Source organism: Brevundimonas sp. (assembly GCF_052436175.1).
Classification (GTDB): domain Bacteria; phylum Pseudomonadota; class Alphaproteobacteria; order Caulobacterales; family Caulobacteraceae; genus Brevundimonas.
The window spans coordinates 1-55,853 of record NZ_JBQVNM010000013.1 but is presented as its reverse complement, the minus strand read 5'-3'; the positions used below and the strand labels follow the sequence as shown (position 1 = coordinate 55,853).

At 68.0% G+C, this 55,853-nt stretch carries 53 protein-coding genes and 2 pseudogenes; 30 read left to right on the top strand and 25 right to left on the bottom strand.

The annotated features are described in order from the left end of the window. Positions 1-62 precede the first annotated feature (62 nt). Complete coding sequence (gene rnd / locus ACT6QK_RS05245) at positions 63-1,214, top strand: ribonuclease D (RefSeq protein ID WP_444596756.1); 1,152 nt, start codon at positions 63-65, stop codon at positions 1,212-1,214. Here rnd and ACT6QK_RS05240 read toward each other — a convergent pair. The 5 genes from ACT6QK_RS05240 to ACT6QK_RS05220 form a co-directional block, all read right to left on the bottom strand. After that, positions 1,211-1,579 carry a VOC family protein gene (locus tag ACT6QK_RS05240; protein ID WP_444596755.1) on the bottom strand — a complete coding sequence of 123 codons (369 nt, stop codon included), beginning with the start codon at positions 1,577-1,579 and terminating at the stop codon, positions 1,211-1,213. The two genes, rnd and ACT6QK_RS05240, sit on opposite strands and share 4 nt — an antisense overlap. A 13-nt stretch (positions 1,580-1,592) precedes the next feature. Beyond that, entirely contained in the window at positions 1,593-3,083 is a 1,491-nt protein-coding gene (locus ACT6QK_RS05235) for a Ppx/GppA phosphatase family protein (RefSeq protein ID WP_444596754.1), read from the bottom strand. Positions 3,084-3,108: 25 nt separating this feature from the next. After that, positions 3,109-5,325, bottom strand: a complete 2,217-nt coding sequence (locus tag ACT6QK_RS05230; RefSeq protein WP_444596753.1) for an RNA degradosome polyphosphate kinase — start codon at positions 5,323-5,325, stop codon at positions 3,109-3,111. A gap of 55 nt (positions 5,326-5,380) precedes the next feature. Continuing rightward, complete coding sequence (locus ACT6QK_RS05225; RefSeq protein WP_444596752.1) at positions 5,381-6,037, bottom strand: chromosomal replication initiator DnaA; 657 nt, start codon at positions 6,035-6,037, stop codon at positions 5,381-5,383. Positions 6,038-6,151: 114 nt separating this feature from the next. Further along, on the bottom strand, positions 6,152-6,439 hold the full coding sequence (locus tag ACT6QK_RS05220) for a YciI family protein (RefSeq protein ID WP_444596751.1): 288 nt from the start codon (positions 6,437-6,439) through the stop codon (positions 6,152-6,154). 191 nt (positions 6,440-6,630) lie between these two features. Here ACT6QK_RS05220 and aspS point away from each other — a divergent pair, with 191 nt between their 5' ends. Beyond that, positions 6,631-8,460: an aspartate--tRNA ligase gene (gene aspS / locus ACT6QK_RS05215; protein ID WP_444596750.1), complete on the top strand. Its 1,830-nt coding sequence runs from the start codon at positions 6,631-6,633 to the stop codon at positions 8,458-8,460. 38 nt (positions 8,461-8,498) lie between these two features. Here the strand turns inward: aspS and ACT6QK_RS05210 are convergent, their stop codons facing one another. From ACT6QK_RS05210 to ACT6QK_RS05200, 3 genes are all read right to left on the bottom strand, one after another. After that, the gene (locus tag ACT6QK_RS05210) at positions 8,499-9,389 is read right to left on the bottom strand and encodes a pentapeptide repeat-containing protein (protein WP_444596749.1); all 891 of its coding nucleotides are present in this window, start codon (positions 9,387-9,389) and stop codon (positions 8,499-8,501) included. Between the two features lie 83 nt (positions 9,390-9,472). Next, positions 9,473-9,961, bottom strand: coding sequence for a pentapeptide repeat-containing protein (locus ACT6QK_RS05205; protein WP_444596748.1), 489 nt, complete (start codon positions 9,959-9,961; stop codon positions 9,473-9,475). A 98-nt stretch (positions 9,962-10,059) separates the two neighbouring features. Continuing rightward, on the bottom strand, positions 10,060-12,606 hold the full coding sequence (locus ACT6QK_RS05200) for a TSCPD domain-containing protein (RefSeq protein WP_444596747.1): 2,547 nt from the start codon (positions 12,604-12,606) through the stop codon (positions 10,060-10,062). A 196-nt stretch (positions 12,607-12,802) separates the two neighbouring features. Between ACT6QK_RS05200 and ACT6QK_RS05195 the strand changes: the two genes are divergently transcribed. Together ACT6QK_RS05195 and ACT6QK_RS05190 are read left to right on the top strand one after the other, a co-directional pair. Then, positions 12,803-13,195, top strand: coding sequence for an NADH:ubiquinone oxidoreductase subunit NDUFA12 (locus ACT6QK_RS05195; RefSeq protein WP_444596746.1), 393 nt, complete (start codon positions 12,803-12,805; stop codon positions 13,193-13,195). Next, a complete protein-coding gene (locus ACT6QK_RS05190; protein WP_444596745.1) occupies positions 13,192-13,839 on the top strand; it encodes a DUF2155 domain-containing protein in 648 nt (215 codons plus the stop codon). Before ACT6QK_RS05195 ends, ACT6QK_RS05190 begins: the two co-directional genes overlap by 4 nt. A gap of 6 nt (positions 13,840-13,845) precedes the next feature. On the opposite strand, the gene aat is transcribed toward ACT6QK_RS05190, so the two are convergent. The 4 genes from aat to ACT6QK_RS05170 form a co-directional block, all read right to left on the bottom strand. Further along, positions 13,846-14,523 carry a leucyl/phenylalanyl-tRNA--protein transferase gene (aat, locus tag ACT6QK_RS05185; protein ID WP_444596744.1) on the bottom strand — a complete coding sequence of 226 codons (678 nt, stop codon included), beginning with the start codon at positions 14,521-14,523 and terminating at the stop codon, positions 13,846-13,848. Positions 14,524-14,698: 175 nt separating this feature from the next. Continuing rightward, positions 14,699-16,051 carry an acetyl-CoA carboxylase biotin carboxylase subunit gene (gene accC, locus ACT6QK_RS05180; RefSeq protein ID WP_444596743.1) on the bottom strand — a complete coding sequence of 451 codons (1,353 nt, stop codon included), beginning with the start codon at positions 16,049-16,051 and terminating at the stop codon, positions 14,699-14,701. 9 nt (positions 16,052-16,060) lie between these two features. Beyond that, positions 16,061-16,564, bottom strand: a complete 504-nt coding sequence (gene accB / locus ACT6QK_RS05175; RefSeq protein ID WP_444596742.1) for an acetyl-CoA carboxylase biotin carboxyl carrier protein — start codon at positions 16,562-16,564, stop codon at positions 16,061-16,063. A 17-nt stretch (positions 16,565-16,581) separates the two neighbouring features. Then, a complete protein-coding gene (locus tag ACT6QK_RS05170) occupies positions 16,582-17,064 on the bottom strand; it encodes a type II 3-dehydroquinate dehydratase (protein WP_444596741.1) in 483 nt (160 codons plus the stop codon). A gap of 199 nt (positions 17,065-17,263) precedes the next feature. Here ACT6QK_RS05170 and thiS point away from each other — a divergent pair, with 199 nt between their 5' ends. The 3 genes from thiS (at position 17,264) to ACT6QK_RS05155 (ending at position 20,099) form a co-directional block, all read left to right on the top strand. Next, the gene (gene thiS, locus ACT6QK_RS05165; protein WP_444596740.1) at positions 17,264-17,461 is read left to right on the top strand and encodes a sulfur carrier protein ThiS; all 198 of its coding nucleotides are present in this window, start codon (positions 17,264-17,266) and stop codon (positions 17,459-17,461) included. Between the two features lie 61 nt (positions 17,462-17,522). Further along, positions 17,523-18,317 carry a thiazole synthase gene (locus tag ACT6QK_RS05160; protein ID WP_444596739.1) on the top strand — a complete coding sequence of 265 codons (795 nt, stop codon included), beginning with the start codon at positions 17,523-17,525 and terminating at the stop codon, positions 18,315-18,317. A 75-nt stretch (positions 18,318-18,392) separates the two neighbouring features. Continuing rightward, positions 18,393-20,099: a hypothetical protein gene (locus ACT6QK_RS05155; RefSeq protein ID WP_444596738.1), complete on the top strand. Its 1,707-nt coding sequence runs from the start codon at positions 18,393-18,395 to the stop codon at positions 20,097-20,099. Between the two features lie 6 nt (positions 20,100-20,105). Here ACT6QK_RS05155 and ACT6QK_RS05150 read toward each other — a convergent pair whose 3' ends face one another. The 3 genes from ACT6QK_RS05150 to ACT6QK_RS05140 form a co-directional block, all read right to left on the bottom strand. Further along, a complete protein-coding gene (locus tag ACT6QK_RS05150) occupies positions 20,106-20,906 on the bottom strand; it encodes a thioredoxin domain-containing protein (protein ID WP_444596737.1) in 801 nt (266 codons plus the stop codon). Between the two features lie 19 nt (positions 20,907-20,925). Further along, a complete protein-coding gene (locus tag ACT6QK_RS05145) occupies positions 20,926-22,392 on the bottom strand; it encodes a M48 family metalloprotease (protein ID WP_444596736.1) in 1,467 nt (488 codons plus the stop codon). Between the two features lie 63 nt (positions 22,393-22,455). Next, the gene (locus tag ACT6QK_RS05140) at positions 22,456-25,119 is read right to left on the bottom strand and encodes an Rne/Rng family ribonuclease (protein ID WP_444596735.1); all 2,664 of its coding nucleotides are present in this window, start codon (positions 25,117-25,119) and stop codon (positions 22,456-22,458) included. A gap of 459 nt (positions 25,120-25,578) precedes the next feature. Between ACT6QK_RS05140 and ACT6QK_RS05135 the strand changes: the two genes are divergently transcribed. The 4 genes from ACT6QK_RS05135 (at position 25,579) to prfB (ending at position 31,263) form a co-directional block, all read left to right on the top strand. Further along, complete coding sequence (locus tag ACT6QK_RS05135) at positions 25,579-26,802, top strand: N-acetylmuramoyl-L-alanine amidase family protein (protein WP_444596734.1); 1,224 nt, start codon at positions 25,579-25,581, stop codon at positions 26,800-26,802. A gap of 60 nt (positions 26,803-26,862) precedes the next feature. Beyond that, complete coding sequence (locus ACT6QK_RS05130) at positions 26,863-27,561, top strand: exonuclease domain-containing protein (RefSeq protein ID WP_444596733.1); 699 nt, start codon at positions 26,863-26,865, stop codon at positions 27,559-27,561. A 107-nt stretch (positions 27,562-27,668) separates the two neighbouring features. Beyond that, positions 27,669-30,065 (top strand): penicillin-binding protein 1A, encoded by a 2,397-nt coding sequence (locus tag ACT6QK_RS05125; protein WP_444596759.1) that lies wholly within the window; start codon positions 27,669-27,671, stop codon positions 30,063-30,065. Between the two features lie 75 nt (positions 30,066-30,140). Next, positions 30,141-31,263 (top strand): peptide chain release factor 2 gene (gene prfB / locus ACT6QK_RS05120; protein WP_444596732.1). Its coding sequence is split into 2 segments (ribosomal slippage): positions 30,141-30,209 and positions 30,211-31,263, totalling 1,122 coding nucleotides; the frame shifts between segments, so codons are not numbered across the junction. A gap of 3 nt (positions 31,264-31,266) precedes the next feature. Here prfB and ACT6QK_RS05115 read toward each other — a convergent pair. From ACT6QK_RS05115 to tyrS, 3 genes are all read right to left on the bottom strand, one after another. Continuing rightward, a complete protein-coding gene (locus ACT6QK_RS05115) occupies positions 31,267-31,827 on the bottom strand; it encodes a bactofilin family protein (protein ID WP_444596731.1) in 561 nt (186 codons plus the stop codon). A gap of 118 nt (positions 31,828-31,945) precedes the next feature. Next, positions 31,946-32,413 carry a thioredoxin-dependent thiol peroxidase gene (bcp, locus tag ACT6QK_RS05110; protein ID WP_444596730.1) on the bottom strand — a complete coding sequence of 156 codons (468 nt, stop codon included), beginning with the start codon at positions 32,411-32,413 and terminating at the stop codon, positions 31,946-31,948. A gap of 146 nt (positions 32,414-32,559) precedes the next feature. Further along, positions 32,560-33,816, bottom strand: a complete 1,257-nt coding sequence (gene tyrS / locus ACT6QK_RS05105; RefSeq protein WP_444596729.1) for a tyrosine--tRNA ligase — start codon at positions 33,814-33,816, stop codon at positions 32,560-32,562. A gap of 268 nt (positions 33,817-34,084) precedes the next feature. Between tyrS and ACT6QK_RS05100 the strand changes: the two genes are divergently transcribed. Genes ACT6QK_RS05100 through ACT6QK_RS05085 form a run of 4 tightly spaced genes read left to right on the top strand, consistent with a single transcriptional unit; the run spans position 34,085 to position 37,102 of the window. Next, positions 34,085-34,375, top strand: a complete 291-nt coding sequence (locus tag ACT6QK_RS05100) for a hypothetical protein (protein WP_444596728.1) — start codon at positions 34,085-34,087, stop codon at positions 34,373-34,375. 9 nt (positions 34,376-34,384) lie between these two features. Next, complete coding sequence (locus ACT6QK_RS05095; RefSeq protein WP_444596727.1) at positions 34,385-34,924, top strand: DOMON-like domain-containing protein; 540 nt, start codon at positions 34,385-34,387, stop codon at positions 34,922-34,924. Continuing rightward, positions 34,921-36,123: an exo-beta-N-acetylmuramidase NamZ family protein gene (locus tag ACT6QK_RS05090; protein WP_444596726.1), complete on the top strand. Its 1,203-nt coding sequence runs from the start codon at positions 34,921-34,923 to the stop codon at positions 36,121-36,123. Before ACT6QK_RS05095 ends, ACT6QK_RS05090 begins: the two co-directional genes overlap by 4 nt. A gap of 4 nt (positions 36,124-36,127) precedes the next feature. Next, positions 36,128-37,102: a DMT family transporter gene (locus tag ACT6QK_RS05085; RefSeq protein WP_444596725.1), complete on the top strand. Its 975-nt coding sequence runs from the start codon at positions 36,128-36,130 to the stop codon at positions 37,100-37,102. A gap of 3 nt (positions 37,103-37,105) precedes the next feature. On the opposite strand, the gene ACT6QK_RS05080 is transcribed toward ACT6QK_RS05085, so the two are convergent. From ACT6QK_RS05080 to ACT6QK_RS05070, 3 genes are read right to left on the bottom strand one after another with little or no spacing between them, the layout of a single operon-like run. Further along, complete coding sequence (locus ACT6QK_RS05080; RefSeq protein WP_444596724.1) at positions 37,106-37,522, bottom strand: type II toxin-antitoxin system VapC family toxin; 417 nt, start codon at positions 37,520-37,522, stop codon at positions 37,106-37,108. Further along, positions 37,522-37,770 (bottom strand): type II toxin-antitoxin system Phd/YefM family antitoxin, encoded by a 249-nt coding sequence (locus tag ACT6QK_RS05075; protein ID WP_444596723.1) that lies wholly within the window; start codon positions 37,768-37,770, stop codon positions 37,522-37,524. Before ACT6QK_RS05075 ends, ACT6QK_RS05080 begins: the two co-directional genes overlap by 1 nt. 53 nt (positions 37,771-37,823) lie before the next feature. Continuing rightward, a complete protein-coding gene (locus ACT6QK_RS05070; RefSeq protein WP_444596722.1) occupies positions 37,824-38,474 on the bottom strand; it encodes an alpha/beta hydrolase in 651 nt (216 codons plus the stop codon). Between the two features lie 157 nt (positions 38,475-38,631). Here ACT6QK_RS05070 and ACT6QK_RS05065 point away from each other — a divergent pair, with 157 nt between their 5' ends. From ACT6QK_RS05065 to ACT6QK_RS05010, 12 genes and pseudogenes are all read left to right on the top strand, one after another. Next, complete coding sequence (locus tag ACT6QK_RS05065) at positions 38,632-39,111, top strand: Rrf2 family transcriptional regulator (RefSeq protein WP_444596721.1); 480 nt, start codon at positions 38,632-38,634, stop codon at positions 39,109-39,111. After that, a complete protein-coding gene (locus tag ACT6QK_RS05060; RefSeq protein ID WP_444596720.1) occupies positions 39,108-40,250 on the top strand; it encodes a cysteine desulfurase family protein in 1,143 nt (380 codons plus the stop codon). Before ACT6QK_RS05065 ends, ACT6QK_RS05060 begins: the two co-directional genes overlap by 4 nt. Further along, on the top strand, positions 40,250-41,716 hold the full coding sequence (gene sufB / locus ACT6QK_RS05055) for a Fe-S cluster assembly protein SufB (protein WP_444596719.1): 1,467 nt from the start codon (positions 40,250-40,252) through the stop codon (positions 41,714-41,716). Before ACT6QK_RS05060 ends, sufB begins: the two co-directional genes overlap by 1 nt. Continuing rightward, on the top strand, positions 41,713-42,240 hold the full coding sequence (locus ACT6QK_RS05050) for a hypothetical protein (RefSeq protein ID WP_444596718.1): 528 nt from the start codon (positions 41,713-41,715) through the stop codon (positions 42,238-42,240). Before sufB ends, ACT6QK_RS05050 begins: the two co-directional genes overlap by 4 nt. A gap of 3 nt (positions 42,241-42,243) precedes the next feature. Continuing rightward, positions 42,244-42,345, top strand: a pseudogene (gene sufC / locus ACT6QK_RS05045) (Fe-S cluster assembly ATPase SufC); the annotation flags it as partial. Between the two features lie 56 nt (positions 42,346-42,401). Further along, on the top strand, positions 42,402-42,662 hold the full coding sequence (locus ACT6QK_RS05040) for a hypothetical protein (RefSeq protein WP_444596717.1): 261 nt from the start codon (positions 42,402-42,404) through the stop codon (positions 42,660-42,662). Beyond that, complete coding sequence (locus ACT6QK_RS05035) at positions 42,659-42,961, top strand: type II toxin-antitoxin system RelE/ParE family toxin (RefSeq protein WP_444596716.1); 303 nt, start codon at positions 42,659-42,661, stop codon at positions 42,959-42,961. Before ACT6QK_RS05040 ends, ACT6QK_RS05035 begins: the two co-directional genes overlap by 4 nt. 7 nt (positions 42,962-42,968) lie before the next feature. After that, entirely contained in the window at positions 42,969-43,718 is a 750-nt protein-coding gene (sufC, locus tag ACT6QK_RS05030) for a Fe-S cluster assembly ATPase SufC (protein ID WP_444596715.1), read from the top strand. Next, positions 43,715-44,737 (top strand): Fe-S cluster assembly protein SufD, encoded by a 1,023-nt coding sequence (sufD, locus tag ACT6QK_RS05025; RefSeq protein WP_444596714.1) that lies wholly within the window; start codon positions 43,715-43,717, stop codon positions 44,735-44,737. The genes sufC (ACT6QK_RS05030) and sufD overlap by 4 nt, the downstream gene beginning before the upstream one ends. Positions 44,738-44,883: 146 nt before the next feature. After that, positions 44,884-46,128 (top strand): aminotransferase class V-fold PLP-dependent enzyme, encoded by a 1,245-nt coding sequence (locus ACT6QK_RS05020; RefSeq protein WP_444596758.1) that lies wholly within the window; start codon positions 44,884-44,886, stop codon positions 46,126-46,128. A 2-nt stretch (positions 46,129-46,130) separates the two neighbouring features. After that, on the top strand, positions 46,131-46,523 hold the full coding sequence (locus ACT6QK_RS05015; protein WP_444596713.1) for an SUF system Fe-S cluster assembly protein: 393 nt from the start codon (positions 46,131-46,133) through the stop codon (positions 46,521-46,523). Positions 46,524-46,530: 7 nt separating this feature from the next. Then, positions 46,531-46,926, top strand: a complete 396-nt coding sequence (locus tag ACT6QK_RS05010) for a HesB/IscA family protein (protein WP_444596712.1) — start codon at positions 46,531-46,533, stop codon at positions 46,924-46,926. Between the two features lie 8 nt (positions 46,927-46,934). Here the strand turns inward: ACT6QK_RS05010 and ACT6QK_RS05005 are convergent, their stop codons facing one another. The 3 genes and pseudogenes from ACT6QK_RS05005 to ACT6QK_RS04995 form a co-directional block, all read right to left on the bottom strand. Then, the gene (locus ACT6QK_RS05005) at positions 46,935-47,714 is read right to left on the bottom strand and encodes a lysophospholipid acyltransferase family protein (protein ID WP_444596711.1); all 780 of its coding nucleotides are present in this window, start codon (positions 47,712-47,714) and stop codon (positions 46,935-46,937) included. 30 nt (positions 47,715-47,744) lie between these two features. Further along, a complete protein-coding gene (locus ACT6QK_RS05000; RefSeq protein ID WP_444596710.1) occupies positions 47,745-48,806 on the bottom strand; it encodes a GGDEF domain-containing protein in 1,062 nt (353 codons plus the stop codon). 99 nt (positions 48,807-48,905) lie between these two features. Continuing rightward, positions 48,906-50,498, bottom strand: a pseudogene (locus ACT6QK_RS04995) (DEAD/DEAH box helicase). Between the two features lie 234 nt (positions 50,499-50,732). Between ACT6QK_RS04995 and ACT6QK_RS04990 the strand changes: the two are divergent. Beyond that, positions 50,733-51,131: a hypothetical protein gene (locus ACT6QK_RS04990; RefSeq protein WP_444596709.1), complete on the top strand. Its 399-nt coding sequence runs from the start codon at positions 50,733-50,735 to the stop codon at positions 51,129-51,131. A gap of 55 nt (positions 51,132-51,186) precedes the next feature. Next, positions 51,187-52,557 carry an MATE family efflux transporter gene (locus ACT6QK_RS04985; RefSeq protein WP_444596708.1) on the top strand — a complete coding sequence of 457 codons (1,371 nt, stop codon included), beginning with the start codon at positions 51,187-51,189 and terminating at the stop codon, positions 52,555-52,557. Positions 52,558-52,567: 10 nt separating this feature from the next. Here the strand turns inward: ACT6QK_RS04985 and ACT6QK_RS04980 are convergent, their stop codons facing one another. Beyond that, positions 52,568-53,689 (bottom strand): sialidase family protein, encoded by a 1,122-nt coding sequence (locus ACT6QK_RS04980; RefSeq protein ID WP_444596707.1) that lies wholly within the window; start codon positions 53,687-53,689, stop codon positions 52,568-52,570. A 181-nt stretch (positions 53,690-53,870) separates the two neighbouring features. Here ACT6QK_RS04980 and ACT6QK_RS04975 point away from each other — a divergent pair, with 181 nt between their 5' ends. Continuing rightward, a complete protein-coding gene (locus tag ACT6QK_RS04975; RefSeq protein WP_444596706.1) occupies positions 53,871-55,802 on the top strand; it encodes an ATP-binding protein in 1,932 nt (643 codons plus the stop codon). Positions 55,803-55,853: the final 51 nt, after the last annotated feature.

Sequence of the window (55,853 nt, the reverse complement as noted above, 5' to 3'; positions counted from 1 at the left end):
TCAAAGCGGAATTGTGGTGCGGCTCTTGCCACAAACCCATCGCGCGGGGCTATAGCATCCGAATGACGCCGATCACCACCAATGACGCACTCGTCGATTTCTGCGCCCGCGTATCCGGCGCCCCCTTCATCGCCGTGGACACCGAGTTCATGCGCGAGACCACCTACTGGCCCAAGCTGTGCCTGATCCAGGCCGCGACGCCGGAGCATGAGGCGATCATCGATCCCCTGGCGGAGGGGCTGGATCTGGCGCCCTTCCTCGACATCCTGCGCGATCCGGCGATCGTGAAGGTCTTCCACGCCTGTCGTCAGGACGTGGAGATCTTCGTCAAGCTGGGGGCCATGCCCCGACCGATGTTCGACACCCAGGTCGCCGCCATGGCCGCCGGGTTCGGCGATCAGGTCAGCTATGACTCGATCGTGCGGCAGATGCTGAAGGTCGATCTGGACAAGGGCAGCCGCTTCACCGACTGGTCGCGCCGCCCGCTGTCCGAGGCCCAGCTGACCTATGCGATCGGCGACGTGACCCATCTGGCCGCCCTCTATCCGAAGCTGCGTGACCGTCTGGCCAAGGAGGGGCGTCTGGACTGGGTGATGTCGGAGATGGAGGATCTGGTCGATCCGGCCCTCTACGACACCGATCCCGACAACGCCTGGAAGCGGCTGAAACCCAAGAAATTCTCGGCCAAGTATCTGGCCGCCTTCCGGGCCACGGCGGTCTGGCGCGAACGCGCCGCCCAGGAGCGCGACCAGCCGCGCGGCCGCATCCTGAAAGACGACGCCATCGACGAAATCGCGGCCCAGGGCCCCAGCGACGTCGAGGCCTTCAATCGCCTGCGCGCCGTGCCCAAGGGCTTTGGCGGCTCGCGCCTGGGGCTCGAGCTGATCGAGGAGCTGAAGCGGGTCATGGCCGACCCCGAGGCCCACGCCCCCAAGATGGCCCGCCCGGCCCACAACCAGCCCGCCCCCCCTTCGGTCGTCGAACTGCTGAAGGTGCTGCTCAAGGCCAAGAGCGACAACGCCGGCGTCGCCTCCAAGCTGATCGCCACCGTCGCCGATCTGGAGAAGATCGCCCTCAGCGACGACGCCGACGTCGAGGCCATGAAGGGCTGGCGTCGTCAGCTGTTCGGCGAGGACGCCCTGAAGCTCAAGAAGGGTGAAATCGCCCTGGTTCTGAACGGCCCGCGCGTCGAGGTCGTCGAGATCGAGGGTTAGGCGGCAGGCTCAGCCGGTTGCCACAGCTCGATGGCGTTGCCTTCCGGGTCGTGGATACGGGCGAACTGGCCGATCTCGGGCATGGCGTCCCATTCCGGCTTGGTGATCACTTCGATCCCGGCCGCCGCCAACGACGTCTTCAGCCCCGCCAGGTCGTCCACGCGCAGGTTCAGCATGAAGGCCTTGTCGGCGGCGAAATAGTCGCTGTCCTGCTTGAACGGCGCGAAAACGGTCGGTCCGGCCTGTTGATCCCAGACGAAGACTCCGGGCGGCGCGCCGACGCCCAGATGCTCCAGATACCAGGCCGCCAGGGCCTCGGGGTCTTTCGACCGGAAGAAGAAGCCGCCGATACCCGTGACCGCCATGGTGGTCTCCCGCTCAGATTTCGAGCTTCAGCCCCATCGCCTCGGCCAGGGCCTTGGCGCGACGGCGCGTCTGCTCGCCCAGCAGCACGTCGGCATAGCCTTCGGACGCCGTCAAGCGCAGGGCGCCGCCCTTGATCCTCAGCGCGGCGTTGGCCAGCAGCTGTGGCGAACGACCGGACAGGTCGCAACCCAGGCGGATCGCCAGGCCCAGCGCCCGGGCGCGGGTGCGGGCGTCGTCGTCCAGCAGCCGTTCGATCACCTCGGGCTGGGGCGTCGCGCCACCGCCGCCGTAGCGGGCGTTCAGCACGGCGGCCAGGAAGGCGCGCTCGGCATGGGTCTGACCCGCGATGGGCGCGCGCAGGACCTGATCGAACACCAGCTCGACCCGGTGGTCTGGGTGAAGCCGGGCCCCCAGGTCCGCCACTCGACAGGCCGCCTCGCTCAGCACCGCGTCCCGCGCCGGCCCGAAGACGGGGGGCAGGGCGGCGATGACATTGGCCAACCAGGCGTAGAGCGCGGCCGGCAGATGGGGCGACACCCCCTGACGCACGCCCAGGGCGGCCGTCCCGGCCAGCAGCGGGTCCTCCAGCGGGCCGGCCGCGTCCAGCGCCTCGAACAACAGGCCTTCGCGCAGGCCCCAGGCCGAGAACTGGATCGTCTTCAGGCCCAGCCGGTCGATCAGCCCCTCCAGCACCAGGGCGGAATAGGGCAGGGTCTCGGCCCGCTTCCTGGACACGCCGGGCAGGCGCTCCAGCGAGGCGTTGGATTGATGCGCTACAAGCCGGGCAAGATCGCGCGCGTCCGAGGCGCTCATGGCGTATTGGTGCACGATCCGCAGCGGATAGTCGGTCTGGGCCATATGGACCTGGGCCAGGGCGCGCCAGCCGCCGCCGACGGCGTGCAGGGTCTGGGCCGAGAAGCGGTCGGCGGCCGGCTTCAGGACGGTCGCGATGCGACGCTTCAGGCGTCCCGCGTCGAATCCGGCCGCGTCCGCCAGGCTGAACGGCCCCAACGGCAGGGTGACGCCGGGCTTCAGCCTTCCCTCGCCGATGCGGATCAGCTCCAGACTGGAGCCCCCCATGTCGGCCGCGACCCCCTTGGCCGAGGGATCTCCGGACAGGACGCCCAGGGCCGCGTATTTCGCCTCCTCTTCGCCGGACAGGATGCGAACCTGAAGCCCGGTCTCGGCCGCCACGCGGTCGCAGAAGTCCGGTCCGTCGATCGCCTCGCGCACCGCGGCAGTGGCGGCGACGAAGGCATAGGCGGGGCGCACCCCTTCCAGCACGGCGGCGAAGCGGCGCAGGGCGGTCAGGGCCGTCTCCACCCCCGCCGCCGATAGCCGTCCGGTCGAGGGCAGGTCGCGACCCAGGCCGGCCAGAACTTTTTCATTGAACACGGTCCAGATGGCCCGGCCGTCCAGCCGGTAGAGCACCAGGCGGACCGAGTTCGAGCCGATGTCGATGACCGCCGCCTCGGTGGGGGGCGTCGTCAGCAGATCCTTCACGCCTCAGGTCTTCCCCACGCCCGGCCTATTTGCCGGGCCTCACATAGCGCAGGGCCTCGGGCTTCGTCTTCACCTTTCGACCGCGCCCCGACAGACTGGGGTTGGTCATGAAATACTGGTGGGCCGAGAAGGGACGGGCCTGATCGACGGGGCTGACCCGCGTGTAGTCGCCCTCGGCGTTCAACACCCAGCTCTGGGCGTCGTCCTTCAGGTTGGCGACCATGATCTGGTCCAGCACTTGGTCGTGGACCGTGGCGTTGCGGATCGGGGCCATGACCTCGACCCGGCGCTCCAGGTTGCGGGTCATCCAGTCGGCCGAAGAGATGAAGACCTTGGCCTTGTCGTGCGGCAAATCCTTGCCGTTGGCGAAACAGACGATGCGGCTGTGTTCCAGGAAACGGCCGACGATGGACTTGACGCGGATATTCTCCGACAGGCCCGGCACCCCCGGTCTCAGGCAGCAGATGCCTCGAACCACCAGATCGATCCGCACCCCCCACTGGCTGGCGCGATACAGGGCGTCGATGATGTCGGGATCGACCAGGGAGTTGAGCTTGACCCAGATGGCCGCCGGCTTGTCCATGGCGGCGGCGGTCATTTCCTGGCCGATCAGCTCCAGCAGGGTCGATTTCATGTTCAGCGGCGACACCACCAGGGCCTCCAGGCTCTCGGGCGTGGCGTAGCCGGTGATGTAGTTGAACACCCGGCTGGCGTCGCGAGCCAGGGCCGGGTCCGAGCTGAACAGGCTCAGATCCGTGTAAACCTTGGCCGTCACGGGGTGATAGTTGCCGGTGCCGAAGTGGCAGTAGGTCTTCAGCGCCTCGCCCTCGCGCCGCACGACGACGCTGAGCTTGGCGTGGGTCTTGTATTCGACGAAGCCGAAGACGACGTGGACGCCCGCCCGCTCCATGGCCCGCGCCCAGCGCAGGTTGGCCTCCTCGTCGAACCGGGCCTTGATCTCGACCAGGGCGGTGACGTTCTTGCCGTTCTCGGCCGCCTCGATCAGGGCCGCCACGATCGGGCTGTCCTTGGACGTGCGATACAGGGTCTGTTTGATGGCGATGACGTTGGGGTCGCGCGCCGCCTGACGCAGGAACTGGACCACCACGTCGAAGCTCTCGAACGGGTGGTGGATCAGGATGTCCTTCTCGCGCACGGCGGCGAAGACGTCGCCGCCCTGGTCGCGGACCCGCTCGGGATAGCGGGGCTCGTAGCCGGGGAATTTCAGCTCGGGATGACCCGGCGGGATCAGTTCCGACAGCTGGGCCAGACCCAGCATGCCGTTGACAAGCACCACGTCCTGGGGCGCCGCCTCCAGTTCGCCGACGATGAAGTCGCGCAGGTCGTCGGGCGTGCTCGCCTCGATCTTGATGCGCACCACCTCGCCAAGGCGCCGCTGCTTCAGCGCCTCCTCGTATTCCAGGACCAGGTCCTCGGCCTCTTCCTCGATCTCGATGTCGCTGTCGCGGATCAGGCGGATCACGCCCTTCTCCAGCACCTCGCAGCCGGGGAACAGGTGGTCGATGAACAGCAGGAGCAGGGCTTCCAGCGTCACGAACCGGCGCTTGTCCTTGGCGGACCGGCCGTCGCGCGGCAGCTCCCAGAACCGCCGCACCTGGGTCGGCACGGGCACCAGGGCGTAGAGGGTCCGGTTGTCGCTCAGCCGACGCAGCTTCAGCGCCAGGGAGAAGCCCAGGTTGGGCAGGAAGGGAAACGGGTGGGCCGGGTCGATGGCCAGGGGCGTCAGAACGGCGAACAGCTGGTTCAGGAACTCGGGCTCCAGCCGTTCCTTCTCGGTCTGGGTGATCTTGGCCGAATGGATGACCTCGATCCCGGCGGCGGCCAGCTCGATGCGCAGCTGGGCCCAGCGCGCCTGCTGCTCGGCCATCAGTTCCCCGGCCTCGACGTTGATCTTCTCCAGCTGTTCGGCGGGCGTCAGGCCGTCGGCCGAGACGACGCGCACCCGTTCGCGCACCTGACCCTTAAGGCCCGCGACGCGGGTCATGAAGAACTCGTCCAGATTGTTGGCCGAGATGGACAGGAACCGCAGCCGCTCCAGCAGGGGGTGGGCAGGGTTGGCGGCCTCTTCCAGCACGCGGGCGTTGAACTTCAGCCAGCTGATTTCGCGATTGAAAAAGCGTTCGGGAGAGGCGATCAGCGCCTCGTCCAGCGCCATCTGCGGCGCGCGCGAGGAGGGGACCTCCTCGCCGGTGGTGGTGTCCTTGACGGCTGCATCGCTCATGATCCGGTTGTGACCCGGTAATGCGACAGTCGCAACCGTGGCGGAGCGTCGCCGGTCAGTCGAACAGCTCGCTCGTTGCATCCAGAACCTGGCGGGCCAGGGCGCGGGTGACGGGCCTGTGCTGGGCGTCGAGCCGATCAACGACGTCGGCGGCGGCCGCAGCGGACCGGTCGATGCGCCGGACCAGATAGTCGATCACCTCATCACCGGGCGTGATGCTGCGCTCGGCGAAGCGGGCGCGCAGGATGGCGGCCAGAACCGCATCGTCAGGGGCCTCCATCGCCACCACCCGCACGGCGTCCAGGCGCGAGCGCAGGTCCGGCACGGCGACCTCCCACATGCGCGGCGAGGGGCGGGCTGCCATCAGCAGGGCGCCGCCGTCGGCCTGGGCCAGGTTGATGAGGTGGAACAGGGTCTCGTCATCCGCGTCCTGGGCGATGTCCAGAAGCACGGGCCGCCCTTCCAGCTCCAGGGGATCGACCAGGGCCGCCTCGCTCCCATTCAGGGCCAGGGCGCCGACCCGCTCGGCCCAGATCGCCGCCAGCCGGCTCTTGCCGCATCCGGCCGGGCCGCAGACGGCCATCACACGCCCGACGCCGTCCGGCCACCGCTCCAGCTCGCGCCAGGCCGCTTCATTGCAGTCAGAGCGCACGAAATCGCCCGCCAGGGCCGCGCCCTCGGTCTGCAGCGGCAATCGCAGCTGATCGGTCATGGCGTATCGCGCCGACATGAGACGACGCTAACAGAACCGGCGACCGGCACGGTTAACGCGCCGCTGGACAGCGGGGACAAGCGCGCCGTCCTGTGGATCGTCACCTGCCGGACCTCAGACCAGACCCGCAAGGGCAGGGTTCACCTTGTTCGCCTCGAACTCGATCAGGGCGTAGTCCGCCAGGCCGTGCACGCTGAACGGGTCCTGTTTCAGCAGATCCTCCAGCTCGGCCCGCCCGATCTTGCCCGACACGATCAGCACCCCGCCCGTGCGCGAGACGAGCGGGCCGGTGACCAGCATCAGGCCCGCGGCCACGTGAGGGTCCAGCCAGGCGCGATGCTCGGGCCGCCGCGCGTCGATCTGGTCGGTCGGTCCGGTGTAGGTGAGGGTGACGACAAACATGGCGGGATCCCACGGCAAGGCTTGGACCCCCTTGATATGTGGATTCGGGCTATCGCAGACAAGTCAGTCGCCAACCCGCCGGAACCGCCCGGACCTTGACTTTCGGGGGCGATGATGCGCCCTTCCGCCGCTTCAAATTCCCGCCGCGCCCCATCGTCTCGCCGGGGCCGATTTCAGACGAAACCTTACCCATGCACGCCTATCGCTCCCACACCTGCGGCGCCCTCCGTATCAACGATGCCGGATCGAACGTGCGCCTGTCGGGCTGGGTCCACCGCAAGCGCGACCACGGCGGTCTGCTGTTCATCGACCTGCGCGACCACTACGGCCTGACCCAGCTGGTCTTCCACCCGGACACGCCGGGCTTCGACCTGGTCGAACGTCTGCGCGCCGAGAGCGTCATAAAGGTGGACGGCGAGGTCATCGCCCGCGACGCCTCGGTCGTGAACCCCAACCTGCCGACCGGCGAAGTCGAGGTCCGCGTCGCCGGCGTCGAGGTTCTGTCCGAGGCCGCTGAACTGCCGATGCCCGTCTTCGGCGAGCAGGAATACCCCGAGGACATCCGCCTCGCGAACCGCTTCCTCGACCTGCGTCGCGAGCGGCTGCACAGGAACATCGTTCTGCGGTCCAAGGTCATCTCCTCGATCCGCCGCCGCATGGTCGATCAGGGTTTCCTGGAGTATCAGACCCCGATCCTGACGGCCTCGTCGCCGGAAGGCGCGCGCGACTTCCTGGTGCCGTCGCGGCTGCACCCCGGTAAGTTTTACGCGCTGCCGCAGGCCCCGCAGCAGTTCAAGCAGCTGCTGATGGTCTCGGGCTTCGACCGCTACTTCCAGATCGCCCCCTGCTTCCGGGACGAGGACCTGCGCGCCGACCGGTCGCTGGAGTTCTACCAGCTCGACGTCGAGATGAGCTTCGTCACGCAAGAGGATGTTTTCGCGGCCATCGAGCCCGTCATGCACGGCGTGTTCGAGGAGTTCGCGAACGGCTTGCCGGTGTCGCCGATCGACGGCAAGCACGTCTTCACCAACGACTTCGGCGAGACCTTCGACCACGCCGGTTTCGAGCGCCTGACCTTCGCCCAGTCGATGGCCTGGTTCGCCTCCGACAAGCCGGACACCCGCAACCCCCTCAACATGCAGGTCGTCTCGGACCACTTCCGCGACGGCGGTTTCGGGCTGTTCGCCAGGATCCTCGGCGCCGACGCGAAGAACGCTGTCTGGGCCATTCCGGCCCCGACCGGCGGCTCGCGGGCCTTCTGCGACCGCATGAATTCCTGGGCCCAGGGCGAGGGCCAGCCCGGCCTCGGCTACATCTTCTGGTCGGACGACCAGAACGCCTGGGGCGGGCCGATCGCCAAGAACCTCGGTCAGGAGCCGACCGAGGCCCTGATGTCGTCGCTGGGGCTGGGCCAGGGCGACGCGGCCTTCTTCGTCGCCGGTAACCCGTCGGCCTTCGCCAAGTTCGCCGGCCTCGCCCGCACCCGCGTGGGCACGGAACTGAAGCTGATCGACGAGAACCAGTTCAAATTCTGCTGGATCGTCGACTTCCCCATGTTCGAATGGTCGGAAGAAGAGAAGAAGGTCGACTTCTCGCACAACCCCTTCTCGATGCCGCAGGGCGGGCTCGAGGCGCTGGAGACCCAGGACCCCCTGACCATCCGCGCCTATCAGTACGACATCGTCTGCAACGGCTATGAGCTGTGCTCGGGCGCGATCCGGAACCACAAGGCCGAGATCATGCTCAAGGCTTTCAGCATCGCGGGCTATGACGCCTCGGTGGTCGAGGACCAGTTCGGCGGCATGCTGAACGCCTTCCGCTACGGCGCCCCGCCGCATGGCGGCCTGGCCCCCGGCATCGACCGCATCGTCATGTTGCTGGCCGGCGAAACCGCCATCCGCGAGGTCATCGCCTTCCCGCTGAACCAGCAGGGCGAGGATCTGCTGATGAACGCCCCCACCGAGGCTGCCGAGCGTCAGCTCAAGGATGTGCACATCCGCACGGCCCTGCCGATCAAGTAGACGGGATCGACCCGCCTCTCACGGCCTGAGGGGCGGGATCAGTCCTGGGCCAGGATCAGCTGGCGCGACACCGGCGGGACGGGCGGCGCCGGCGGGCGCGGCGGGGTGATGCGGATCACCGTCCGGCTGCGGCAGGTTCCAGGCTGCAGGCCGCGCGGCAGTCGGGTGGTCTCATCCGCACAAGCCTCGCCGATCTGGGACTGGCTGAGCCCCTGGGCGTTCGACAGGTCCACGCCGCGGATGTCGGTGCGCCGCAAGGAGGCGCCGGAGAAGTTGGCTCGGCCGAAGCTTCCCCGCGTGAAGCGGGCGTTGTCGAGGGTGGCGTCCCGGAAATCAGCGCCGCTGAAGTCGCCGGCACCCATGTTTGACGCGGCCATCTCGGCGTTCCTGAACGACGTGCCGCGCGCACTGACGTTGGCCAGGGTGGTGCCGAACATCTCCGCCGACGAGAAGTTGGCTGCCGACAGGTTGGCGCCGTTCAGATTTGCACCGTTGAGCTCGGCCGATGACAGGTTGGCCCGGGACAGGTTGGCGCGGGCGAAGACCGAGCCGCTGGCCTCCACGCCGGTCATCTGGGCCTCGGCGAAGACGGCGCCGGTGAAGTTGGCGCCGCTGATCTCGGCCCCCCGGATGTCCGCGCGGCTGAAATCGCTGGAGGAGAAGTTGGAGCCGACCATCTCGGCCCCGCGAAGATTGGCGCCGACCAGGGTGGCGCTCATGAAGGTCGCGCCGGTGAAGGTGGCGCCCGACAGGTTCCGGCCCGACAGCTCGCAGCGGTTGCAGGACCCGCCCAGCGACACCAGCCGCGCGACATCGCGATCCTGAATCGAGATCCGCATCTCGGCGGCGGCGGGCAGGGCGCACAGGCTCCCGGCGACCGCGACGGCGGAGAGGAGAAGGCGACGGAAGGGGCGGGCGGTCTGGGTCACGCCTTCTCAATGCCGTCTGACGCCCGGAATCCCTACTTAAATCGCAGTAAGATTGAAGGCGGTGAGGTTGCCGACCGGTAATCTCAGCAGGACGGGATCGACAGCCGCCCCGGCAGGACGGTCGAGGCGTCGCCGCAGGCGCGGTTCAGCTGGGCCTGGGTCAGACCCGTGGCGCGACGCAGCTGGGCGCCCGAAAGGTTCACGCCGGCCAGCGTCGCCCCGGAGAAGTTCGCGCCTTCGAGATAGGCGCCGACGAAACTGGCGTTGGTCAGGTTGGCGCCCGAAAAGTTGGAGCTGGAGAAGACGCCGCCATAGGCCTCGACATCGCGCAGGTCGGCGCGGGTGAAGCGGGTGCGGTTCATCACCGACAGGCTGAGGTCGGCCTGACGCAGGCGTGCGCCCGACAGGTTCAGCCCGCGTCGTTCCAGCCCAGAGAAGTCGCCCTGGAACAGGTTGCAGCCGGCGCAGTTGGCGCCGCGTCGAACGGCGGCGATCTGGCCGGCGTTCTGGGCCAGCACCGGGCTGGCGAGGGTCGCGGCGGCGGCGACGGCGAGGATCAGCAGGCGTTTCATCTCGGGCAGGCTCCGGGCTGGCGCGGCCAGCGCTGCAATATCGGGACCAGCCTTAGCAGAGAGGTGTTTACGATCTGCTGAACCGCCGCGGAGAGGCTTCAGCCGCCCTGCATCGACGGCGCCACGCCGCAGCTGTCGCAGACCCAGCCCCCGCCGCGCTGCTGCAGGGTGAAGTCGCCGCAGGCGGGGCAGGCGTCGGCCTGGATGACGCTGGGCGGAGGGGCGATCGGCTCGCGATCCTTGCCGAAGGGCAGGACCACCAGATTGTCGGGCGCATGGCCCCGCGCAAACCCTTTCGAGATGAAGCGGGCGGCGGGCACCAGTTCGTCGGCCTTGCCCGAGCCCAGCCCGTCAGCGTCCAGCGGCTCGGCGTCGGCGTTGGCCAGTTCATGCCGGTCCAGATAGCTGACCCCCAGCTCCCGGAAGATGTAGTCGAGAATGGAGGTCGCCGAGCCGATGGAGTCGTTGCCCGTGACCCGACCCGCCGGCTCGAACCGGGTGAAGACGAAGGCGTCCACGAACTCGTCGAGCGGCACCCCGTATTGCAGCCCGATCGAGATGGCGATGGCGAAGTTGTTCATCAGGCTGCGGAAGGCGGCGCCTTCCTTGTGCATGTCGATGAAGATCTCGCCCAACTCACCGTCGTCGTACTCGCCGGTGTGGATATAGACCTTGTGACCGCCGACGGCCGCCTTCTGGATATAGCCCTTGCGGCGGTCGGGCAGTTTGCGGCGGGTGCGGTCGCGCTCCACCACCCGTTCGACGATCCGCTCGGTCGGCGGCGGCTCGGGGGCGGCCTGGGCGGTGTTGAGCGTCTCCGGCCGGCGCGCGGACACGGGCTCGGGCTCGACGATGTCGAACAGGGGGATGGACGGCGGCGGGGCGCGGCGCAGGGCCAGCACACGGACGCCTTCGGCCACGGCGTCGGCGATCAGGGCGGCGACCTCGTCCGCCGAGGCCGTCCAGTCGAGCGTGCGGGGGCGGGCGTCGGCGGCGTCGCTGTGGGCGGCGATCACGGCGCGGACCGTCTGGTCCACCTCCACGGGGGTCAGGCTAAGCAGCGGCTTTAGACCCTCGGGCGCCTCGGGCCAGTCGCCGAGATCGGGATGGCCCAGAGCATAGCGCTCGGCGGCCTCGACCACGTCCGGCGACAGGCCGAGGCGGATCAGCAGGGGCGTCGCGCCGTCCGGCTCAAGCCCCAGCACGTCATGCACGAAGCCCGGGTCCAGCACCGGGCTGCGGAAGGCGTCGTCCAGGGTCCGGGCGTGGATCAGCCCCGTCTCGATCGCCGCCAGCTCGATGTCGGTGAAACCCAGGCCGCGCAGCACCTCATGGTCCGCGCCCGGCGCCTCGACCAGGGTGCGGCGTCCGAACAGTCGGCGTTCGGCCTGGGCCGCCCCGCCCGCCCCGAGCGCTGCGGCCAGACTGGGCCGCAGCCGCCGCTCGACCTCTCCATCGGCGGTCTGGAAGGTCTCGGCATGACTGAAACCGGACAGGCCCAGACGCAGATCCAGTTCGGGATCGTCGTGCATCAGGCTGAGGGTGATGTTGCGCCGCTCGCCCGGCGTGCCCAGCCGGACGCCCAGTTCGCGGGACACGCCAGAGGCGGCGGCGGCGAAGGCGGCGGCCGCGCCCGCCAGCGTCTCCCGCCCCGACGCATCGAGGGTCTCGCCGGTGGCCGTCAGCCAGTCGGCGCCTCCGGCCAGTCCCAGGACCAGAGGTCGGCCCGCCTCGTCGTCCTTGGTCATCAGGTCCAGAGCCGTGACCCAAAGCCGCGCCAAGGCCTCCAGGTCGCCGTCGCCGAGCGTGGCCAGATTGATCGCGCATCCGGCGGCGACTGCGGCGTCGGCGATCGCTTCGGCCTCGGTCTCGTCGAAGGCGACGACCACCCCGGCCTCGGTCAGGGCGGCGTCCAGCACGGCGCGGGCTGCGGCGGACTCCGCCTGACCCAGGGTCGCGCGTGAGACGCGGACCAGAGGCGCCGGGTCGCGGGTCGTCGAGGGCTGGGGGGCCTCCAGTCGTTCGCCCCGGATGGCGCGCTGGATTTCGGCGTCGATGCAGCCGCTGCGTCGGGCGGCGAAGACGGCGCGGGCCAAGGCCGGATTCGAGGCCGGATCGGCGCAGTCGCGGCTCGGGCCTTCGCAGCGAGCCACGGCGTCCGCGACGGCGTTCAGGGCGGCGACCGCGCCCTCGACCGCAGCACCCGCCAGGGCCTCGGCGCGGGCGGCTCGGGTGGTGGCGGTCAGGGCGGCCGCCCCGGCGGCCGTGTCGAGATCCAGCACAGCGGGCGCCGAGGCCCGGCGCGGCCGGGCCGGAGCGGCATGCCCCAGCAGGATCGAGGCGGTCAGTTCGGCCGCGAAGACCCGCGCCTCCTGCACGCCGGTGAACAGGCCGTTCTCGACCCCGCGCGCGGCCAGTCCGGCCGCCCAGGCCGCCAGCCGTCCCTCGAACGCGCCCTTGGGATCGGGGCGCGGACGGCCTTCGCTTTCGGGTAGGGCGTCCAGCCAGTCCAGCCAGGCCTCGATGCGAACGTCGCTCCATCCCTCCGGGGCCAGGACGATGACGACCGAATCGGCGCGCTCGATGTCGCGTCGACCGAGGGTCAGGCCGGTCGTCGCCGGGGCGAAGCGGGAGGTGAAACGCATGCGGACCTCGCGTGAACGCGGAAGACTAGGCCGCGCCAGAGCCAGCTTCAATAGATGTAGCGTTCGTGGAGACCTTTACCCCCAAGATGTTGACGCAAATGGGCGGCGGCTCGCGCTGGACGCAGGGCCGCTCGCTTTCTATGATCGCATCATCGCCGCAGACCGCCGTCGCGGCCGAACCGACTGGATCATCCGAGTGCTCGACAAGATCTTCACCTGGTGGAACGGAGCCACGATCGGCACCCTGTTCACCATCGCCAAACGCGCCAATCTGGTCGGCACGGACGAGTTGGGGAACCGCTACTACCAGTCTCGGGACACCAAGAGCTATGACGGCCGCAAGCGCCGTTGGGTGGTCTACAACGGCTATGCCGAGGCCTCGAAGGTCTCGCCCGACTGGCACGGCTGGCTGCACTACACCTTCGACGAGCCCCCGACCGAGGCGCCCCTGCCGCGCCGCCGGTGGGAGAAGGACCACCAGCCGAACCTGACCGGCACGCCTTTGGCCTGGCGTCCGCCGGGCTCGCTGGCGGCCGAGGGCGTTCGCCCTGCCGCCACGGGCGACTACGAAGCCTGGAAACCCGAGTGAGCCTGCGTCGCGCGCTGTTGATCGGCGGGGTCGGTCTGGCCCTGACCGTATCCGGCGGCGCGGTCGTGGCGGGCGGCTGGCAACAGGCGACGCCCCAACCGGCCACGCCGTCGTCCGATCCCATCGGCGACCTGCTGCGTACGCAGGCGCCGGTCGAGGGGGCCCCGGCCGGGACGCCCGCGCCCGCCGCGCCTGTCGCCGTTACGCCTCCCGCTCCGGCTATCACGCCCGAGACCCTCGACCCGGAAACGGCCGTCGAGGAGCCCGCCCCCAAGGTGGAGAAGGCCGAGGTGGTGGTCGAGCCCGACACCCCCGCGCCGCGTCGCCGTCTGCGGGTGGCGGTCGTCGAGGCGATCGACAAGATCACCGCCGAACGGATGCGGTTCGAGGTCGTCGTCGGCGGTCGTCCTGTCCGCTTCAACGGCAACCTGATCTTCACGGCCCGGGCCTGCGAACTGTCGTCGCCGACCGAGCCGGTCGAGGACGCCATCGCCTATATGGACGTCAGCCTTCAGCCGCGCGGCGTCCTGCCGGGAACCGAGGCGCGCCAGATCTTCCGTGGCTGGATGTTCGCCTCCACCCCCGCCGTCAGCGGCCTGCAGCACCCCCTGTATGACGCCTGGGTCGTCGGCTGCAAGGCATAGGGAGGTTCAGGCGATCGCCTGTTCGACCGCCTCTATCCCCGTCATCGGCAGAGCGAGGGAGGCCGTGTCCGGCTCGCCCCTCAAGGCCGCCTTCAGCAGCCGCAGATAGGCCGCCTGCGGCGTCTCCACCGCTCCGAACTGGCTCAGATGTCCGGTCAGGAACTGGGCGTCCAGCAGGCTCCAGCCCCCGCGCCTCAGCCGCGCCACCAGATGCACCAGCGCGACCTTCGAGGCGTCGGTCGCCCGGCTGAACATGCTCTCGCCGAAGAAGGCGCCGCCCAGGGTCACGCCGTACAGGCCCCCGACCAGTCGCTCGTCCCGCCAGCATTCGACGCTATGGGCATGACCGAGGTCGTACAGCGCCAGATAGAGCCGACGGATCGGCCCGTTGATCCAGGTGTCCTCGCGTCCCGCACCCGGAGCGGCGCAGGCGTCGACCACGGCGGCGAAGGCGGTGTTCACGCGAACCTCGAAGGGTTCGGCCCGGACGGTGCGTTTCAGCCGCGTCGGAATATGAAACCGGTCCAGAGGTATGACCCCGCGCTGGTCGGGCTCCACGAGGAAGACGCGCGGATCGTCGCGCGCCTCGCCCATCGGGAAGACCCCGCGCGCATAGCAGGCCAGAAGCTGTTCGGGCCCGAAGCCGCCGAAAGGCCCCTCGGCGCTGAAGCCGGGGTCGGTCATCCTTCACCGCTCCATCGCCGCAGGGCGATGGGGAGGACAGACCGCGTAGCGGTCAGGAGGGGGCGAGGAGACAGCAGGGCGGGCGATGAGATCATGTCAGACGCGGGGTCGCCCCCCTCCTGGCGCGTGCCGCGCGTGTCCTCTCCATCCGCCTTCGCGAATGGAGAGATGAATCTCAGCTGGGCGTCTTCTGCTTCGCCGCCCATTTTTCCAGCCAGTGGATGTCGTAGTCGCCGGACAGGATGTCCGGCTCCTGCAGCAGCTTCTGGAACAGCGGAATGGTGGTGTCGATGCCGCCGACGACCATCTCGTTCAGGCTGCGCTTGAGCCGGGCGATGCATTCGGCCCGGTCGCGGCCGTGGACGATCAGCTTGCCGATCAGGCTGTCGTAATAGGGCGGGATCGAATAGCCGGCGTAGATAGCGCTATCCAGTCGCACGCCCAGGCCGCCGGGGGCGTGGAAGTCGGTGATCTTGCCGGGCGAGGGGGTGAAGGTCTCGGGGTTTTCGGCATTGACCCGCACCTCGATGGCGTGGCCCTCGAAATGGATGTCGTCCTGGGTGAAGGACAGGGGCAGTCCGGCGGCGACGCGGATCTGTTCGCGCACCAGATCGACGCCGGTGATCGCCTCGGTGACCGGGTGTTCGACCTGCAGCCGGGTGTTCATCTCGATGAAGAAGAACTCGCCGTCCTCCCACAGGAATTCGATGGTGCCGACGCCCAGATAGCCGATGGCGGCGATGGCCTTGTTGACCGTCTCGCCGATCTTCCTGCGGCCTTCGGCCGAAAGGGCGGGCGAGGGGGCTTCTTCCAGCACCTTCTGGTGACGGCGCTGCAACGAGCAGTCGCGTTCGCCCAGGTGGACGACATTGCCGTGGCTGTCGGCGATGACCTGGATCTCGATGTGGCGGGGCTTCTGGAGATAGCGTTCCATATAGACCGCGCCGTTGCCGAAAGCGGCCTTGGCCTCGGTCTGGGCGGTCTGGACGGCCTCGACCAGGTCATCGGCGGTCAGGGCGACCTTCATGCCGCGTCCGCCGCCCCCCGCCGCCGCCTTGACGATCAGGGGGAAGCCGATGGTTTTCGACGCCTCGATGGCGTCCTCGACGGTTTCGACCTCGCCGTCAGAGCCCGGAACGCAGGGAATGCCGGCGTCCAGCACCGTCTTCTTGGCGCTGATCTTGTCGCCCATGACGCGGATGTGCTCGGCTTTGGGGCCGATGAAGCTCATGCCGTGGGCCTCGACGATCTCGGCGAAGCGGGCGTTTTCCGACAGGAAGCCATAGCCCGGGTGGATGGCCTGGGCCCCCGTGATCTCGGCTGCCGCGATGATCGACGGGATGTTAAGATAGGACTTGGCCGCCGGAGCCGGGCCGATGCAGACGCTCTCGTCGGCCAGCCGCACCCACATGGCGCCACGGTCGGCCTCGGAATGGACCGCCACGGTGGAGATGCCCATCTCCTTGCAGGCGCGGTGGATACGCAGGGCGATTTCGCCCCGGTTGGCGATCAGGACCTTGGTGAACATCGGCTCGCCTTACGCTTCCAGCAGGACGAGGGCCTCGCCGTATTCGACCGGCTGGGCGTCCCCGACCAGCACCTCGGCCACGACCCCGTCTCGCGGCGACTGGATCGGGTTCATCGTCTTCATCGCCTCGACGATCAGCAGGGTCTGGCCCTTCTTGACCGCATCGCCGACCTTGATGAAGGGCGGGGCTTCGGGCGAGGCCTGCAGGTAGGCGGTGCCGACCATCGGCGACTTCACCTCTTCGCCCGACTTGGCGACGATGGTAGCCGGGTCGCTGGGCATGGAGGCCGGGGCGGCGGCGGCGGGCGCAGCGGCGGCGACCGGCGCGGCCTGGGGCGCGGCGGCGTATTGCATCACCGGCGCCGCGACGATCTCGCGCGCCACGCGGATGCGCAACTCGCCGCGCTCGACCTCGATCTCGGTCAGGGAGGTGTCGTTCAGGATGTCGGCCAGCTGGCGCACCAGGCCGGCGTCGATCTCGGTTTCGTTCTTGAGGGTCTTGGGGTCGGCCATGGGATGGAGCCTTCTTCTTATCCTTGAGGCGAACGGGCGGCGGATAAACCGCGTTCCCATATCAGCCCGAGCGCGGCCGTGACGGCCAGTTGATAGCTTTGCGGGCCGAAGCCCGAAACCACGCCGGTCGCGGCGAGGGAAACATAGGTGTGGCGGCGGAAATCCTCGCGCGCGGCGGGGTTGGACAGATGGCATTCGATCACGGGGATCGACAGGGTCTTCAGCGCGTCCAGCAGGGCGACGGAGGTGTGGCCATAGCCGGCGGGGTTGAGCACCAGGGCGTCGGCGGCGGTGCGCGCCTCCTGCACCCAGTCGATCAGCTGGCCCTCGTCGTTGGTCTGGCGAAAGACCACCGTCGCGCCGCTGCCGTCTTGGGCGGCCGCCCGCTCGCAGATCGCCTGCACGTCCGCCAGGGTCTCGCGGCCATAAATGTCCGGCTCCCGAACCCCGAGCAGGTTGAGATTTGGGCCGTTAAGGACATGGATGACGGGCTGGGCCATGGGCTCCGGAGGCGGGGGCGCCTGACGCAGGGTCAGGTTTGAGATCAGGCGGAATCAGCCGGCCTTTTAGCGGAGCCGCGCCCAGGATCAAACCCGTCCTTTGAGGATCCCTCCAGGTCGCGCGCCAGTACGGTTTCCGCCAGCCCACATTCACGCGCGCCACGGGTGCGTCCAGACGCTGCCTTTGCTAGAGGGGGGCATGCAGATTCAGTTGAATGGAGAGGCCCGCGACGTCGCGGCCGATACGATCCAGGCCCTGGTGCTGGAATGCGGCCTCGATCCGCGAAAGGTGGCCGTGGAGCGCAATCTGGAAATCGTTCCCCGATCCCTGCATCCTACGACGGCGCTGGCCGAGGGCGACCGGATCGAGCTGGTCCAGTTCGTCGGCGGAGGCTGACCTCGATCAAATCGGGCGACAGCCGGTTTCCCCGCGCGCCGCGAGGGTCTAGGTCACCGTCATGACCGAAGCCGCTTCCGCTCGCCCCGCAGATACCTGGACCGTCGCCGGTCGGACCTTCTCCTCGCGCCTTATCGTGGGCACCGGCAAATACGCCGACTACGGCCAGAACGCCGCAGCGGCTGAGGCGGCGGGGGCGGAGATCGTAACCGTGGCCCTGCGCCGGGTGAACCTGTCCGATCCCAGCCAGCCCATGCTGGTGGACTATCTGAAGCCGGACCGCTTCACCTTCCTGCCCAATACGGCCGGCTGTTTCACGGGCGAGGACGCCGTGCGGACCCTGCGTCTGGCGCGCGAGGCGGGCGGCTGGGGGCTGGTCAAGCTGGAGGTGCTGTCGAACTCGGCGCATCTGTATCCCGACATGGTCGAGACGCTCCGGGCGCTGGACATGCTGGTCAAGGACGGGTTCGACGTCATGGTTTACTGCACCGACGACGTGGTCATGGCCAAACGGCTGGAGGAGGCGGGGGCCGCCGCCGTCATGCCGGCCGCCAGCCCCATCGGTTCGGGCCTCGGCATCCAGAACCGCGTCAATATCCGCCTGATCGTCGAACAGGCCAAGGTGCCGGTGCTGGTCGACGCCGGGGTCGGCACGGCCTCGGACGCGACCATCGCCATGGAGCTCGGCTGCGACGCCGTCATCGCCAACACGGCCATCGCCGGCGCCAAGGATCCCATCCTGATGGGCTCGGCCATGAAGCACGCCGTCATCGCCGGGCGAGAAGCCTATCTGGCCGGACGGATGGCCAAGAAGATGTACGCTGACCCGTCGTCGCCCCTGGCCGGGCTGATCTGACGCCGGTCCGTTACGCCCCATTGGCCTGAGCCCGTTTCCGGGTCAAAGTCGCTCCCGAGATTGGGGGAAGGCGACATGCGATACTCACTGATGGCCTTCACGGCTCTGGCGCTCTGTCTGGCCGCGCCGGCCGCCGTCGCCGATGCGACAAGGGATGCGGCCGAGATCGCCGCCGTCGACGCCGCCCAGGTCTGCGGTCCGGCCGGGACCATCGACAGCGCGGCGCTCGACGCCGATCCCGTGGCCGGAATGGTCATGGTCGACGGCTTCGGCAAGGCGACCTGGCCGGTGGACGCCACGCCCGAGGCCCAGGCCTGGTTCGACCACGGTGTCCGCCTACGCTGGGCCTTCGAACACACCGAGGCGGTGCGGGCCTTCCGCAAGGCGCGGTTGCTGGACCCGGACTGCGGCATGTGCGCCTGGGGCGAGGCCTGGGCCCTGGGCCCCAATCTGAACGGCGGCGGCGAGGACGACGCCTCCCAGGCTGCTGCTCTGAAGGCCGCGCGCGAGGCCCGTCGTCTGGCCCGCGACGCGACCCCGGCGCAGAAGCGGATGATCGACGCTCTGATCCAGCGCTATTCGGGCCGCAAGGACAGCCGCGCGCGGCGGTTCGCCCGCGCCATGGATACGATCGCCACGCGCAATCCCGACGACCTGCTGATCTCGGCCGCCACAGCCGATGCCTGGCTCCTGACCGACTATGACTGGTGGAACGCGGACGGCACGGCCAAGGCGGCGGGCGTGACCCGTGCCATGAACCTGCTCGAGCATTCGCTGCGGGTCGACGCCGACGATCCGGGCGCGATCCACCTCTATATCCACCTGACCGAATGGTCCGACGACCCGCACAATGCCATTCCCTTTGGCGAGAAGCTGGCGCGTCTGGCGCCGGGGGCCAGCCACCTGGTCCACATGCCGTCCCACACCTTCTATCGCGTGGGCCGCTACAAGGACGCCATGAACTCAAATGTCGAGGCCGTGGCCCTCGACAAACGCTACGACAGCCTGGCCCGGCCCCAGGGCGGGGTGAAGGGCATGCCCCTGCATTCTCACAACATCCACTTCGGCATGGGCGGCGCCCTGATGGCGGGCGGCGCCGAGCGCGGGATCGACCTCGCCGACTGGTTCCTCGCCACCTACGGCGACATGACCCCGACGGCGGTCTGGCGCGGCATCCAGGCCAACAACGCCTACGCCATCTACGGCCGCTTCGCCGATCCGGCCAAGGTCGCCTCGATCCCCGAGCCGGCGGCCGAGAAATACCTGCTGCGCGTGTCCTGGCGTTACATGCGGGGTGAAGCGGCCGCCCGGGCGGGCGACGCCGCTGCTGTCCGCGCCGAGGTCGAGGCCATCAAGGCGATCATCGCCGCCACCACCTTCGCCGGCCCCATGCAGGACCAGCAGAAGGGCTTCGTCCAGCTGAGCCAGCATGTGTTGGAAGGACGCGCCGCCATGATCGAAGGCGACCACGACGCCGCCGTCGCCGCCTTCAGCGCCGCCGCCGCCATTCAGGCGATGGGGGACGGCGAGGGTGGTGATCCCCCGATCATCTGGTACCCGACCCGCCGCAGCCTCGCCGCCGCCCTGCTGGCCAAGGGGGACGCCGCCGGGGCCAAGGCCAAGATCGAGGAATTGCTCAAGGACTGGCCCAACGACCCGTACAGCTACTTCGTCCTGGCCGAGGCAGAGGCGAAGCTGGGCAATGCGCAGGCCGCCGCCGACGCCCGCGCCCGGTCGCGCGTGGAGTGGGTAGGCGGCGCGATGGACCTGAAGCTGGCGTAGCCTGGCCTACTTTGCCTTCGCCGCCTCGATGGCCCGCAAGACTTCCTGCGGCGCGATGCCTGTGGTGGCCTCGCCGTTGACGAGGAAGGTCGGGGTGCCGACCAGGCGGAAGGCCATGGCGGTGGTCTGGATCTCGGCCAGGTGGGCGGCGACCTCGGGGCTGGCCATGGCGGCCTTGGCGCGGGCCAGATCGACGCCGCGCTCGACCAGAACCCGGTCCACCGCCGCCTCGTCCAGAGCCGGTTCGGCCATCAAGCCTTCATAGACCTCCAGATACTTGCCTTGCTGGTTCGCGGCCACGGCGGCGCGGGCGGCGTAGTGGGAGACGGCGTCGTCGCCGCGATCCAGGATCGGCCAGTCCTTGAACACGAACCTGACGTCCGGATGGGCCTGGATCAGTCGGACATAGTCGGGCGCCACGGCCTTGCACCCGGGACAGCGGAAATCGAAGAACTCGATCACCGTCACCTTGGCGTTCTCGGGCCCGAAGGCCGGATCGCGGGGATCGGCGCGCAGCAGGGCCGGATTGGCGGCCACGGCGGCGTTGGTGGTCTGAACCCGAGCGCCGTCCTCGCGCGACTGGCGCGCGGCGACCACCTCGTCCAGCACCTCGGGGTGTTTCAACAGATAGGCGCGCACGTTGCGGCCCATGATCTCGGGGCTGAGGTAGGGCGCCGCCGCGAAGCCCAGGGCCACGACGGACACCGCCAGGGCCAGAACGCTGCGGCCCGAATACCAGCGGGCGGCGGTCGTCGGCTTGGTCGCCTCCGGGGCGGTTTCCGGGGCGGGCGGGGGCGCGTCGGTCATTCGGCAGGGGTCCGTGAATTCAGGTCGATGGGGGCGTCGCCGGGGATGAAGGCTGCGCCGGCGTCAGGGTCGTGTTGGCCGCCGACGGGTCCACCACCGCCGGACGACGACGCGCCTGTCGTGCGTCCAGATCCTCGATATCCTGAGTCGTGGCGCCCGAGGCCAGGACGATGTCCATGGCCCGGCGCCATTCCAGGCTGCTGCGATCCAGCAGAGGCCGGGCGCGCAGGGCGAACTGGGTGGCCTGCTCCTTGTCGCCCATGGCGAAATAGCCCTCGGCCGAGGCCAGACGCGCCTCGCCCTCCTTGCCCTGGGACGCATAGGCCTGGGACAGCAGCCGCCAGGCCAGGGTGTTGTCCTCCTCGCGCGCCACGGCCCGTTTCAGCTCGTCGACGGCGCGGTCCAGATTGGCCGCATCATTGGTCTCGATCAGGGCGTGGGCCAGGTTGATGCGCAGCAGGGGGGCGTCCGGCTTCAGGGTCACCGCCTTCTGGTGAGACTCGATGGCGTCGCCCGGACGGCCCTCCTCGAACAGGATCTGGCCGCGCAGTTCCCACAGGTAGGGGTTGTCCGGCTGTTCCGACAACAGGGCGTCCACGGCCGTGACGGCGCGCTCCGTCTGGCCGTCCCGATACCAGGCGATGGCGCGGGCGTAGCGGGCGGGGAAGCCCGTGTCGCTCTCGGGATAGGCGCGCAGGGTGGTGGTCGGCGCGTCCATGAAGGCGTGGATCTTGGCCAGCATCAGGGCATGCTGGGCCAGTCGTTCGGGGCTGTCGGTCTTTGCGTAATGGGAGGCCGCCTCGACGGGCCGACGCAGGGCCTCGATCCGTTGGCCCGAGAGGGGATGGCTGCGGAAATAGGGATAGCGGCGCTCGTCCGAGAAGACCTCCTGCGCGCGGAAGTTCTCGAAGAAATCGACGAGCCCCTTGCCGGATTCCCCGGCCGCCTCCAGGGCGCGGGCGCCGGTGATGTCGGCCTCACCCTCCTGGCCCTGCATATAGCGCAGGGCGCCCAGGGTGCCGAAATACTGGCTGTTGGCCATCAGCATGGCTCCGGCGCCGGGCTCGCCGGCCAAGGCGGCCAGGGCCCCGAGCGCCATGGTCATCAGAAAGGGCTGCATGCCCGCGTTCTGGGCGCCGTCGCGCAGCAGGTGGCGGTTCTTGATATGCCCGGCCTCGTGCGCGATGACCCCAAGCAGTTCGTTGGGGGTCTCGGTCTGTTCGATCAGGCCGGTGTTCAGCCCCATGATCCGGCCGCGCAGGGCGAAGGCGTTCAGCGACGGGTCGTTGACCAGCAGGATCTCGACCTCGTCGGGATTGAGGCCCATCGCGGTCAGCACCGGAGCCGACCATTCGTGGATGATGCCCTCGACCTCGGTGTCGCGGATCAGGCTCTGGGCCGAGGCCTGGCCGGCCGCCCCGACCAGGGTCAGGGCGGCGGCGAGGCCTGCGATCAGGCGAGAACTGTGGCGAACAAGGCGGTTCAAGACGAACTCCCCAGACGGCAGGCCCCCGCCCGATCTCTCAGACGACTATCTAATCGCGGCCATTCAGCGGCGCCACCATCCGCGCTTGGGCTTTTCAGGCGGGGCGGCGATCTGGGCCGGGTCCGCTGCGATGATGGCCGACAGATCGGCCTCGGGCTGGGGCGCGGGGACATGTTCGACCACGGGCGCCGAAACCGGCTCCGGGGTCGGTTCGGCATCCGGTTCTGACGCGACCGGCGGCTCAACCTCGGCGGCCTCGGCCGGGGTCACGTCGAGTTCGGCGGGCGGCGTGGTCGGCTCGGCTTCGTTCGGCTCGATGGCCGTGTCCAGATCGACCTCGGTGGTCGCGGCCGAGGCGCTGGCCGGGCGACGGCGCACACGGCGGCGCTGGGGCTCGGCCGCGATCGCCGGGGCTTCGGCCTCGACGTCGGGCAGGACCACGGCCATCGGCGTGTCGGGCGAGCCGTCCGGCGGCATGCCTTCGTTGGTGGCGCGGGCCTCGACCTTGATCTCGTGCGGTTGCGCCTCGGCGCCGCCACGACCGCGACCCCGACGACGGCGACGCGAACGGCCGCCTTCGTTGCCGGTCGGCTCCAGGGTCTCACCCTCGGGACGCTCGCCGATCCGTTCCTCGACATCGCCGGGAAGTTCGGCCCGGGCGGCCGGGGCCGAACGCTCGGGGCGCGCCGGGTTGATCGGGTCGAACCAGACATAGGGGTCGTCCAGCGACGGCGTACGGCCGCGCACCCAGAAGAAGCCCGAACCCGAAGCGGCCGGGGCGTCTCCGTCCTCGCGCGAACGGCGCCCGCCACGACGTCCGCGGCGGCGACGACGGCCGCTCTCGCTGTCGTCATCGTCATCCGAGGCTTCGCCGACCGCAGGGGCGGCCTCTCCAGCTTCCTCGTCACGACGTCCGCCGCGACGGCGACGGCGACGACCACGCCCGCCGCCGACCTCGAGGCGACCCGTGGCTTCGTCGTCGTCGGTGTCCTCGCGTTCCAGATCGGCTTCGTCTTCGTCCTCGTCCTCGTCGTCCTCGTCTTCGTCCTCATCGGCGAAGGCGCTGTCGTCGAAGTCGTCGTCGAGGTCGGCCAGGGAGATGGCCGGCTCGGGCGCGACGAAGTCCTCGTTGGTCTCGGTGCGCTCGATGGCGCTCTCACCCTGGGCCAGGCTGTCGTCGATCTGGATGATGACGTTCAGGCCGCGCTGCTCCAGCAGGGCCTGCAGATAGGACCGCTTGTGGTTCAGGATGTAGAGTGCCACGGCGGTGGAGACGCGCAGGTTGATCGAACCCGCGCCGTTCTTTCCGGCCTCGATGTCCACCGCGCGCAGCACCATCAGGGCCGCCGATTCGGCCGAGCGGATACGCCCGGCGCCCTGGCAGTGGGGGCAGACCTCGGTGGCGCCCTCCAGCACGCCCAGGCGGCGACGCTGGCGGCTGATCTCCATCAGGCCGAAGGCCGAGATCCGGCCCATCTGGATGCGGGCGCGGTCTTCCGACAGGGCTTCCTTCAGGATGCGTTCGACGGTCCGGTTGTTCTTGGACTCGTCCATGTCGATGAAGTCGATGACCACCAGCCCGGCGAGGTCGCGCAGGCGCAGCTGACGCGCGGCCTCCACGGCGGCCTCGCAGTTGGTCTTGAACGCCGTCTGTTCGACGTTGCGTTCCTTGGTCGCCTTGCCCGAGTTGACGTCGATGGCCACCAGGGCCTCGGTCTGGTTGATGACCAGATAGCCGCCGGACTTCAGCGTCACCACCGGCTGGTGGATGGCCGTCAGAACGTCTTCGATCCCGTTCGCGGCGAACAGGGGCTTGGAGCCCTGATAGAGGTGAACCTTCCTGGCCTGTGACGGCATCAGCACGCGCATAAAGTCGCGCGCCTCCTTGAAGCCCTCGACGCCCTGGACCTGGATGCCGTCGAAATCCTTGTCGAACATGTCGCGCACGGCGCGACGGACCAGATTCTCTTCCTCATAGATCAGTGAGGGCGCATGGGAGGCGAGGGTGGTCTCGCGGATCGTTTCCCACAGACGCAGCAGATATTCGTAGTCGCGCTTGATCTCGGCCTTGGTCCGCTTGGCGCCGGCCGTGCGGATGATCAGCCCCATGCCCTTGGGCACGTCCAGCGCGGCGGCGGCCGACTTCAGCCGGCGACGGTCCGAGGAGTTGGTGATCTTGCGGCTGATGCCGCCGCCCTTGCCTGTGTTGGGCATCAGCACGCAGTATCTACCGGCCATCGACAACCAGGTGGTCAGGGCCGCGCCCTTGGCGCCGCGCTCGTCCTTGACGACCTGGATCAGCAGGATCTGACGGCGCTTGATGACGTCCTGGATCTTGTAGCGCCGCATCAGGCGCCGTTTCAGACGCTCTTCTTCGGCCAGGCCGCCCTCTGACTCGCCGTCATCGCTCTCGCGGCCCAGATCGTCGGCCTCGTCCTCGTCGGACGACGCCTCGGCCATGATGGCTTCACGGTCGGCGACCGGGATCTGGTAGTAGTCCGGGTGGATTTCGTTGAAGGCCAGGAAGCCGTGGCGGTTGCCGCCGTATTCGACGAAGGCGGCTTGCAGGCTGGGTTCTACGCGGGTGACCTTGGCGAGGTAGATGTTGCCGCGCAGCTGGCGCTTGGTTTTCGACTCGAAGTCGAACTCCTCAACCTGGCGTCCGTCCACGATGGCGACCCGGGTTTCTTCCGGGTGCGCCGCATCGATCAGCATCGTCTTTGACATGAAGGGTCTCTCTCTGGCGCGCTCTGGCCGGACCTGTCTTGAGGTCTTGGGCGGCTCGCCGAATGGGATGAGGGGCCGGGCGATGCGTCATGCCGCGCGCGATCACGGCGAAGGCCGGATCGGATATCCGGTCGAGCCGGGCGGAAACGCAGGCGAAAGGGCCCATGGGTCTGGTTGGTCCTCGGCCTGAACGCGCCATTTGCGGCGGCGTCATGGGCCGGTCTTCAAACGCCAGGAGCCAGGCTCGCGGCGTTATCGGATGGGTGAAAGTCAGCGCCGACGGAGATCACGCACCCGGCGCCGAAGGGATCGGCAGGCGAGAACACTCCGCGAGCGGACACAAGCATAGGCATGCCGAAGCCGAAAGAAAAGGTTTCGTCGCTTAACTCTATCCCAACCCCAATGGGCGAAGGTGGCCTTTAGCGAAAGTGTGGGTCGCCCGTCAGAATGATCGGTAGCATGATTTCCAGAACCGCCCTGTGGGGGGTGCGAGAGTGGATGATGACGGCCCTGGCCCTCATCGTGCTTTGTGCTGCCGTCTTCTTTGGGGGCCGCGGCATCGCCGGCGGCGCCTCGGGCGATGTGTTCGGCATCCGTTTCGGCGGCGACGACGAGCGGACGCGCGTCGTCCTGGATCTCGGCGCCTCGGCGCGCGGGGCGGTGGTCGAGGCGGGCGAGGGCGGTCGCGTGGTCCTGACCCTGGCCGGGGTCGCGCCCGGGCGCGGCCTGTCCGGCGACGGTTCCGGCCTCGTGCGCGGCTATCGCGTGGCGCCCTCGGGCACGGCGTCGCGAGTGCAACTCGAACTGTCCAAGGCGGCCGAGATCGAACGCCGCTTCCTCCTGCCTCCCGGCGACGGGGTGGCCAACTATCGCTATGTCGTCGATCTCAAGGCGAGGGCGGGCGCCCCGACGCCTGCTCGCACGCCGGCCGTGGCCAACACCCGGCCGACGTCGCCGTCCGTGCGGCCGGACAAGCCCCTGATCGCCATCGACGCCGGCCACGGCGGGCGCGATCCGGGCGCGCGCGGGACCGACAACAACGAAAGCGCCATCACCCTGGCGGCGGCCCTGGCCCTGAAGGCCGAGCTGGAGCGCACGGGCCGCTATCGGGTCGTCATGACCCGCAGCAACGACACCTATGTCGATCTCTATGAGCGGGTGCGCATCGCCCAGCGGGCCAAGGCCGACCTGTTCATTTCTTTGCACGCCGACGCCGGGACCGATCCGGCCACGCGCGGCGCCAGCGTCTATACGCTGTCGGAACAGGGGGCGACCCGCGCGGTGCGCGAGGTGACGCGCAGCGACAACTGGCACCGCTCCCTGCACCTGCCGGGTCGTGATCCCTCGGTGGATCGCATCCTGCTGGACCTCACCCAGCGCGCGACCCAGAACCGCTCGGCCCAGTTCGCGCGCGTCCTGCTCAGCCATGTCGAGGGTACGGACCATCCCATGCTGCGCCGCAGCCACCGCGACGCCGGTCTGGCCGTCCTTCTGGCCCCCGACGTGCCGGCGGTCCTGCTGGAGATGGGCTTCATCACCAACCCCGACGACGAACGGCTCCTGGCTGACAGCCGCCGCCGCGCCCGTCTGATGCGGGCGGTGGCCGAAAGCATCGACCGCTACTTCCGCGACGGCGCCGAAACGCTTCAGGTCGCCGCGGCCGACGACAGCCGAGGCGGCTGATCCGGCGTGTCACGGGCCCGGCCTCTCGCGGGGGCCACGGGTTCCGCCTATCTGGAAGGCATGCGCCTTCGAGTCGTCGATCTGGAAACCACCGGCGGGGACCGATTCTCGGAGATCATCGAGGTCGGCTTCGTCGATGTCGTGCCGGACGGCGAAGGCTGGCGCGCCCTGCCGCCTGTGTCGAAGCTGTTTCGGCCGCGCGGCGAGATTTCCGTCCATGCCATGGCCGTGCATCACCTGACGCCCGAGCATTTCAGCCCTGACGACCCGCACTACGACGAATACGCGCTGAGGGCCATGTTCGCCGAACCCGCCGACGTCATGGTCGCCCATTCGGCGCGGTTCGAGCGCAGCTTCATCGCCGACACGGCCACGGGCGGCCTGCCGTGGATATGCACCGTCAGAGCGTCCAAGGCCGCCTGGCCCCAGGCGCCGGGTCACTCCAATCAGGTGTTGCGCTACTGGCGGGGCTTTCGACTCGATCCGGCCCTGGCCGGCCCGGCGCACCGGGCCGGTCCCGACGCCTGGGTCACGGCCCACATCCTGATGGACCTATTGAAGGAAACGAGCGTCGATCAGCTTCTGGCCTGGTCCAACGCCCCACGCGACATTGCGGTCGTGCCCTTCGGCAAGCATCGGCGCAAGCCGTGGAGCGAGGTGCCCGCCGACTACCTGAAATGGATGGCCGCCCAGACGGAAATGGATGCGGACGCCGTCGCGGCCGCCCGATCCGAGCTTGACCGGCGAAAAGCTGTCTAGCCCGCGTGGGCGACGCGGTTTAAACCAGACGCTGCGCCCGTCCGTCGGCGGCGAACGGATTGGTCTGTCTGGAGTTCCTGGTGAAGATTGCCGAACGCTGGTTCGTGATGGCGGGCATCGGCCTGTTGGGCGCGATCGCCCTGGCCGGCCTGGTCGTCGCGATCTATGCGGCCTGGCTGTTCCACGATCTGCCGGACGCCTCCGAACTGGCGGACTATCGTCCCCCAACCGCGACGCGGGTCTATGCGGGCGACGGCACCCTGATCGGCGAATTCTCGGACGAACGCCGAATCTACGTCACCTACGACCAGATCCCCGAGCCTGTGATCCACGCCTTCCTGGCCGCCGAGGACAAGAACTTCTTCCAGCACGGCGGCATCGACGTGTCCGGCCTCGGCCGGGCCATGTTCAAGAACATCTTCAACTTCGTCGCCGGGCGACGCCTTGAGGGCGGATCGACCATCACCCAGCAGGTCGCCAAGAACGTCCTGCTGACCAATGAGTCGACCATCGGGCGCAAGCTGAAGGAGGCGATTCTCTCCAGCCGCCTCGAAGCGACCCTGACCAAGGAACAGATTCTCGAGCTTTATCTGAACGAGATCTTCCTCGGCTACCGGTCGTATGGCGTGGCCTCGGCCGCCTACAACTACTTCGGCAAGTCGCTGAACCAGCTGACGCCGGACCAGGCCGCCTTCCTGGCCGCCCTGCCCAAGGGGCCGAACAACTATCACCCCAAACGCCACCCCGGCGCGGCCAAGGGTCGTCGCGACTGGGTGCTGGGTGAGATGGCCCAGGCGGGCTGGCTGTCCCAGGCGGACATGCTGGCGGCCCAGGCGCGCCCCCTCGGCGCCCAGGACGCCCCCCGCAGGGCCCAGTATCAGGACGCCGACTTCTTCGTGGAGGAGGCGCGTCGCCAGGCCCTGCTGAACAAGGACATCGGCGAGACGCTGAACGCCGGCGGCTTCTACATGCGCACGACCCTCGACCCGGCGCTTCAGACGGCGGCGCGCGACGCCCTGATGACGGGGCTTGAGAGCTACGACCGTCGCCACGGCTGGCGCGGCGCCTGGGGCCAGACGGACTTTGCCGAAGGCTGGCAGGCCGCAGCCCTGAAGAAGTCGGCTCCGCCGGAACGCCGGGCCTGGCGCGCGGCGGCCGTCACGGCGGCCTCGGGCGGCAGCGTCCAGATCGTCACCGCCCGCGACGGCGACACCGGCAGCCTGATCGGCGCCGACGTGGCCTGGGCCAACGCCGGACGCGGCCTGAAGCGCGGGGACCTCATCTTCGTGGAGCCGAGAGGCGGTCAGTTCGCCCTGAAACAGATCCCGGCGGTCAACGGCGCCCTCGTCGCCATCGAACCCCAGTCGGGCCGGGTCCTGGCCATGGTCGGAGGCTATTCCTACGCCCTCAGCAGCTTCAACCGCGCCACCCAGGCCAAGCGCCAGCCCGGCTCGGCGTTCAAGCCCTTCGTCTACGCCACGGCGCTGGAGGGCGAGTACACCCCGGCCTCCATCGTGCTGGACGCCCCCATCAGCTTTGCGGGCGGCCCCAACGGCCAGCGCTGGTCGCCGGAGAACTACAGCCGGGAATACTACGGCCCCCAGACCTTGCGGCGGGGGCTAGAGCTGTCGCGCAACGTCATGACCGTGCGCCTGGCCTCGGCCGTCGGGATGAGGAAGATCGTCGATCAGTCGGCCCGCATGGGTCTGGAGGGGCTGCAGCCGAACCTCTCCGTGTCCCTCGGCGCGGGCGAGGTGACGCCCTATCAGATGACCGCCGCCTACGCCGCCTTCGTCAACGGCGGGCGCCGCGTCGAGCCCTATCTGATCGACTACGTCCAGGACCGGAATGGCGAGACCGTCTGGCGCGCGGACCGTCGCAACTGCCGCGAATGCGGCCGGGGTTTCAGCGGCCAGCCCTCGCCGCGCCTCGATCCGCGAGGCCAGCAGGTGCTCGACCCGATCACCGCCTATCAGATCAGTTCCATGCTGGAAGGCGTGATCCAGCGCGGCACGGCCGCCAGCGCCCGGGGCCTCGGCCGCTGGATCGGCGGCAAGACCGGCACCACCAACGACTATCGCTCGGCCTGGTTCGTCGGCTTCTCGTCGGACATCGTGGTCGGGGTCTTCATCGGCTTCGACGACAACCGCTCGCTGGGCTCCGGAGAAACCGGGGCCACCACTCCGGTGCCGATCTTCAACCAGTTCATGCAGACGGCGCTGAAGTCGCGGCCCGCCCGGCCCTTCGTACGGCCCAAGAATGCGATCTTCCGGATGGTCAACGGCGTCGAGGAGGCCTTCCGTCCCGGCACCGAACGCCAGCGCGAGGAACAGGCGCCGGTCGATCCCGCCCTGCCTGTCGGTCCGCAGAACTATAATGAGGTGGTCCGGCGAGAGCTCGAGGCCGGCGGTGAAACCCCGGCCGCGGCGGCCCCGCCCACGGCCGCCCCCCCGCCGCCGCAACCCCAGCGCCCGCCGGCCGAGGATCTCAGCGGCCTCTACTGATCTTCGATCAGACCTTTCCCTTTGGGCGGCGGGCCTCTATGTCCGCCGCTCACTTTCGTATCGCAGGAGTTCGCGATGAGACCGGATGTCGAGGCCATGAAGGCCGACATCGAGCAGAGCGTCGCTCTGCTCAGGAGGCGACTTTGACTGGGATGTCGCTCTAAGGAAGCTCGATGAGCTGAACGCGCGGGTCGAGGACCCGACGCTGTGGGACAAGCCCGACGAGGCCCAGGCCGTCAGCCGCGACCGCTCGCAGCTGGAAGCCAAGATCAACACCGTCAAGGCCATGGAGCAGGACCTCGAGGACGGGGTGATGCTGGCCGAGATGGCGGATGAAGAGGGCGACGAGGCCGCGCTGGAAGACGCGCGCGCGTCGCTGCGGGGAATCAAGGAACGCGCCGCCCGCGCCGAGCTGGAGGCTCTGCTGTCCGGCGAGGCCGACGGCAACGACGCCTATCTGGAGGTCAACTCCGGCGCCGGCGGCACCGAGTCCAACGACTGGGCCGGCATGCTGCTGCGGATGTATTCGCGCTGGGCCAAGGCCCACGGCTATGAGGTCGAGATCGAGGCCTATGAAGAGGGCGAACAGGCGGGGGTCAAGTCGGCCACCATCCTGGTCTCGGGCCCCAACGCCTATGGCTGGCTGAAGTCGGAATCAGGCGTCCACCGTCTGGTCCGCATCAGCCCGTATGACGCGGCGGCCAAGCGGCACACCTCCTTCGCCTCCATCGGCGTGTCGCCGGTCGTGGACGACACCATCGAGATCGACATCAATCCGGCGGATGTGCGCACCGACACCTATCGCGCCTCGGGCGCCGGCGGTCAGCACATCAACAAGACCGACTCGGCCGTGCGTCTGACCCACACCCCGACCAACACCGTGGTCGCCTGTCAGGCCGGCCGTTCACAGCACCAGAACCGCGAGATGGCGTGGAAGATGCTGCGCGCCCGCCTCTACGAGCTGGAACTGCAGAGGCGCGAGGCGGCGGCCCAGGCCCTGGCGGACGCCAAGACCGACATCGGCTGGGGCCATCAGATCCGCTCCTACGTCCTGCAGCCCTATCAGATGGTCAAGGACCTGCGCACCGAGGTCGAGACCTCGGATACGGCGGGCGTCCTGGACGGCGATCTGGACCAGTTCATGGGCGCGGCCCTGGCCGCCCGGGTCGGCGAGACGCGCGGCAGCGTCACCGACTAGTCCTCAGGCCGCGGGCTTGGCGCCGGGCAGGGCGGGCGCGACCGGCTTTTCGGGCTGGTAGCGCTCCGGCCTCTCGGCAGGCGCCGCTGCGGGGGTCTGGATGATGGCGGGTTCGCGCTTGGCCTGGATGGACCGCCCCTGGAACCAGGCGCCCTGTTCGACGGCCAGCTGTTCCTGGGTGATATCGCCCTCGACCCGAGCCGTGCCGTAGAGTTTGACCGACTTGCCCGTGATCGTCCCCGAGACCCGGCCCCGGATTTCGACCAGATCCGCGGTGATCGAACCCTCGACCACGCCGCCGTCGCCGATGACGACCCGGCCCACGTGGATATCGCCCTTCAGCGAACCTTCGACGTGAAGGTCGCCGCCGCCCGAGATGTTGCCCTCATATTTCACGCCCGCCGACAGGGTCGAGAGGTTGGTCGAGCGGGGCGCCGACTGACGCACCGGTTCGTGCGCGCCGGGGCTGTCCGGGGAATGGGGGACGTCCGGGTTCCTCGGCGGTTCCGGAACCCGGGGGATGGACAGGCCGGTCGGGTCGCCAGGCTTGCTCTTGTTGAACATGGTGCTCTCCCACAATGAGGCCACGCGTGAGGCGGGACCTACGCCCCGCCAGGACCGCGACAGTTACGGACGGGCAGGGCGGGATGGCAAGACGGACTTTCCGACCGCCGGTCGCCGACTACAGGCCGGCGACTGCGTCGAGCACGGCCTGGGCGTGGCCCTTGACCGAAACCTTGCGCCACGCCTGACGGATGACGCCGTCGCCGTCGATCAGGAAGGTCGCGCGCTCGATGCCCATATAGACGCGTCCATACAGGGTCTTCTCGCCCCAGACGCCGAAAGCTTCGGTGACGGCGCCGTCCTCGTCCGAGGCCAGGACCACGCCCAGCTCGCGCTTGGCGGCGAACCGGGCCAGCGTCTTCACCGGATCGCGCGACACGCCGATCACCGTCGCGCCCGCCGCCTGAAACTGCGGGAGGAGGGCGGTGAAATCCTGTCCCTCCGTCGTGCAGCCGGGCGTGTCAGCCTTGGGATAGAAGTAGAGGACGAAGGGTTTGCCCTTCAGCCCCTCGGACGAAACGCGACCGCCGTCATGCGTCGGCATGTCGAAGGCGGGGGCCTTTGAGCCTTCAGTGATCTCGGTCATGGATATTCCCTATCCGCTCATCCCCGCGAAAGCGGGGACCCAGTTCTTTGGACGCTCCGGTGTTTCTGGTCCGGCCCTGCCGATCAATCCCGCGCATCGTGTCTCACGAAAGCACTGGGTCCCCGCTTTCGCTGGCATGAGCGGAGCTAGGTAGGGCGGACCAGAACGATCTTCTTCTTGCCGGCGGCGAGTTTGAAGACCCCGTCGGCATTAACATCGGAAGCCTCGATCAGCCGCGCGCCGTCGGCGATGGCTTCGTCGTTCAGGCGCAATCCGCCGCCTTGGGCCAGACGCCGGGCCTCGCCGTTGGAGGCGCTGAGGCCGGCCTTGGTCAGGACGGCGGCGATCATGGCCCCGATGACCTCGTCACGCGGCAATTCGACGGTCGGCAGATCGGCCGAGAGCTGACCTTTCTCGAAGGCGCTCTCGGCCGCGGCCCGTGCGGTCGCGGCGGCATCCGCCCCGTGCAGCAGGGTCGTGGCGGCGTCGGCCAACGCCTTCTTGGCGTCGTTGATCTCGGCGCCGGGCAGGGCCTCCAGCCGGGCGACCTCGTCCAGCGGCAGGTCGGTGAACAGGCGCAGGAACTTGCCGACGTCGGCGTCCTCGGCGTTCCTCCAGAACTGCCAGTAGTCATAGGGGCTCAGCTGTTCGGCGTTCAGCCAGACGGCGCCTTGCGCCGTCTTGCCCATCTTGCCGCCCGAGGCCGTGGTCAGCAGCGGCGTGGTCAGGCCGAAGGCGGCCTTCTGGTCCACGCGGCGCACCAGGTCGACGCCCGAGACGATATTGCCCCACTGGTCCGACCCGCCCATCTGCAGCGTCACGTTATGCCGCCGGTTCAGCTCCAGGAAGTCCACCGACTGCATCAGCATGTAGTTGAACTCGAGGAAGGTCATCGGCTGCTCGCGTTCCAGCCGCAGCTTGACCGAGTCGAACGCCAGCATGCGGTTGACCGTGAAATGGGTGCCGTAGTCGCGCAGGAATTGGATGTAGCCGTACTTCGACAGCCACGCGTCGTTGTCGATCATGATGGCGTCGGTCGGGCCGTCGCCGAAGGTCAGGAATTTCTCGAATACGGTCCGAATGGAGGCGATGTTGGACTGGATCGTCTCGTCGGTCAGTTGCGGGCGAGAGGCGTCCTTGCCGGTCGGGTCGCCGACCTTGGTCGTGCCGCCGCCCATGATGACCACGGGCCGTCCGCCCGCCAGCTGGAGCCGGCGCAGCATCATGATCTGGATCAGGCTGCCGACGTGCAGGCTGGGCGCCGTGGCGTCGAAGCCGATGTAGCCGCTGACCACGCCAGAAGCCGCCGCCGCGTCCAGCTCGGCCGGGTGGGTCACCTGATGGATATAGCCGCGCGCCTGGAGCGTGCGCAGGAAGTCGGACTTGAATTCGGTGTCGGTCATGGACGGCTCCGTTAGCAGGGATGCCGGCGGGCGTCTTGTCAGATTGCGCGCCGGATGAGGCGGCGCAGGTTCGCGGGCCGCTCGCTAGATCAGCGGGCGGTAATACAGGCCGGGGCGGGCGATGAAGGCGAACATGAGGGCTGGATAGGGCGCGGCGCGCGGGGCCGTCAAGCCCGACCATCGGCGAACCGAAACCGAAATGGGGTTGAAGCTATGCGGCGTCATGGTCGATTAGAGAGGTGACCCGCTCCTGACGAAAGACGACCCCATGGCCATTCCAGTCCGAAATCCGGCCGCCCTGCGCGTGCTGATCGGCTGGATCGCCATCGCGGCCCTGACGCTCGGCGGGCTGGTCCTGATCGGCTTCGGGCCGGGCAGCACGGGGTTCAATTCGGTCTTCCTGCCGGCGATCATGGCGGTGCTTTTCCAAGGCGGCGCGGCCCTGATGGCGGTGCGGCGGGGTCATGCGCGGCTGGGCTGGATCATCCTTCTGACCCCGACGCTGCTGCTGGCCGGGACGATCGTGCTGATCTTCGGCCTGTATCTGCTGGGCCGGTGAGATCGGCCGATGCCAAGCGCCATCCTCATTCCACATCCTGCTTCACACTCTGCATCGCCGACAGTCATCACGGTCGAGTATGAGCGCCGGGATACTCAGCTTTGGCTTCGCTTCATTGTCGAGGGCGATCCCGATCTGATCCAATGGCCTCGGACGATGTCGCCGGGCCGGGCCGATGAGCTCTGGAAGCAGACATGCTTTGAGGCCTTCGTCAGCACGGACGGCGGGTATCGGGAGTTCAACCTGTCTCCGTCGGGCCAGTGGGCATCCTACCGCTTCACCGGCTACCGTGAAGGCATGGGCGCTGCGGAAGAAACTGTCTTTGTTGATGGTTTGGACGGCGGATCGGACTATGTCGCGCTCGAAGGACGGATCGATCTGCCCGATGGTGCGGACCGTCTCGGCTTTTCCGCCGTCATCGAAGACATCAAGGGCGACAAGACCTATTGGGCGCTGGCCCACCCGTCGGATAAGCCGGACTTTCATCATCCCGACTCGTTCACGCTGGTCCTGCCGGCGCCTGAACCCGCTGGAAACGAAATGCCATGAAATTCGGCATCGACCGCCTGATCTCCGAACCCGAGCTCCAGGCTGAGCTGATGGGGCGGCGCGTCGCCCTGCTGGCCCATCCGGCCTCGGTGACGGCGGATATGACCCATTCCATAGACGCCCTGGCCGCCATTCCGGGCATCCGGCTGACCGCCGCCTTCGGGCCCCAGCACGGGATGAAGGGCGATCTGCAGGACAATATGATGGAGACGCCGGACGAGACCGATCCGGTGCATAACATCCCGGTCTTCAGCCTGTACGGCGAGGTGCGGCGGCCCAGCGGCCAGTCGATGAGCACCTTCGACATCATCCTGATCGACCTTCAGGACGTCGGCTGCCGCATCTACACCTTCGTGACGACGCTTCTCTATGTGCTGGAGGCCGCCGCCGAGCATGGCAAGACGGTCTGGGTGCTGGATCGACCGAACCCCGCCGGGCGGCCGGTCGAGGGGCTGACCCTGCGGCCGGGCTGGGAAAGCTTCGTCGGCGCCGGCCCCATGCCGATGCGCCACGGCATGACCCTGGGCGAGATGGGGCACTGGTTCATCGACCACTTCAAGCTCGACGTCGATTACCGCGTCATCGAGATGCAGGGCTGGGACCCCGAGGCGGCCCCGGGCTATGGCTGGCCACTCAGCGAACGCAGCTGGATCAACCCCAGTCCCAATGCGCCCAATGTCTCCATGACCCGCGCCTATGCCGGCACCGTCATGCTGGAGGGGGCGACCCTGTCCGAGGGACGCGGCACCACCCGGCCGCTGGAGCTGTTCGGCGCACCAGACATCGACGCCCGCGCCGTCATCGCAGAGATGAAGGCCCTGGCCCCCGACTGGATCAAGGGCTGCGTCCTGCGTGACTTCTGGTTCCAGCCGACCTTCCACAAACACGTCGGCCAGCTGTGCAGCGGGGTGCAGATCCACGTCGACGATCCGCATTACGACCATGCCGCCTTCAGGCCCTGGCGGGTTCAGGCCCTGGCGTTCAAGGCGATCCGGCGGCTCTGGCCCGACTACGACCTGTGGCGGGACTTCCCCTACGAATACGCCTTCGGCAAGCTGCCCATCGACGTGATCAACGGCTCGCCGATCCTGCGCGAATGGGTCGATGACCCCGCCGCCACGCCCGCCGACCTCGACGCTGTCGCCCTGCTGGACGAGGCGGCGTGGATGGAGGAACGCAAGCCGTTCCTGCTGTATTGAGCCAGTGACCACGTCCAGCGGCAGGCTGGCCGGTGTCGCTTGCGGACTGGGCGCGGGCGCCCTGTGGGGGCTGGTCTTCCTCGCGCCGAAGGTCGCGCCAGAGGCCTCGCCCATGCTGATGAGCGCGGCGCGGTACCTGGCCTATGGGTTGATCGCCGCCGCCATGCTGGCGCCGCGCTGGGGTCGGGTGAAGGGCGCGATCGACGCCGCGTCCTGGCGCGGCCTGGTCTGGCTGAGCCTGGCCGGGAACATCGTCTATTACCTGTTCCTCGTGGTCAGTGTGCATCTGGCCGGCGTCGCGGCCTCCGCCCTGATCGTCGGGATGGTGCCTGTCGCGGTCGCGGTCTGGGGCCTGCGCGATCCCGATGCGCCCTCGCTGACCCGGTCCGCGCCGCCGATCCTGCTGGCGGCCGTCGCGGTCGCGCTGATCGGCTGGGGCGCGTTTCACGGACAGGGCGGCCATGGCGACCGCGGGTCCGCGCCGGAGGGCGACCTGCAGCGGACCCTGATCGGCCTGGCCTGCGCCTTGGCCGCTCTGGTCTCCTGGTCGATCTACGCCATCGGCAACAGCCGGTGGATGGCGCGCCTGCCGCACGTCTCGGCCCACGACTGGTCATTGCTGACCGGGGTCGTGACCGGCGGTCTGGCCCTGCTGCTGGTGATCCCGGCGGTGGTGTTCGGCCTGCCGGCGAACGCCGACCAGTGGATGCGGCTGGCGGGCGTCAGTCTCGGCGTGGCGGTCTTCGCCTCGATCCTGGGCAACGCCCTGTGGAATCAGGCCAGCCGTCTGCTGCCCCTGTCGATGCTGGGCCAGATGATCGTCTTCGAGACCCTGTTCGCCTTCGGTTACGGCTTCCTGTGGGAGGGCCGCGGGCCGACGGCGCTGGAGATCGTCGCCATCGTCCTGATGATCGTCAGCGTCGTCTGGTGCGTGCGGGCGCACGAACTGACCGGAGCGGTATCGAAACCGGATCGCTGAAATTCACAGCAACATGCAATCGACCGAAAGCGTCGCGGCTGACTCTGCCATGCCCCTGTCCAGTGTCACGACTTCCAAGCCGTAGTCGGCAGCGATCGCCAGATGGAGGGCGTCGCCGGCACGCAGTTTGTCGGTTCTGCCGATGAATCGCGTGGCGGCGAAGAAGTGAGTCTCCTCGATCGGCGCGCTAAGAAGGAACGTGTTTCGCATCAGTTCGATCTGTCGCGCGGCGACCGATCGATCATGCGGCGTGATCTGCCCGGTCCGCGCCTTGAGGGACAGGGCGGAAGCGACCTCCGTCAGACACCAACTGCTGATGGAGAGCTCAGACTGATGCTGTCGAAGCCAATCCTTCGCGAAGGCATGTCGAGGCTCGGCGGTGACGGCCGCGACCAGAAGCGAGGCGTCGAGGTAGAACACTAGTAGCCGCTGTCGCGCAGCCGCCGCATGAAGTCCCCCGCACTTTCTTCCTGCGGCGTCATGGCCGAAACCGCCTGCTCCAGAGCGGCCCAGTCGAACGCCTTCTTCGGCTTCGGTGTGATGAGGGGCGGCGTCAGGCGCGCGACCGGCTTGCCGCGTCGCACGATCTCGATCTCTTCACCCTGCGAGGCCCGGGTCACGAGTTCGCTCAGATGCGCCTTGGCGTCCGCCAGATTGATCCGTTCCACCACGGGCTCCTGACCAGTTAGTTGGTCAGATTAACACGGTCAGGGCGGGGCTGCTATGCCGGCTCGGCTTCCAGGCGTTTATCCAGATACAGGCCCACGCGGCGGTCCACGGCGTCGATATGGTCCTGCCAGAAGTGGCTGGCGCCGTCCTCCAGCTCATAGTCGAGGACGATGCCCTTCTGGGTGCGCAGCTTGTTGACCACGCGCTCGACCTCGATCGGCGGCACGATGGTGTCGGCCGTGCCGTGCAGGAACAGGCCCGACGCCGGGCAGGGGGCCAGGAAGCTGAAATCATACATGTTCGACGGCGGGGACACCGAGATGAAGCCGTCCGTCTCCGGGCGGCGCATCAGCAGTTGCATGCCGATGTAGGCGCCGAACTGATAGCCGGCGACCCAGGTCTGGGTGGCGGCGGGGTTGTTGGCCTGCAGCCAGTCCAGGGCGGTGGCGGCGTCGGCCAGCTCGCCGATGCCGCTGTCGAACTCGCCCTGAGACTTTCCGACGCCGCGCGAATTGTAGCGCAGGGTCGCGAAGCCGCGCTTCACGAACAGCTGGTACAGGGTCACCGCCACCGGGTTGTTCATGTGCCCGCCCGCCTTGGGGTGGGGGTGCAGGATCAGGGCGATCGGGGCGTTGGGGCGCTTGCCCGGGGAGTAGCGGCCTTCGATGCGGCCGGATGCGCCGGGCAGGATGACTTCAGGCATAGGGCTCTGGAATCCGTTCAACTGTCGTTTCGAGGCGGGGTAATACTTGACCGCAGCGGTAGGACTTTCTAAGTCCAGCCGGCGCGCGACCGCCTTCGGGAAGGCGCGGGTCTTAGCATAGAGGCCCCGAAAAGCGCGAGATTTTTGAAGGCCCCCGATGCGACTCTCGACCAAGGGACGATACGCCGTCATGGCGATGGCCGATCTGGCCAAGCACGGTCGAGCAGAGGCCGGGACGTCGCGCGCCGTCTCCCTGGCCGAGATCGCCGCCCGACAAGAGATTTCATTGTCCTATCTGGAACAGCTCTTCGCGCGTCTGAGGAAAAGCGGACTTGTGAAGTCGGTGCGTGGCCCCGGCGGCGGCTATCGTCTGGCCAAGGGGGCGCATGAGACGGTGGTGGCCGAGATCGTCCTGGCGGTCGATGAACCGATCCGCGCGACCCGCTGCGTGGCCCATGGCTCACCCAAGGGCTGCATGCTGGCCGGTGAGCGCTGCATCACCCATAATCTCTGGGAGGATCTCGGCGACGAGATACATCGCTATCTGGCGGCCGTGTCGCTGGAGGACGTGGTCATGAACCGCACCGGCGCACGCCGTCGTAGCACGGAGCCCGAAGCGGTTTCGGTGGCGGCATGAGCCAGGGCGCTCAGAACACGGTCTATCTCGACAACAACGCCTCCGCGCCGCTCCGGCATGAGGCGCTGCAAGTCATGGCGACCGTGCTGGCCGAGGTCGGAAACCCGTCGTCCATCCATGCGGCGGGCCGGAAGGCGCGCGCGCGGGTCGAAATGGCGCGAGGCCAGGTCGCGGCCCTCGTCGGCGCCTCGGCCCAGGATGTGACCTTCACCGGATCGGGCACGGAGGCCAACGCCCTGGCCATCCATTCGGCCATCGCGGCGGGCTTTCGTCGCCTGATCGTCAGCCCGACCGAACATCCCAGCGTGCTGGAGACCGTGCGCGCGACGGGCCTGCCCATCGAATGGCTGGAGGTCGAGGAGGATGGTCTGGTCGTCGTCGACGAGATCGGTGAGCGCCTGCAGTCGGGCGACCCCGCCCTGGTCGTCGTCCAGTTCGCGAACAGCGAAACCGGGGTGGTGCAGACCGTCCCTGAGGTGGCCGAGGTTTGCCGTCGCTTCGGCGCATGGCTGCATGTCGATGCGGTGCAGGCGGTCGGGCGTATGCCGACGGACGTGCGCGGCATGGGCGACACGTGGGCCCTGTCGGCGCACAAGCTGGGTGGCCCTCAGGGCGTGGGCGCGGTGGTGAATATCACGGGTCGGACCCTGACGCCTGACCTGCGCGGCGGAGGCCAGGAACGCGGCATGCGCGCGGGCACCGAGAATGTCGCGGCGGTGGCCGGTTTCGGCGCGGCGGCCGAGACGGCCCTGAACGACTTCGACGCCATCGCGCGTCAGCAGCCGTGGCGCGATGCGGCCCTGGCCCGGATGGAGGCCATCGGCGCCGAGGCGATCGGGCCCGGCGCCTGGATCCTGCCCAACGTCCTGTCGGCCGCCGTCGAGGACTGGCCCAGTTCCATGCAGGTCATGGCCCTGGACCTGGCGGGGGTCATGGTCTCGGCGGGGTCGGCCTGTTCATCCGGCAAGGTGGCGAAGTCGCCGGTGCTGGAGGCCATGGGCCAGTCGCGGCTGGCCGGCGGCGTCATCCGCGCCTCGGGCGGCTGGGCCACGACCGAAGCCGACTGGGTCCGTTTCGCGGACGTCTGGACTGAAGCTTACGGCGCCTGGCGCGCCAGACGACAGGAGAGGGCCGCCTAATGGCCGCCGTTCAGGAAACCATCGACGCCGTCGCCGCCCTCGAGAAATACGAGCATGGCTTCACGTCCGACATCGACACGGAGTTCGCCCCGCGCGGGTTGAACGCCGACATCGTCCGCTTCATCTCCGAGAAGAAGGGCGAGCCGGAGTGGATGCTGGAATGGCGCCTGGCCGCCTATGAGCGCTGGCTGGCGATGGAGGAACCGACCTGGGCGTCGGTGAAGTATGAGCCGGTCGATTACCAGTCGTTGTTCTATTACGCGGCGCCGAAGAAGAAGGACGGGCCCAAGTCGCTGGACGAGGTCGATCCGGAAATCCTGGAAATCTACAAGAAGCTGGGCATTCCGCTGAGCGAACAGGCCGTGTTGGCGGGCGTCGAGGGCGCGCCGAAGTACGCCGTGGACGCCGTGTTCGACAGCGTCAGCGTGGTCACCACCTTCAAGGCCGAGCTGGCCAAGGTCGGCGTGATTTTCATGCCGATTTCCGAGGCCTTGCGGGAATATCCTGATCTGGTGAGGAAATATCTCGGATCGGTCGTGCCGGTCTCGGACAACTATTTCGCCGCATTGAACAGCGCGGTCTTTTCGGACGGATCGTTCGTCTACATCCCGCCGGGCGTGAAATGCCCGATGGAGCTGTCGACCTATTTCCGCATCAATGCGAGCCAGACGGGCCAGTTCGAGCGGACGCTGATCATCGCCGACAAGGGCAGCTACGTTTCGTACCTCGAGGGCTGCACCGCGCCGATGCGTGACGAGAACCAGTTGCACGCGGCCGTGGTCGAGATCGTCGCCCTGGACGACGCCGAAGTGAAATATTCGACGGTCCAGAACTGGTACCCCGGCGACGCCGAGGGCAAGGGCGGCATCTACAACTTCGTCACCAAGCGCGCCGATTGCCGCGGCGACCGGTCCAAGGTCAGCTGGACCCAGGTGGAGACTGGTTCGGCGGTGACGTGGAAATACCCGTCCTGCATCCTCAAGGGGGAGGATAGCTCGGGCGAGTTCTATTCCATCGCCATCACCAACGGACATCAGCAGGCCGACACCGGCACCAAGATGATCCATCTGGGCAAGAACTCGAAGAGCCGGATCATCGCCAAGGCGGTCTCGGCGGGAAAGTCGGACTCGACCTATCGCGGGCTGGTGTCGGTGCATCCGAAGGCGACGGGGGTGCGCAACTTCACCCTGTGCGATTCCTTGCTCATCGGCGGCGACTGCGGCTCCCACACGGTGCCCTATATCGAGGCCCGCAACGGCTCGGCCCAGCTGGAGCACGAGGCGACGACGACCCGCCTGTCCGACGACCAGCTCTTCTACGCCCAGCAGCGCGGCCTGTCGCAGGAAGAGGCGGTGGCCCTGCTGGTCAACGGCTTCGTCCGCGACGTGATGCAGAAGCTGCCGATGGAGTTCGCCGTCGAGGCGCAGAAGCTGGTGGCGATCAGTCTGGAAGGGTCCGTCGGATGACGGCGGTCAAGCATCGTTGGCGGCGGGACATGCTAGTGCTCGCGCAAAGTATCGAAGAGGATCTGACGGAACTGCACGAAACCAGGCCGCCGTTGGAGGTCGCCGCAACGCTAGACGTCTTCGTCCAAGGACTCGTTAGAGCTTGGAAGGATATGGGTTTTTCTGACGAAGCGATTATTCAGGCACTTAGGACAGGCGCTGAGCATGACTTCGATCTAGATCCAGCATGGGAAGAACAACGCTTGCAAAGACAGGCTTGGGTGGCGGCGTCGGCCAGTTCGCTCGGGCAGCGGCTTAACAAGATTCAGGGGGTAGCGATCGCGGCTGCAGCATTCGGCTTCCTTGGAATGATCCTGAGTGGGGCCCTTTGGAACTGGTCACCGGCGCGGCCGATCCTGATTGTCTGCGTAGTCCTGTTCTTTTCCGGGATGACTCTCGGTTGGCTGATAGGAAAAATTCAAGCGTCCCGCCGGGCGCATCATCTCAAAGAATTAAGGCGCGGTCTCTCAGACCGAACGAATTGACCAATGCTCTCCATCTCTAACCTCCACGTCACCGTCGGCGACAAGCCGATCCTCAAGGGCCTGACGCTCGACGTCCCGGCGGACGAGATGCACGCCATCATGGGGCTGGCGCGTGGTATCATCGAGAAATCCGGTCTGATCACGGTGTCGAGGACAGTCTGATGGAAACGATTGCCGTTCCTTTTCGGGAAGACACCGCTGACCGGCTGAAGCGTGCGGCGGCCGAGATCGGGATGCCCGTCGGCGAATTCATCGCCTCGGCTGCCGAAGGTTTCATCATGGACAACGAGGCTCACCGTGGCGCGCCGCTATCGGTGGATCAGATCGCGCAGATCGAGGCGGGTTTGGCGGCGGAGCGAGAGGGCCGGATCGTTTCTAACGAGGAGGCGAACGCCCGACTTGCGGCGCGTCGTGCGCGGTGAAGGATTTCGAATGGTCCGAGCCTGCGCTGAATGCCTTCTCTGAATTTCTTGACCGTCTGGACGAACACAGCCTGGCGGCGGCGGATCGGGCGGAAACGGAGATCAAGGCCACTCTCTGGCGTTTGGCCGAGCATCCCCACCAAGGTCATCTGTCCCGCTGGCCCGGGCTTCTGGAATGGAGCGCGGCCGACTGGAAGAAGATCATCGTCTATCGCGAACGCCCGAACGGCATTCGCATCATCGCCTTCTACGACGCTCGGCAGGATCTGAGCGCTGTTCATCCCACCCCGAACGACTGACTGAATAATGCTCTCCATCTCCAACCTCCACGTATCCGTCGGCGACAAGCCGATCCTCAAGGGGCTGACGCTCGACGTTCCCGCCGGCGAGGTGCACGCCATTATGGGGCCGAACGGGGCCGGCAAGTCGACGCTGGGTTACGCCCTGTCGGGCCGGCCGGGCTATGAGGCGACGGAAGGCTCCGTCGAATGGAACGGTCAGGACCTGCTGGGTCTGGAGCCGGCCGAGCGGGCCGCGCAGGGCGTGTTCCTGTCCTTCCAGTATCCGATCGAGATCCCCGGGGTGCCGGCCCTGACCTTCGTGCGCACGGCGCTGAACGCGCAGCGTCGCCAGCGCGGCGAAGACGAGGTGTCCGCCCCGGCCTTCCTAAAGATGGTCAAGGCGGCGTCGCAGGCGCTGAAGATGGACTTCGACATGCTGAAGCGGCCGCTGAACGTCGGCTTCTCGGGCGGTGAGAAGAAGCGGATGGAGATCCTGCAGATGGCCCTGCTGGAGCCGTCGCTGCTGATCCTCGACGAGACCGATTCCGGCCTCGACATCGACGCCCTGCGGATCGTGTCGGAGGGGGTGAACGCCCTGCGCAGCCCCGACCGCGCCATGCTGGTCATCACCCACTATCAGCGCCTGCTCGACTACATCAAACCCGACCGGGTCCATGTGCTGGCCGCCGGCCGCATCGTCGCCTCGGGCGGCCCGGAACTGGCGCTGCAGCTGGAGGCGGAAGGGTACGACAAATACCTGCCGCAGGCGGCATGACCGTTCAGCCCATGATCGACCTGACCGACGCCGCGACCTTCCCGTCCCGGCGGGTGGAGGCCTGGAAATACAGCGACCTGCGCCGATACCTGCGCGAGGCGCCTGAACCGTCGCCGACGACGGCGATTGGACCGCCCGGACCCTTCTACGACCTGGGCGGGGAGGCGATCGTCTTCGCCAACGGCCGCGCGGTCGGCGTCACCGACTTCATCGCCTCGGGCGAACAAACCCTGCGTCTGCGCTTCATCTCCCAGGCCGAGGGCACGGGCCACACGGCCGCCGCCCGAGTCGTGGCGCGCCCGGGCGCCAAGCTGCTGCTGCTGGAAACCCACGAGGGGACCGGCTCGGCCTACGTCGCCCACAACCGGCTCGACATCGACGTGGCCTCGGGCGCCGAGGTGACGCGGGTAGTGCTGGTCGAGGAGCCAGATGACGCCATCTCCATCACCGACATCGACGTGAAGGTGGCCCGGGGCGGGACCTATCGCCAGACGACCATCGCCACGGGCGCCAGGCTGCAACGCCAGACCACGACCCTCGCTCATGGCGGGGAGGGCGCCGACGTCCGCATCGACGGCCTCTATGCCCTGTCGGGATCGCGCCAGACGGACCTGACCAGCATCGTCCGTCACGAGTGCGAGAACGGCGTCACCTCGCAACTGACCAAGGGCGTGGTGCGCGAAACGGCGCGCGGGGTCTTCCAGGGCAAGATCGTCGTCGAACGCGGCGCGGACGGCACCGACGCCCGCATGGGCCACCACGCCCTGATCCTGAGTGAACGCGCCGAGGTGGACGCCAAGCCGGAGCTGGAGATCTACGCCGACGACGTCCAGTGCGCGCACGGCAATACCGTCGGCAATCTGGACGAGAGCGCCCTGTTCTACATGCAGCAGCGCGGCATTCCGCTGGAGGAGGCGCGGGCGCTTCTGACGCAGGCGTTTTTGATCGAGGTCGTGGACCGCATCGCGCACGAGGGCGCGCGGGATGTCGTCCGGACGTGGTTGGAGGCGCGGCTGTGATCGAGACCGGGCGAGCTCCCTTCCCCCTCGATGGGGGAAGGGCTGGGGTTGGGGGTGACAGGCTTTCCGTCGGGTCGCCGTCGAGCGATGCGTCGCCGTCGATCCTGGATCAAAACGCAGAGACCGCTTCAACCGGTGTCACCCCCATCCCAACCCTTCCCCCATCAAGGGGGAAGGGCTTTGATGTCCATGCCGCCCGCGCCCAGTTCCCCATCCTGTCGCGGACCGTGAACGGCAAGCCTCTGGTCTATCTGGACAACGCCGCCTCGGCGCAGAAGCCGCGCGCGGTGATCGACGCCCTGACAGCGACGATGGAGGGCGGTTACGCCAACGTCCATCGCGGCCTGCACACCTTGTCGAACGAGGCGACCGAGGCCTATGAGGCCGCGCGCGAGAGCGTCGCCCGCTTCCTGAACGCCCCGACGCCGGAGAACATCGTCTGGACCAAGGGCGGCACCGAGGCGATCAATCTGGTCGCCAACGGGTTGGGCCTGTCGATCCAGCCCGGCGATGAGATCATCGTCTCGGAGATGGAGCACCACTCCAACATCGTGCCCTGGCACCTGCTGCGCGAGCGGCATGGGGCGGTGCTGAAATGGATCCCGATCCTCGACGACGGCTCGCTGGACATGGCGGCCTATGCGGATTTGCTAGGCCCGAAGACGCGGATGGTCGCGGTCACCCACATGTCTAACGTCCTGGGCACGGTGAACCCGATCGCCGAGATCACCCGACTGGCCCATGCGGCCGGGGCTCAGGTTCTGATCGACGGCTGCCAGGGTGCGGTCCACGCCACGCCGGACGTACAGGCCGTCGGCTGCGACTGGTATGTCCTGACCGGACACAAGCTCTATGGCCCGACCGGCATCGGCGCCCTGTATGGAACCGCCGAGGCGCTGGAGGCCCTGCCGCCGTATCAGGGCGGGGGCGAGATGATCGAGACGGTCACCCGCGACGCCGTGACCTATGCGAAGCCGCCGCATCGGTTCGAGGCCGGCACCCCGCCGATCCTGGAGGCCATCGGCCTGGGCGCGGCGCTGGACTGGCTGTCGGGCTTCGACCGGGCGGCCGTGGCGGCGCACGAAAACGCCCTCTACGCCCACGCGCGCGCGCGTCTGGAGGGGCTGAACTGGCTGCGGGTGCTGGGCGAAGCGGACGGGAAGGGGGCCATCCTGACCTTCGCCGTGCAGGACGCCCATGCCCACGACATCGCCCAGATCATGGACCGTTACGGCGTCGCCGTGCGGGCCGGACTCCACTGCGCCGAGCCGCTGGCGAAAAGATTGGGCGTGACGTCGAGCACCCGCGCCTCCTTCGCCCTATATAACACCCGCGAGGACGCCGACGCCTTCGTGGACGCGCTGATCAAGGCGCGGGAATTCTTTGTGTGACGATGACCGACGACGCCAAGATCACCGAAAGCGAGACCTTCGCCGACAACTGGGCGGAGCCGCAGAAGAGCGCCCTGTCGCAGGCTGAGCTGGACCAGTTGACCGACGACCTGATCGAGGCGCTGAAGACCGTCTATGACCCGGAAATCCCGGTCGACATCTATGAGCTGGGCCTGATCTACAAGGTGGACGTCAACGACGACCGCGACGTGCTCATCGACATGACCCTGACGGCTCCCGGTTGTCCCGTCGCCGGCGAGATGCCCGGCTGGGTCGAGGATGCAGTCAAGAAGGTGGACGGCGTGAAGTCGGCCAAGGCCAATCTGGTTTTCGACCCGCCGTGGGATTCATCGAAGATGAGCGACGAGGCCAAGCTGGCCCTGAACATGTTCTGAGGACGCGATGACCGACCTGCAGACCGCCCCCCGCGCCCGCCGTCCCCGCCCCAAGGTCGTGACCCTGACCGAGGCGGCCGCCGAACGCGTGCGCGAGATCATGGCCAATGCCGAGGAAAGCTACGTCGGTCTGCGGATCGGGGTGAAGAACGGCGGCTGCGCGGGTCAGGAATATACCTTCGCCTACGCCACAGAGATCGCGCCGCTGGACGAGGTGGTCGAGGACCAAGGCGTCACCGTCCTGATCGACCCCAAGGCCGTGCTGTTCCTGATCGGCACCGAGATTGACTACGAGACCACCCGTCTGGCGTCCAAGTTCGTGTTCCGCAATCCGAACCAGACCGACGCCTGCGGCTGTGGCGAGAGCGTCACCATCGTTCCGGCCGCCGCGCTCGAGGTCTGAGGCGCTGGCTAGACGGCCGGCGTCTGGGCCTTCTTGGCTTCGTCCGGCGTCAGGACCTGCACCGCAGGCGTGACGGGCTGACCCGTCGCCTCGGCCACCAATTCGGCGGTCTTGCCCTCGATCACCGCTTCCAGCCGTTGCAGGAACTCAGCCTTGTCCAGCCCGGTCGGGATGGGCTCAAGGAACTCCAGCGTCGCCACGCCAGGGTGCTTCTCGTACTTCTCCTCGGGCCAGAACAGGCCGAGGTTGGTGGCCAGGGGCACGACCAGCATGTCGAAGTCGCGATACATGTGCCAGACGCCCGACCGATAGCGGTACTTCTCCCCGATCTTGGCCAGATGGCCCTCGGGGAAGATCAGGATCCTGCGGCCCTCGCGATGGGCGTCGGCGCCCCGGTGTTTAAGCGAATCCCGCGCCTCGCGCCCGCCGCAGCTGTTGACGACGATGGCGCCCAGCTTCTTCAGCACGGTCCCGAGCAGCGGGAACTTCTCGAGGTGGTCGCCGGTGACGAAGGCCAGGTCCTCGAATCGGTCATAGGTGGCGAAGCCATCGCCCCAGCTCTGGTGTTTTGAGGCGATGATGAAGGCGCCCTCGGGCAGCCGGTCGTCGCCGCGATACTGGATGCGGATGCCGGCGAAGACGCGCATGGCCTGCACCATGCGCTTCACATAGCGCCTGATGATCCAGGAGGTGGCGTCACGACCGGGGGCGAGGGCCGCGAAGGCCGCCGCCGAGGCATAGCCGATCGACAGGATCCAGTAGGCGACGTTGAAGCTGAAGCTGCGCATCCGTCGCCTATGCCATGAATCGCGAAGAGATCAGGCGGCGGCGGCGGTCTTCATCCGCTCGGCGCTGGTCACGCGGTCTCGGCCGTTGTGCTTGGACACATAGAGGGCGGCGTCGGAGCGATCCAGCAGCTGGGAGCCGCTTTCGCCCGTATGCCGTTCGGCCAGGCCGGCGGAAATCGTCACGGCGCCCAGTTCGTCGTCGGTTGAGCGGCGGCGCAGGGCGCGAGACCCGATCTCCTGGCGAATGGCGTTCAGGGCGGCTTCGACCGTGGCTGCGGTCTCTCCGGGGAAGATCACGGCGAACTCCTCGCCGCCGTAACGGGCGGCGACGCGCGGATGCTTGGAGATGCGGCCGATCACGCTGGCGACGTAGCGCAGCACCTGATCGCCCGTCTGATGACCCCAGGTGTCGTTGAACCGCTTGAAGTGGTCGATGTCGAGCAGGGCCAGGGTCATGGGCGTGCCGTCGCGCTCGGAATCATCGCAGGCGCGCAGCAGTTCCTCGTCGAACGCCTTGCGGTTGGCCAGATTGGTCAGGGCGTCGGTCATGGCGTCGCGGCGAACCTGCTCCAGGTGCTCGCGCAGACGGGCGACTTCCTTGGTCGAGTCCTCCAGTCGAGCCTCCAGATGGGCGTTCTCCTGCCTCACCTTGGCGGTCGCGACCGACAGGCCCGTGACGACTTCGCGCAGGGCCTCGGGTTGCTCGACGTTCTGCATGCTGGCCGAGGCTCCGGCCAGGGTCTCGCCATAGGCGGCCTGCGACTTCTGGGCCTGGGCGATGGCCGAGGCCACGCTGGTCAGTTCGCGGTTCAGCACGGCGCCCGCGTCGCGAATCTCTTCGGACAGGCGTCCACGCGGCAGGAATTCCGCCGCCAGCATTTCCGCCGTTCCCTCGGTGAAGCCTTCCTTGGCGTTCAACAGGCGGGTCATTTCCCGACCAAGCGCGCCGTCCGGATCGCCGACGAAATGCAGCCAGAGTTCGTAATTCAGGGGCGTCGGCCAGGCGCCGGCGGCTTCCATGGCTTCCAATGCTCGCTTGGCGAGATTGAAGGCTTCTGGCCCACGCAGCGCGCTTTCGACTTCAGACGTCATACCGATCCCCGTTGGCGTGCCGAACACGCCGCGAGGTCACCCTAATCCGCCGAGTCTAAACGCTGACTAAACGTCTGGAGGAAATCGGCGGTTGTATCGTCAGCGGCCGATCGGCGCCGCGCGACGCATGAAGGCGGGCACGTCGGCCCCGAAACCGGCGCCTTCGCGGGCGGGGGCGTCCTCACGATTCGAACGGGACGACCCGTTGCGCTCCGACTGCCTCAGGCGCGGCTCATGCGCGGGACGGGGCGCCGTCGCGACCTTGGTCGAGGCGGCCTCAGGAGCGGGTGTGTCGACGACGGCGGCTTCGGAGACGGTCGTTTCAGTTTGGACGATCGGGGCCGCGTCTTGCGTGCGGCTTCCGCGACGGCTGCGCGTGCGGCGGGCGGGTTCGGCCGCTTCGGTCGGTTCGGCGGAGACGGCGACAGCCTCTGCGGCTTTGGGCGCCTCGGCTGTCTGCTCGGCAGCGGGGCGTTCGGCCCGGCTGCGACCGCGGGCCGGGCGATCGGGGCGGGCGTCGGGCTTGCTGTCGGTGCGGCGACCGCCGCCCAGGTTCGACCAGTCGATGTCCAGAACCAGTTCTTCCGGCGCCATCTTGATGAGCTTGAGCACCTTATCCAGGCCCTTGTCGTCGGCCGGGGTCACCAGCATGAAAGCCTGACCCAGCTTGCCCGCGCGGCCGGTGCGGCCGATCCGGTGCACATAGTCGTCGGCGTGGTGCGAGACGTCGTAGTTGAAGACGTGGCTGACGTCCGGAATGTCCAGCCCGCGCGCGGCGACGTCGGAGGCGACCAGGATCTTCAGGGCGCCCGAACGGAAGTCCGCCAGGGTCTTCATCCGCAAGGACTGATCCAGATCGCCGTGGATCGGAGCGGCGTCGAAACCGTGCTGTTTCAGCGATTTGGCGACGACGTCCACTTCCGACTTGCGGTTGCAGAAGACGATGCCGTTCTTGACGTCGTCCCGGCCGACGAGGGCGCGCAGGGCGGCGCGCTTGGCCTTGGGATCCGACGACGGAATGCGGACCAGATACTGGGTGATGGTCTCGGCCGTCTGGGCCGGACGCGAGGCCTCGATCCGGGTCGGATCCTTCAGGAAGGCCTGGGTCAGGCGGGTGATCTCGGGCGGCATGGTGGCCGAGAAGAACAGGGTCTGGCGACGGGGCGGCGTCAGTTTGAAGATGCGCTCGATGTCGGGGATGAAGCCCATGTCGAGCATGCGGTCTGCCTCGTCGACCACCATCAGCTCCACGCCCGTCAGCAGCATCTTGCCGCGCTCGAACAGGTCAAGCAGCCGGCCCGGCGTGGCGATCAGGACGTCCACGCCCTTGTTCAGGGCCGCGACCTGGTCGCTCATGGAGACGCCGCCGATCAGCAGCACCCAGGAAAGCTTGGTGCCCTTGGCGTATTTCTCGAACGACATGGCGACCTGGTCGGCCAGTTAGCGGGTCGGCGCCAGCACCAGGGCGCGGGGCATGCGGGCCCGGGCGCGGCCCTTGGACAGGCGTTCGATGAGGGGGAGGGTGAAGGCCGCGGTCTTGCCGGTGCCGGTCTGGGCGATGCCGAGCACGTCGCGGCCGGCGAGCGCCACGGGAATGGCCTGGGCCTGAATGGGGGTGGCCGTCGTGTAGCCGGTGTCGATGACCGCTTGAAGGGTCGTGGGCGAGAGGCCCAGGTTTGCGAATTCTGTCATGGATCCTTGGGGACGAAAGGTATCCCCGTCATGGGGATGCGTGCGATGCGCGGAACCGCCCCTCTTGGGCGAGCGGGCGGCGCGGATTCGCCAGACCTGTCCCGTACGTGCCGCCGATATAGAAACCCCTGTAATTTAGTCAAGTATTTCGGCGTCGCGCCCCGGTTGCTTTTGGATGCGGACGCCCGATAGTCACTCCGGAGACACGCCGTCGGGAAGCGGTGTGATGCGATCATGCTTGCAGGCATCGGGGGGCACATGCGCAAGTCGAGGGCGGCGGGTCTTGTCCTTCTGGGGCTCTGCGCGGGCATGGCGACGACGGCCTTGGCGAACGAGGCGCGTATGGCCGCCGCGTTCGGCAACACAGTCATTTCCCGCTATTCGGACGGCGGCTGGGTCAAGCACTGGTTCGAGCGGGGCGGGGGTTATTCGGCTGAGTTTTCGGACGGACGCCGGATCCGGGGCTCCTGGCGGATCGAGGGCGAGCGGCTCTGCCTCAACGACATCCAGCCGTCGATCATGCTGATCCGCCGCTTCTGTTCGCCGATGGTGGAGGTGCGCCAGGGCGAGACCTGGGCCTCCCGCGACCCGCTCGGACGCCGGGTGCAGAATCAGCTCATCCCGGGCCGGTAGGCGATCCCATACTTTTCACCGGCGGAATCCTCCACGCGAACGGAGAAGGCGGCGCATGCAACAGGACCTGACCCAAGGCTCGATCACCGGCCGTCTGCTGGGCATGGCGGGCTTCATCGGCATCGGCCTGATGTTCCAGACGGCCTATTTTCTGGTCGATCTCTATTTCGTCGCCAGTCAGGGTCCGGCCGCCATCGCCGGGGTCGGTCTGTCCGGCAATGTCTTCTTTCTGGCCATGGCGGCCAGCCAGATGGTCGGGGTCGGCGCCCTGTCCCTGATTGCCCGCGCCATTGGGGCTCGCACCTTCGGCGACGCCGAGCGCACCTATGGCCAGGCCATGCTGCTGTCGCTGATGATGGCGGCGATCAGCTTGATTGGCGGCTATGCCCTGGCGCGTCCGGCCCTGGGTCTGCTGGCGGCGGATCAGGCCACGGTGGACGCCGGGGTCGTATATCTGCACGGCTTTCTGCCCGCCATCGCTGTCATGTTTCCGACCGGGGTGATGGGCTCGGCCCTGCGCGCCGCGGGGGTGGTGCGCGCGCCCATGCTGGTCCAGATGGGGACCGTCATTCTCAACGTCATCCTCGCGCCGGTGCTCCTGGCCGGCTGGGGGACGGGGCTTCCGCTCGGGGTGTTCGGCGCCGGCCTGGCCAGTTCGATCTCGGCTGTCGCGGGTCTGCTGGCGACCCTCTGGATGTTCAGCCGAGTGCAGACGGTCATCAAGGCGCCGGTCGCCTTCATCCGCATCGACCTCCCGGTCTGGCGGCGCATCGTCGGGATCGGCCTGCCTTCGGCGGGCGAGTTCCTGCTGATGTTCATCACCGCGGGGGTCGTCTATTCGGTGATCCGTCACTTCGGCAGCGAGGCCCAGGCCGGTTATGGCGTCGGCTCGCGGGTCATGCAGGCCGTCTTCCTGCCGGCCATGGCGGTGGCCTTCGCCGTCGCGCCGGTGGCGGGCCAGAACTTCGGCGCCGGACGCGCCGACCGGGTCCGGCGCACGGTGCGCGACGCCGCCGTCATCAGCAGCGGCCTGATGCTGGTCCTGACCCTGTTGTGCCAGATCTGGCCTCAGATCCTGATCCGCCCCTTCGCCCCGGACGAACAGGTGGTGGACATCGCCTCGACCTTCCTCAGGATCATTTCCCTGAACTTCATCGCCACGGGCCTGATCTTCACGGCGTCAGGCGCCTTCCAGGCTCTGGGTGACACCCGTCCGGCCCTGATCGGCAGCGCGTCGCGCCTCATCACCTTCGCCGGTCCCGCCATCTGGATGTCGACCCAGCCCTGGACGCGGCTGGAGCACATCTGGATCGCTTCGGCCGTCTCCGTCGCGATCCACTGCCTGATCACTCTGGTCTTCCTGACGCGGGAAATGCGGCTGAAGCTGGCGGGGCTTGCGCCGGTCACGGGCGAAGTCTCGGCCTGACGTGCGACCTTCAGGGCAGCCGCGACGGGTCGATCACGACATGGCGGATGCGGGTGCGGTTGTGGGTGTAGGTGGCGTGGACCATCCCGTCCCTCGTCTGGATCACCGCAGGGTAGGCGTAGCCGTCACGAACGGGCTCGCTTTCGAGGGTCAGCACCCTGCGCCAGCCCACCCCGTCGTCCGAAAGGGCTAGGCACAGGGGCCAGCGCGGCCCCTTGCCCGGCGTCTCGGCCCGGTGCGCGGCGTGGTTGTAGATCATCAGGTGGCGGCCGTCTTTCAGCGTCACCGCGTCGTTGGCCGAGTTAGGGTTGGGCAGGTCCACCGCGCCCAGCGGAGCCCAGGTGCGCCCGCCGTCGCGGGACCAGGTCGAGGCGACCATGCCTTGCCGGGTTCGGGCCACGGCCTGCAGCGAACCGTCAGGATGGAACAGGATGCTCGGCTGGATGGCGTCGATGTTCAGCGGCGAGGGTGCCGGCGGGCTCAAGCTCCAGGTGCGGCCCTGGTCCTCGCTGCGCTCGAAGATCAGGCTCCAGCCGGCGCCGGCATGGGCCCCGACCCCTTCGCCGGCCTCCACGCTGGAGGGCGACAGCCAGGCGCCGTCCGCCAGCAGGACGGGCTTGTTCTTGATCGGCCCCAGCACGCCGTCCGGCAGACGCCGGGGCTCCGACCAGGTCCGCCCCTCGTCATCCGAGGTCATGACCATGCCCCACCACGACTGGGGACTGGGCCCGACCTTGTAGAACAGCGTCAATGGCGCTCCCGGCGGCTGGAAGAGCACCGGGTTCCAGGTCGGAAGGCGCGATCCGTCCGCCTGCACGCCCGTCGCCACGCTGACGGGGACGCCCCAGTGCTCGCCGTCGTTGAGCGCGAACCAGATCTCCACGTCCGGGTTGCGCTCGTGCGTCCCGCCGAACCAGGCGGCGGCCAGCCTGCCAGACGCCGTCTCCACCAGGGTCGAGGCGTGACATTGGGGATAGGGGGCGGTCTCAAAGATGAAGCCCGAGGCCGCGACGGCTTGCCCGGTCGCGTCCAAGCCCGTCTCGTTCGGAGCCGCCCGCACGCGTGACGCGCCCAGTGTCAAACCCGCCGCCGCCGTGGCCGACGCCAGCCCGCGTCGTGTCCAGTCCGCCATGGTCCACTCCCCGCATCGGATAACGATGTCGGCGCCGCTGCCGACACCGGTTACCCTAGACCACTATCCGGCCGCATGGGACCGGCGCTCGTCGGCATGAAGGCGGGCGTATCAGCCTCGACAATTCATCGCCTATCAAGGGTTGTATGCGACACCCTCTGGGTAACCCGAGTTTCGTGCTATGCCCAATTCGTCCCCCTTCGACGCCTCCACGCTCGACGCGCCCCAGTTCTGGAAGGCCACCGAGCATTCGCCGATCGGCACGGCCTTGGTCGGCCTCGACGGCGCCTGGCTGAAGGTGAACGCGGCCCTGCGGAATTTCCTGGGCTATGAGGCGGAGGAACTGTCTCAACTGACCTTCCAGGAACTGACCCATCCGGACGATCTCGACGCGGACATGGAGCAGTTCAAGCAACTGCTCGACGGCGCCGTCGCTTCGTATCAGATGGACAAGCGTTACTTTCGCAAGGATGGCGTCTGCGTCTGGGCGGAACTGACCGTCTCGCTGGTGCGCGACTCGTCCGGCGCGCCCCTGTTCTTCATCTCCCACGTCCAGGACATCGGTGCGCGCAAGGCCGCCGAGATCGAGCAGGCGCGGCTGACCGAGCGCATCACCATGGCGACCCGAGGGGCGGGCATCGGCATCTGGGAATGGGAGTTCTCCACCGGCCTTCTGGTCTGGTCGCCCGAAATGTTCGACCTGTTCGGCAAGCCGCACCGCGACGGTGTGGTGAGACTGGAAGAGTTTTTCGACGCCGTGCTCGACGACGACAAACCGGGACTGGGCGCCGAGGTCGAGGCGGCCAAGGACGGACAGGTCATGGATACCGAGTTCCGCATCCGGCGCGACGACGGCGAGATACGCTCGATCAAGGCGTTCGGCAGCGTCCACCATGATGCGGCCGGGCGCCCGGTCCGGATGATCGGCGCCAACTGGGATGTGACCGCCCTGCGCGCCCTGGCCGACCGGGCCGAGGCCGCCAATCGCGCCAAGTCGCAGTTCCTGGCGGTCATGAGCCACGAGATTCGCACCCCCATGAACGGTATCCTGGGCATGACCCAGGCCATGATGGCCCAGGTCCTGACCACGTCCCAGCGACGCCAGATGGGCGTCATCGCCGAAAGCGGCGAGGCCCTGATGACCATCCTCAACGACATTCTGGACCTGTCCAAGGTGGAGGCCGGCCGGCTGGAACTGGAATGCGTCGATTTCGACCTGGAGCGCCTGCTGCAGAGCGTCTGCGCCACCTACGCGCCCATCGCTGACGAAAAGGGCCTGTCGATCGTCCTGGACCTCGCCGAGGCGCGGGGCGTCTATCGCGGCGACCCGACCCGCCTGCGCCAAATTCTATCCAACCTGATGTCCAACAGCCTCAAGTTCACCGAGCGCGGCCACGCCCGGATCGCGGCGCGGCGCGAAGGCGCGGGTCTGGTCATCGAGGTCTCGGACACCGGCCAGGGCATGGACGAGGCGGTGCTGCAGAGAATCTTCCGGCCGTTCACCCAAGCGGACGCCTCCACCACCCGGAATTTCGGCGGCACCGGACTGGGGCTGACGATCGTGCGTGAACTGGCGCAGCTGATGGGCGGGGAAATCGCCGTCGACAGCCGGCCGGGACAGGGGGCCCGGTTCAGCCTCTCCCTGCCGATGCCCTACATCGGGGCGGCCGAGATCGACGCCGCCGCCTCGACGGGAGGGCCGGGGACCCTGCTGTCGCCCCTGCGGGTGCTGGCGGCCGAGGACAACGCCATCAACCAGCTGGTGCTGAGGACCCTGCTGGGGCCGATCGGCATCGACCCGGTGATTGTCTCCAACGGCGCCGAGGCGGTCGAGGCCTGGCGCGGCGGCGAATGGGATCTGGTGCTGATGGATGTCCAGATGCCGGTGATGGACGGGTTCGCCGCCACCGACGCCATCCGCGCCATCGAAGCCCGCGAAGGCCGCGCGCCGATCCCGATCATCGCCCTGACGGCCAACGCCATGTCGCATCACCGCGCGGAATGCCTCGCGCACGGCATGAACGCCCTGGTGCCCAAGCCGATCGAGATCCGCGGCCTCGCCGCCGCGATGGAAGAGGCGTGTCGCGCCCGCCCGCCGGCGGTCGCCGCCTGACGGAATTCAGACGTCCAGATCGGCCACCGCGAACTGGGCGTTGTCCTGGAT

Excerpts from the sequence above, each read along its gene's own strand:
- rnd (WP_444596756.1), top strand. The coding sequence starts at position 63 with ATGACGCCGATCACCACCAATGACGCACTCGTCGATTTCTGCGCCCGC.
- ACT6QK_RS05240 (WP_444596755.1), bottom strand. The coding sequence starts at position 1,579 with ATGGCGGTCACGGGTATCGGCGGCTTCTTCTTCCGGTCGAAAGACCCC.
- ACT6QK_RS05230 (WP_444596753.1), bottom strand. The coding sequence starts at position 5,325 with ATGAGCGATGCAGCCGTCAAGGACACCACCACCGGCGAGGAGGTCCCC.
- ACT6QK_RS05225 (WP_444596752.1), bottom strand. The coding sequence starts at position 6,037 with ATGACCGATCAGCTGCGATTGCCGCTGCAGACCGAGGGCGCGGCCCTG.
- ACT6QK_RS05220 (WP_444596751.1), bottom strand. The coding sequence starts at position 6,439 with ATGTTTGTCGTCACCCTCACCTACACCGGACCGACCGACCAGATCGAC.
- aspS (WP_444596750.1), top strand. The coding sequence starts at position 6,631 with ATGCACGCCTATCGCTCCCACACCTGCGGCGCCCTCCGTATCAACGAT.
- ACT6QK_RS05205 (WP_444596748.1), bottom strand. The coding sequence starts at position 9,961 with ATGAAACGCCTGCTGATCCTCGCCGTCGCCGCCGCCGCGACCCTCGCC.
- ACT6QK_RS05200 (WP_444596747.1), bottom strand. The coding sequence starts at position 12,606 with ATGCGTTTCACCTCCCGCTTCGCCCCGGCGACGACCGGCCTGACCCTC.
- aat (WP_444596744.1), bottom strand. The coding sequence starts at position 14,523 with ATGACCGACCCCGGCTTCAGCGCCGAGGGGCCTTTCGGCGGCTTCGGG.
- accC (WP_444596743.1), bottom strand. The coding sequence starts at position 16,051 with ATGTTCACCAAGGTCCTGATCGCCAACCGGGGCGAAATCGCCCTGCGT.
- accB (WP_444596742.1), bottom strand. The coding sequence starts at position 16,564 with ATGGCCGACCCCAAGACCCTCAAGAACGAAACCGAGATCGACGCCGGC.
- ACT6QK_RS05170 (WP_444596741.1), bottom strand. The coding sequence starts at position 17,064 with ATGGCCCAGCCCGTCATCCATGTCCTTAACGGCCCAAATCTCAACCTG.
- thiS (WP_444596740.1), top strand. The coding sequence starts at position 17,264 with ATGCAGATTCAGTTGAATGGAGAGGCCCGCGACGTCGCGGCCGATACG.
- ACT6QK_RS05160 (WP_444596739.1), top strand. The coding sequence starts at position 17,523 with ATGACCGAAGCCGCTTCCGCTCGCCCCGCAGATACCTGGACCGTCGCC.
- ACT6QK_RS05155 (WP_444596738.1), top strand. The coding sequence starts at position 18,393 with ATGCGATACTCACTGATGGCCTTCACGGCTCTGGCGCTCTGTCTGGCC.
- ACT6QK_RS05150 (WP_444596737.1), bottom strand. The coding sequence starts at position 20,906 with ATGACCGACGCGCCCCCGCCCGCCCCGGAAACCGCCCCGGAGGCGACC.
- ACT6QK_RS05140 (WP_444596735.1), bottom strand. The coding sequence starts at position 25,119 with ATGTCAAAGACGATGCTGATCGATGCGGCGCACCCGGAAGAAACCCGG.
- ACT6QK_RS05135 (WP_444596734.1), top strand. The coding sequence starts at position 25,579 with ATGATTTCCAGAACCGCCCTGTGGGGGGTGCGAGAGTGGATGATGACG.
- ACT6QK_RS05130 (WP_444596733.1), top strand. The coding sequence starts at position 26,863 with ATGCGCCTTCGAGTCGTCGATCTGGAAACCACCGGCGGGGACCGATTC.
- ACT6QK_RS05125 (WP_444596759.1), top strand. The coding sequence starts at position 27,669 with ATGGCGGGCATCGGCCTGTTGGGCGCGATCGCCCTGGCCGGCCTGGTC.
- ACT6QK_RS05115 (WP_444596731.1), bottom strand. The coding sequence starts at position 31,827 with ATGTTCAACAAGAGCAAGCCTGGCGACCCGACCGGCCTGTCCATCCCC.
- bcp (WP_444596730.1), bottom strand. The coding sequence starts at position 32,413 with ATGACCGAGATCACTGAAGGCTCAAAGGCCCCCGCCTTCGACATGCCG.
- tyrS (WP_444596729.1), bottom strand. The coding sequence starts at position 33,816 with ATGACCGACACCGAATTCAAGTCCGACTTCCTGCGCACGCTCCAGGCG.
- ACT6QK_RS05100 (WP_444596728.1), top strand. The coding sequence starts at position 34,085 with ATGGCCATTCCAGTCCGAAATCCGGCCGCCCTGCGCGTGCTGATCGGC.
- ACT6QK_RS05095 (WP_444596727.1), top strand. The coding sequence starts at position 34,385 with ATGCCAAGCGCCATCCTCATTCCACATCCTGCTTCACACTCTGCATCG.
- ACT6QK_RS05090 (WP_444596726.1), top strand. The coding sequence starts at position 34,921 with ATGAAATTCGGCATCGACCGCCTGATCTCCGAACCCGAGCTCCAGGCT.
- ACT6QK_RS05070 (WP_444596722.1), bottom strand. The coding sequence starts at position 38,474 with ATGCCTGAAGTCATCCTGCCCGGCGCATCCGGCCGCATCGAAGGCCGC.
- ACT6QK_RS05065 (WP_444596721.1), top strand. The coding sequence starts at position 38,632 with ATGCGACTCTCGACCAAGGGACGATACGCCGTCATGGCGATGGCCGAT.
- ACT6QK_RS05060 (WP_444596720.1), top strand. The coding sequence starts at position 39,108 with ATGAGCCAGGGCGCTCAGAACACGGTCTATCTCGACAACAACGCCTCC.
- sufB (WP_444596719.1), top strand. The coding sequence starts at position 40,250 with ATGGCCGCCGTTCAGGAAACCATCGACGCCGTCGCCGCCCTCGAGAAA.
- ACT6QK_RS05050 (WP_444596718.1), top strand. The coding sequence starts at position 41,713 with ATGACGGCGGTCAAGCATCGTTGGCGGCGGGACATGCTAGTGCTCGCG.
- ACT6QK_RS05040 (WP_444596717.1), top strand. The coding sequence starts at position 42,402 with ATGGAAACGATTGCCGTTCCTTTTCGGGAAGACACCGCTGACCGGCTG.
- sufC (WP_444596715.1), top strand. The coding sequence starts at position 42,969 with ATGCTCTCCATCTCCAACCTCCACGTATCCGTCGGCGACAAGCCGATC.
- sufD (WP_444596714.1), top strand. The coding sequence starts at position 43,715 with ATGACCGTTCAGCCCATGATCGACCTGACCGACGCCGCGACCTTCCCG.
- ACT6QK_RS05015 (WP_444596713.1), top strand. The coding sequence starts at position 46,131 with ATGACCGACGACGCCAAGATCACCGAAAGCGAGACCTTCGCCGACAAC.
- ACT6QK_RS05010 (WP_444596712.1), top strand. The coding sequence starts at position 46,531 with ATGACCGACCTGCAGACCGCCCCCCGCGCCCGCCGTCCCCGCCCCAAG.
- ACT6QK_RS05005 (WP_444596711.1), bottom strand. The coding sequence starts at position 47,714 with ATGCGCAGCTTCAGCTTCAACGTCGCCTACTGGATCCTGTCGATCGGC.
- ACT6QK_RS05000 (WP_444596710.1), bottom strand. The coding sequence starts at position 48,806 with ATGACGTCTGAAGTCGAAAGCGCGCTGCGTGGGCCAGAAGCCTTCAAT.
- ACT6QK_RS04990 (WP_444596709.1), top strand. The coding sequence starts at position 50,733 with ATGCTTGCAGGCATCGGGGGGCACATGCGCAAGTCGAGGGCGGCGGGT.
- ACT6QK_RS04985 (WP_444596708.1), top strand. The coding sequence starts at position 51,187 with ATGCAACAGGACCTGACCCAAGGCTCGATCACCGGCCGTCTGCTGGGC.
- ACT6QK_RS04980 (WP_444596707.1), bottom strand. The coding sequence starts at position 53,689 with ATGGCGGACTGGACACGACGCGGGCTGGCGTCGGCCACGGCGGCGGCG.
- ACT6QK_RS04975 (WP_444596706.1), top strand. The coding sequence starts at position 53,871 with ATGCCCAATTCGTCCCCCTTCGACGCCTCCACGCTCGACGCGCCCCAG.